Origin of the sequence: Amycolatopsis sp. VC5-11, assembly GCF_037034185.1 — a bacterium.
In the GTDB taxonomy this organism is placed as follows: Bacteria; Actinomycetota; Actinomycetes; order Mycobacteriales; family Pseudonocardiaceae; genus Amycolatopsis; species Amycolatopsis nivea.
In genome coordinates this window covers 226,468-283,094 of record NZ_JBAGKF010000009.1, presented here as the reverse complement: position 1 = coordinate 283,094, position 56,627 = coordinate 226,468, and the positions used below count along the sequence as shown (strand labels likewise).

54 protein-coding genes (2 of these 54 only partly in view) are annotated in these 56,627 nt (G+C 70.2%); 34 read left to right on the top strand and 20 right to left on the bottom strand.

Going from position 1 to position 56,627, the window contains the following annotated elements:
* From WA670_RS26795 to WA670_RS26785, 3 genes are all read left to right on the top strand, one after another.
* On the top strand, positions 1-556 hold the 3' portion of the coding sequence (locus WA670_RS26795) for a C40 family peptidase (RefSeq protein WP_238607705.1). The gene continues 506 nt to the left of window position 1, outside the view; the window shows 556 of its 1,062 coding nt (coding positions 507-1,062); its start codon lies off the left edge, out of view; its stop codon occupies positions 554-556.
* Between the two features lie 91 nt (positions 557-647).
* Positions 648-1,298, top strand: coding sequence for an alpha/beta hydrolase (locus tag WA670_RS26790; RefSeq protein WP_336159219.1), 651 nt, complete (start codon positions 648-650; stop codon positions 1,296-1,298).
* A 67-nt stretch (positions 1,299-1,365) separates the two neighbouring features.
* Positions 1,366-2,523, top strand: a complete 1,158-nt coding sequence (locus tag WA670_RS26785) for a glycosyltransferase family 4 protein (protein ID WP_336159218.1) — start codon at positions 1,366-1,368, stop codon at positions 2,521-2,523.
* Between the two features lie 7 nt (positions 2,524-2,530).
* On the opposite strand, the gene WA670_RS26780 is transcribed toward WA670_RS26785, so the two are convergent.
* Complete coding sequence (locus WA670_RS26780; RefSeq protein WP_336159217.1) at positions 2,531-3,145, bottom strand: uridine kinase; 615 nt, start codon at positions 3,143-3,145, stop codon at positions 2,531-2,533.
* Positions 3,146-3,198: 53 nt separating this feature from the next.
* Here WA670_RS26780 and WA670_RS26775 point away from each other — a divergent pair, with 53 nt between their 5' ends.
* The 6 genes from WA670_RS26775 (at position 3,199) to WA670_RS26750 (ending at position 10,088) form a co-directional block, all read left to right on the top strand.
* A complete protein-coding gene (locus tag WA670_RS26775; RefSeq protein ID WP_078870303.1) occupies positions 3,199-3,606 on the top strand; it encodes an SRPBCC domain-containing protein in 408 nt (135 codons plus the stop codon).
* A 25-nt stretch (positions 3,607-3,631) separates the two neighbouring features.
* Positions 3,632-4,861, top strand: coding sequence for a cytochrome P450 family protein (locus WA670_RS26770; RefSeq protein WP_336159216.1), 1,230 nt, complete (start codon positions 3,632-3,634; stop codon positions 4,859-4,861).
* Between the two features lie 45 nt (positions 4,862-4,906).
* Positions 4,907-6,193 (top strand): adenosylmethionine--8-amino-7-oxononanoate transaminase, encoded by a 1,287-nt coding sequence (locus tag WA670_RS26765; protein WP_336159215.1) that lies wholly within the window; start codon positions 4,907-4,909, stop codon positions 6,191-6,193.
* Positions 6,194-6,333: 140 nt separating this feature from the next.
* Entirely contained in the window at positions 6,334-8,508 is a 2,175-nt protein-coding gene (locus tag WA670_RS26760; RefSeq protein WP_199817409.1) for a SulP family inorganic anion transporter, read from the top strand.
* 87 nt (positions 8,509-8,595) lie between these two features.
* A complete protein-coding gene (gene bioD / locus WA670_RS26755) occupies positions 8,596-9,321 on the top strand; it encodes a dethiobiotin synthase (RefSeq protein ID WP_037809564.1) in 726 nt (241 codons plus the stop codon).
* A gap of 152 nt (positions 9,322-9,473) precedes the next feature.
* Positions 9,474-10,088, top strand: a complete 615-nt coding sequence (locus WA670_RS26750) for a DUF2567 domain-containing protein (protein ID WP_037809565.1) — start codon at positions 9,474-9,476, stop codon at positions 10,086-10,088.
* 494 nt (positions 10,089-10,582) lie between these two features.
* Here the strand turns inward: WA670_RS26750 and WA670_RS26745 are convergent, their stop codons facing one another.
* Together WA670_RS26745 and WA670_RS26740 are read right to left on the bottom strand one after the other, a co-directional pair.
* Positions 10,583-11,299, bottom strand: a complete 717-nt coding sequence (locus WA670_RS26745; RefSeq protein ID WP_134665743.1) for an LON peptidase substrate-binding domain-containing protein — start codon at positions 11,297-11,299, stop codon at positions 10,583-10,585.
* Positions 11,300-11,342: 43 nt separating this feature from the next.
* Positions 11,343-11,996 carry an NUDIX hydrolase gene (locus WA670_RS26740; protein WP_240015912.1) on the bottom strand — a complete coding sequence of 218 codons (654 nt, stop codon included), beginning with the start codon at positions 11,994-11,996 and terminating at the stop codon, positions 11,343-11,345.
* Between the two features lie 134 nt (positions 11,997-12,130).
* Between WA670_RS26740 and nadA the strand changes: the two genes are divergently transcribed.
* The 4 genes from nadA to WA670_RS26720 all read left to right on the top strand — a co-directional run bounded on the left by nadA (position 12,131) and on the right by WA670_RS26720 (position 16,912).
* Positions 12,131-13,141, top strand: a complete 1,011-nt coding sequence (gene nadA / locus WA670_RS26735; protein WP_037809568.1) for a quinolinate synthase NadA — start codon at positions 12,131-12,133, stop codon at positions 13,139-13,141.
* Positions 13,138-14,787 carry an L-aspartate oxidase gene (locus tag WA670_RS26730; RefSeq protein ID WP_336159214.1) on the top strand — a complete coding sequence of 550 codons (1,650 nt, stop codon included), beginning with the start codon at positions 13,138-13,140 and terminating at the stop codon, positions 14,785-14,787. The genes nadA and WA670_RS26730 overlap by 4 nt, the downstream gene beginning before the upstream one ends.
* Complete coding sequence (gene nadC / locus WA670_RS26725) at positions 14,784-15,677, top strand: carboxylating nicotinate-nucleotide diphosphorylase (protein WP_037809570.1); 894 nt, start codon at positions 14,784-14,786, stop codon at positions 15,675-15,677. The genes WA670_RS26730 and nadC overlap by 4 nt, the downstream gene beginning before the upstream one ends.
* A gap of 62 nt (positions 15,678-15,739) precedes the next feature.
* Positions 15,740-16,912 (top strand): S8 family serine peptidase, encoded by a 1,173-nt coding sequence (locus tag WA670_RS26720; protein ID WP_037809571.1) that lies wholly within the window; start codon positions 15,740-15,742, stop codon positions 16,910-16,912.
* A gap of 15 nt (positions 16,913-16,927) precedes the next feature.
* Here the strand turns inward: WA670_RS26720 and WA670_RS26715 are convergent, their stop codons facing one another.
* The 6 genes from WA670_RS26715 to WA670_RS26690 form a co-directional block, all read right to left on the bottom strand.
* A complete protein-coding gene (locus WA670_RS26715; RefSeq protein ID WP_037809573.1) occupies positions 16,928-17,305 on the bottom strand; it encodes a hypothetical protein in 378 nt (125 codons plus the stop codon).
* Positions 17,302-18,579 carry an alpha/beta hydrolase gene (locus WA670_RS26710; RefSeq protein WP_238607701.1) on the bottom strand — a complete coding sequence of 426 codons (1,278 nt, stop codon included), beginning with the start codon at positions 18,577-18,579 and terminating at the stop codon, positions 17,302-17,304. Before WA670_RS26710 ends, WA670_RS26715 begins: the two co-directional genes overlap by 4 nt.
* On the bottom strand, positions 18,576-19,898 hold the full coding sequence (locus WA670_RS26705; RefSeq protein WP_037809577.1) for a WXG100 family type VII secretion target: 1,323 nt from the start codon (positions 19,896-19,898) through the stop codon (positions 18,576-18,578). Before WA670_RS26705 ends, WA670_RS26710 begins: the two co-directional genes overlap by 4 nt.
* Complete coding sequence (locus WA670_RS26700) at positions 19,895-20,278, bottom strand: hypothetical protein (protein ID WP_037809579.1); 384 nt, start codon at positions 20,276-20,278, stop codon at positions 19,895-19,897. Before WA670_RS26700 ends, WA670_RS26705 begins: the two co-directional genes overlap by 4 nt.
* Positions 20,279-20,376: 98 nt before the next feature.
* Positions 20,377-20,676, bottom strand: a complete 300-nt coding sequence (locus WA670_RS26695; protein ID WP_037809581.1) for a hypothetical protein — start codon at positions 20,674-20,676, stop codon at positions 20,377-20,379.
* A 16-nt stretch (positions 20,677-20,692) separates the two neighbouring features.
* Positions 20,693-21,034 carry a WXG100 family type VII secretion target gene (locus tag WA670_RS26690; protein WP_078870305.1) on the bottom strand — a complete coding sequence of 114 codons (342 nt, stop codon included), beginning with the start codon at positions 21,032-21,034 and terminating at the stop codon, positions 20,693-20,695.
* Positions 21,035-21,248: 214 nt separating this feature from the next.
* Here WA670_RS26690 and WA670_RS26685 point away from each other — a divergent pair, with 214 nt between their 5' ends.
* A complete protein-coding gene (locus tag WA670_RS26685) occupies positions 21,249-22,223 on the top strand; it encodes a hypothetical protein (RefSeq protein ID WP_336159213.1) in 975 nt (324 codons plus the stop codon).
* Between the two features lie 49 nt (positions 22,224-22,272).
* Positions 22,273-23,715: a class I adenylate-forming enzyme family protein gene (locus tag WA670_RS26680; protein ID WP_336159212.1), complete on the top strand. Its 1,443-nt coding sequence runs from the start codon at positions 22,273-22,275 to the stop codon at positions 23,713-23,715.
* A gap of 55 nt (positions 23,716-23,770) precedes the next feature.
* Here the strand turns inward: WA670_RS26680 and WA670_RS26675 are convergent, their stop codons facing one another.
* The 4 genes from WA670_RS26675 to WA670_RS26660 form a co-directional block, all read right to left on the bottom strand.
* Positions 23,771-24,475 carry a S1 family peptidase gene (locus tag WA670_RS26675; RefSeq protein ID WP_037809585.1) on the bottom strand — a complete coding sequence of 235 codons (705 nt, stop codon included), beginning with the start codon at positions 24,473-24,475 and terminating at the stop codon, positions 23,771-23,773.
* A 63-nt stretch (positions 24,476-24,538) separates the two neighbouring features.
* The gene (locus WA670_RS26670; RefSeq protein WP_134733510.1) at positions 24,539-25,216 is read right to left on the bottom strand and encodes a hypothetical protein; all 678 of its coding nucleotides are present in this window, start codon (positions 25,214-25,216) and stop codon (positions 24,539-24,541) included.
* A gap of 176 nt (positions 25,217-25,392) precedes the next feature.
* Positions 25,393-26,949, bottom strand: coding sequence for a tachylectin-related carbohydrate-binding protein (locus WA670_RS26665; RefSeq protein WP_134733508.1), 1,557 nt, complete (start codon positions 26,947-26,949; stop codon positions 25,393-25,395).
* 79 nt (positions 26,950-27,028) lie between these two features.
* Entirely contained in the window at positions 27,029-27,511 is a 483-nt protein-coding gene (locus tag WA670_RS26660) for a hypothetical protein (protein ID WP_051728686.1), read from the bottom strand.
* A gap of 376 nt (positions 27,512-27,887) precedes the next feature.
* On the opposite strand from WA670_RS26660, the gene WA670_RS26655 reads away from it, so the two are divergent.
* From WA670_RS26655 to WA670_RS26630, 6 genes are all read left to right on the top strand, one after another.
* On the top strand, positions 27,888-31,838 hold the full coding sequence (locus WA670_RS26655; protein ID WP_336159211.1) for a polymorphic toxin-type HINT domain-containing protein: 3,951 nt from the start codon (positions 27,888-27,890) through the stop codon (positions 31,836-31,838).
* The gene (locus WA670_RS26650; RefSeq protein WP_051728688.1) at positions 31,838-32,629 is read left to right on the top strand and encodes a colicin immunity domain-containing protein; all 792 of its coding nucleotides are present in this window, start codon (positions 31,838-31,840) and stop codon (positions 32,627-32,629) included. The genes WA670_RS26655 and WA670_RS26650 overlap by 1 nt, the downstream gene beginning before the upstream one ends.
* 102 nt (positions 32,630-32,731) lie before the next feature.
* Positions 32,732-33,106: a hypothetical protein gene (locus tag WA670_RS26645; protein WP_037809586.1), complete on the top strand. Its 375-nt coding sequence runs from the start codon at positions 32,732-32,734 to the stop codon at positions 33,104-33,106.
* Positions 33,096-33,461, top strand: a complete 366-nt coding sequence (locus WA670_RS26640; protein WP_037809587.1) for a hypothetical protein — start codon at positions 33,096-33,098, stop codon at positions 33,459-33,461. Before WA670_RS26645 ends, WA670_RS26640 begins: the two co-directional genes overlap by 11 nt.
* Positions 33,462-33,473: 12 nt before the next feature.
* Positions 33,474-33,827: a DUF6086 family protein gene (locus WA670_RS26635; protein ID WP_051728689.1), complete on the top strand. Its 354-nt coding sequence runs from the start codon at positions 33,474-33,476 to the stop codon at positions 33,825-33,827.
* Between the two features lie 11 nt (positions 33,828-33,838).
* A complete protein-coding gene (locus tag WA670_RS26630) occupies positions 33,839-34,291 on the top strand; it encodes a hypothetical protein (protein WP_336159210.1) in 453 nt (150 codons plus the stop codon).
* A 6-nt stretch (positions 34,292-34,297) separates the two neighbouring features.
* Here the strand turns inward: WA670_RS26630 and eccCa are convergent, their stop codons facing one another.
* Positions 34,298-38,242, bottom strand: a complete 3,945-nt coding sequence (gene eccCa / locus WA670_RS26625; protein ID WP_336159209.1) for a type VII secretion protein EccCa — start codon at positions 38,240-38,242, stop codon at positions 34,298-34,300.
* A gap of 135 nt (positions 38,243-38,377) precedes the next feature.
* Here eccCa and WA670_RS26620 point away from each other — a divergent pair, with 135 nt between their 5' ends.
* Genes WA670_RS26620 through eccD form a run of 6 tightly spaced genes read left to right on the top strand, consistent with a single transcriptional unit; the run spans position 38,378 to position 43,770 of the window.
* On the top strand, positions 38,378-39,157 hold the full coding sequence (locus tag WA670_RS26620) for a WXG100 family type VII secretion target (RefSeq protein WP_037809590.1): 780 nt from the start codon (positions 38,378-38,380) through the stop codon (positions 39,155-39,157).
* A gap of 27 nt (positions 39,158-39,184) precedes the next feature.
* Positions 39,185-40,234, top strand: a complete 1,050-nt coding sequence (locus tag WA670_RS26615) for a WXG100 family type VII secretion target (protein WP_037809592.1) — start codon at positions 39,185-39,187, stop codon at positions 40,232-40,234.
* Positions 40,235-40,237: 3 nt separating this feature from the next.
* Entirely contained in the window at positions 40,238-41,584 is a 1,347-nt protein-coding gene (locus tag WA670_RS26610; RefSeq protein WP_037809594.1) for a WXG100 family type VII secretion target, read from the top strand.
* Between the two features lie 5 nt (positions 41,585-41,589).
* Positions 41,590-42,081: a hypothetical protein gene (locus tag WA670_RS26605; RefSeq protein ID WP_336159208.1), complete on the top strand. Its 492-nt coding sequence runs from the start codon at positions 41,590-41,592 to the stop codon at positions 42,079-42,081.
* On the top strand, positions 42,074-42,397 hold the full coding sequence (locus WA670_RS26600; RefSeq protein WP_037809598.1) for a YbaB/EbfC family nucleoid-associated protein: 324 nt from the start codon (positions 42,074-42,076) through the stop codon (positions 42,395-42,397). Before WA670_RS26605 ends, WA670_RS26600 begins: the two co-directional genes overlap by 8 nt.
* Positions 42,394-43,770: a type VII secretion integral membrane protein EccD gene (gene eccD, locus WA670_RS26595; RefSeq protein ID WP_037809600.1), complete on the top strand. Its 1,377-nt coding sequence runs from the start codon at positions 42,394-42,396 to the stop codon at positions 43,768-43,770. Before WA670_RS26600 ends, eccD begins: the two co-directional genes overlap by 4 nt.
* On the opposite strand, the gene WA670_RS26590 is transcribed toward eccD, so the two are convergent.
* The gene (locus tag WA670_RS26590; protein ID WP_037810069.1) at positions 43,760-44,713 is read right to left on the bottom strand and encodes an AsnC family transcriptional regulator; all 954 of its coding nucleotides are present in this window, start codon (positions 44,711-44,713) and stop codon (positions 43,760-43,762) included. The genes eccD and WA670_RS26590 overlap by 11 nt on opposite strands.
* 95 nt (positions 44,714-44,808) lie before the next feature.
* Between WA670_RS26590 and WA670_RS26585 the strand changes: the two genes are divergently transcribed.
* The gene (locus tag WA670_RS26585) at positions 44,809-46,128 is read left to right on the top strand and encodes an MFS transporter (protein WP_037809602.1); all 1,320 of its coding nucleotides are present in this window, start codon (positions 44,809-44,811) and stop codon (positions 46,126-46,128) included.
* On the opposite strand, the gene WA670_RS26580 is transcribed toward WA670_RS26585, so the two are convergent.
* On the bottom strand, positions 46,073-47,026 hold the full coding sequence (locus tag WA670_RS26580; protein WP_037809603.1) for a helix-turn-helix domain-containing protein: 954 nt from the start codon (positions 47,024-47,026) through the stop codon (positions 46,073-46,075). The genes WA670_RS26585 and WA670_RS26580 overlap by 56 nt on opposite strands.
* Positions 47,027-47,110: 84 nt before the next feature.
* Between WA670_RS26580 and WA670_RS26575 the strand changes: the two genes are divergently transcribed.
* The gene (locus WA670_RS26575; protein ID WP_336159207.1) at positions 47,111-47,704 is read left to right on the top strand and encodes an NIPSNAP family protein; all 594 of its coding nucleotides are present in this window, start codon (positions 47,111-47,113) and stop codon (positions 47,702-47,704) included.
* Here WA670_RS26575 and WA670_RS26570 read toward each other — a convergent pair.
* Positions 47,643-48,410 carry a MerR family transcriptional regulator gene (locus WA670_RS26570; RefSeq protein ID WP_336159206.1) on the bottom strand — a complete coding sequence of 256 codons (768 nt, stop codon included), beginning with the start codon at positions 48,408-48,410 and terminating at the stop codon, positions 47,643-47,645. The genes WA670_RS26575 and WA670_RS26570 overlap by 62 nt on opposite strands.
* 54 nt (positions 48,411-48,464) lie before the next feature.
* Here WA670_RS26570 and WA670_RS26565 point away from each other — a divergent pair, with 54 nt between their 5' ends.
* Positions 48,465-48,737 carry a hypothetical protein gene (locus WA670_RS26565; RefSeq protein WP_238607684.1) on the top strand — a complete coding sequence of 91 codons (273 nt, stop codon included), beginning with the start codon at positions 48,465-48,467 and terminating at the stop codon, positions 48,735-48,737.
* A 31-nt stretch (positions 48,738-48,768) separates the two neighbouring features.
* On the opposite strand, the gene WA670_RS26560 is transcribed toward WA670_RS26565, so the two are convergent.
* Positions 48,769-50,043, bottom strand: coding sequence for an MFS transporter (locus WA670_RS26560; RefSeq protein ID WP_336159205.1), 1,275 nt, complete (start codon positions 50,041-50,043; stop codon positions 48,769-48,771).
* A gap of 103 nt (positions 50,044-50,146) precedes the next feature.
* Positions 50,147-51,394, bottom strand: a complete 1,248-nt coding sequence (locus tag WA670_RS26555) for an ROK family transcriptional regulator (protein ID WP_336159204.1) — start codon at positions 51,392-51,394, stop codon at positions 50,147-50,149.
* Between the two features lie 151 nt (positions 51,395-51,545).
* On the opposite strand from WA670_RS26555, the gene WA670_RS26550 reads away from it, so the two are divergent.
* Genes WA670_RS26550 through WA670_RS26535 form a run of 4 tightly spaced genes read left to right on the top strand, consistent with a single transcriptional unit; the run spans position 51,546 to position 56,072 of the window.
* Positions 51,546-52,694 (top strand): Gfo/Idh/MocA family protein, encoded by a 1,149-nt coding sequence (locus tag WA670_RS26550; protein WP_336159203.1) that lies wholly within the window; start codon positions 51,546-51,548, stop codon positions 52,692-52,694.
* The gene (locus WA670_RS26545) at positions 52,691-53,623 is read left to right on the top strand and encodes a sugar phosphate isomerase/epimerase family protein (protein WP_336159202.1); all 933 of its coding nucleotides are present in this window, start codon (positions 52,691-52,693) and stop codon (positions 53,621-53,623) included. Before WA670_RS26550 ends, WA670_RS26545 begins: the two co-directional genes overlap by 4 nt.
* Positions 53,620-55,146 (top strand): GMC oxidoreductase, encoded by a 1,527-nt coding sequence (locus tag WA670_RS26540; RefSeq protein ID WP_336159201.1) that lies wholly within the window; start codon positions 53,620-53,622, stop codon positions 55,144-55,146. The genes WA670_RS26545 and WA670_RS26540 overlap by 4 nt, the downstream gene beginning before the upstream one ends.
* Positions 55,143-56,072, top strand: coding sequence for a sugar phosphate isomerase/epimerase family protein (locus WA670_RS26535; protein WP_134665783.1), 930 nt, complete (start codon positions 55,143-55,145; stop codon positions 56,070-56,072). Before WA670_RS26540 ends, WA670_RS26535 begins: the two co-directional genes overlap by 4 nt.
* Before the next feature lie 10 nt (positions 56,073-56,082).
* On the opposite strand, the gene WA670_RS26530 is transcribed toward WA670_RS26535, so the two are convergent.
* A protein-coding gene (locus tag WA670_RS26530; protein WP_336159200.1) for a type VII secretion protein EccE crosses the window boundary here: on the bottom strand, positions 56,083-56,627 show its 3' portion. 538 nt of this gene lie beyond the right edge of the window; 545 of the gene's 1,083 nt are visible here — the last part of the coding sequence; the start codon falls outside the window, past its right edge; the stop codon is at positions 56,083-56,085.

Genomic DNA, 56,627 nt, shown 5'->3' with positions numbered 1-56,627 from the left:
CGCCGAGAAGCTGGCCGCCGACGCCGCACAGCGGGCCACCGCGGCGCGCGACGCGGCGGCGAAGCTGACCGAGGACATCACGGCCAAGAAGAAGTCGCTCGACGACCAGGTCGCCGAGCTGAAGAAGACCTCGTCGGCGCTGAGCGCGGCCGACCGCAACGCGCAGAAGGACACCGGCGGCGACATCTCGGTGGACCTCGCGAACGCGGGCCCGGCCGCGGCGGCTGCCGTCCAGGCCGCGCTGAGCCAGCGGGGCAAGCCCTACGAGTGGGGCGCCACCGGACCGAGCTCGTACGACTGCTCGGGCCTCATGCAGTGGGCCTACCGGCAGGCCGGCATCTCGCTGCCGCGCTCGAGCCAGCAGCAGAGCCAGACCGGCACGCCGGTCCCGCGCAGCCAGCTGCAGCCCGGCGACCTGGTGTTCTACTACACGCCGGTCTCGCACGTGGGCATGTACATCGGCAACGGGATGATGGTGCACGCGCCGACCACCGGCGACGTCGTCAAGATCTCGCCGCTGCAGAGCCAGTACGTGGGCGCCCGCCGGGTCGCCTGACCGGACGCTCTCGCTCCCACCGGGGCGGTGCCGCATTGCGCGGCGCCGCCCCGGTGTCGTTCACGGGGGCACTTGACCGGAGGAGCAGACGATGTCGTTCGCGGGCGAGTTGGTGACCGAGACCTTCGCGTACGACGGCGGCCGCCAGGTCACGGTCTACGTCCCGGCGGATCGGCCCGAGGCGGTCGTGTTCGCCGGCGACGGCGAGCTGATCTCGCAGTGGGGCAGCGACCTCGAGGCCGCCGAGGTGCCGCCGACGATGATCGTCGGAGCCCATCGCCTGGCCGACGAGACCTCGCGGCTCCACGAGTACTCGCCGGGCTTCGATCCGGGGCGATTTGCGGCGCACGAGAGATTCTTCTGCGCGGATCTCGGCCGGTGGGTGCGATCGCGGTTCGGAGTCGCGTTGTCCGCCGAGCGCACTGCGGTATGCGGCGTCTCGGCGGGCGGAGAGCTGGCGCTGGCGATGGGACTTCGGCATCCGGACGTCTACGGCACGGTCTTGTGCGCCTCGCCCGGAGGGGGCTACCGACCGCCCGCTGACCTGCCGGGCTCGCTTCCGAGCACGTACCTCGTCGCCGGTACGCAAGAACCGTTCTTCCTGCAGAACGCGATCCGGTGGGCGGACGCGCTTCGCGCTGCCGGGGCCGACGTCGTCTTGACCGAGCGGGCCGGATCGCACGGGGATCGGTTCTGGCGGGAAGAGTTCCCGCTGATGGTCGCGTGGGCGTTCGCGAGCTGAAGAAGCCGGGCGGACTCCCGCTTCACCGCGACGGGCCCGCGGAATCGCTCGTCGGTAGCCTGCGGGGGTGCTGAGGACCCTGCTCGTGACGAACGACTTCCCGCCGCGCCCCGGGGGTATCCAGAATTACCTCAATTCGCTGGCCACCCGGCTGCCCGCGGACGACCTCGTCGTTTACGCGCCCTCCTGGGAGCGCAGCAGCGGCTCGCACGTCGAGTTCGACGCGGCCGCGCCGTTCGAAGTGGTACGCCATCCGACGTCGTTGATGCTGCCCACCCCCGACGTCCTGCGGCGTGCGAAGCAGATCATGCGCGCCCGCGACTGCGAGGCCGTCTGGTTCGGTGCGGCCGCTCCGCTCGCGCTGCTCGGGCATCCGTTGCGGCAGGCCGGTGCGCGCCGGATCGTCGCGTCCACGCATGGGCATGAAGTCGGCTGGTCGATGCTTCCTGGCTCCCGGCAAGCGCTGCGGCGCATCGGCGAGACGGTGGACGTCGTCACGTACGTCAGCAAGTACACGCGCAACCGGTTCGCCGCCGCGTTCGGGCGGCATGCTGGGCTCGAAATGCTGCCGAGCGGTGTCGACACCACGGTTTTCGCGCCGGACCCGGCTGGTCGCGAGGAAATCCGGGCTCGGCACGGGCTTGGCGATCGGCCGACCGTCGTGTGCGTTTCGCGGCTGGTTCCGCGCAAGGGCCAGGACATGCTGATCTCCGCGCTGCCCGCGATCCGGGAGCGCGTGCCTGGCGCGGCCTTGCTGCTCGTCGGGGGCGGGCCGTATCGCAAGCGGCTCAACCAGCTGGCTGCCGCGCTGGGGGTGGCCGACGACGTGGTCTTCACCGGCTCGGTGCCGTGGGAGGAACTGCCCGCGCATTACAACGCGGGCGACGTCTTCGCGATGCCCGCCCGCACGCGCGGCAAGGGGCTCGACGTGGAAGGGCTCGGCATCGTCTACCTGGAGGCGTCCGCGACCGGGCTGCCGGTGGTCGCGGGCACGTCCGGCGGGGCGCCGGAGGCGGTGCTGGACGAGGTGACCGGGCACGTGGTCGACGGCCGCGACCCGGGCCAGCTCGCGGAGACCCTCGCGGCCCTCCTGTCCGACCCGGTCCGCGCCCGCAGGATGGGCGAGGCGGGCCGTTCGTGGGTCGGCGAGAGCTGGCGCTGGGACACGATGGCGCAGCGCCTCTCGACGCTCCTGGACGGCGATCCGGTGGCGGCGGTGCGCTGACCCGGGCTCAGGGTTCGTAGATAGCCGGATGGCGCGGGTCGTCCATGCGGACCACGACGTCCGCGAGGGCGGTGGGGTCGACTTCGTTTTCGTAGCGTTCGTAGGCGGGCAGCGCCCATTCGTCGGACACGCGGCGGCGCAGCGCACCCGGCGAAAGCCACAAATGCACCACGAAATCGAACGCCAATCCCGCGCCCAGCAAGAACTCTCCGTCGACCAGGACGACGCCTCGGTCCGGGACCGGGACGCGCGGCAATCTGGTCGCCCGGTCGCGTTCGGCGTCCCACAGCGCGGGCAGAACTTCGCCGCTTCCGTCGTCGGCGAGCGGGTCCAGGACTTCCCGGCGCAGACCGCCTAAATCGAGCCAATCGGTATACCGCGCGTCCGGATTCTGTTTCCCGTGCTCGAAACGGAGTGACGCTGGTCGCAAAAAACCGCGGGCGGGCACGTGCAGCGCGGCCCGGCCGAGCAGCTTCAGCGGGTCGGTCAACGCCTCCGCGAGCGGGCCGGTTCCGGCCGCTCCGTCGACGGCGACGGCGATTCGCCTGCGGTGGGTGAGCGCGTCGACGCGCTCGGTCAGCTCGGCGGCGAGGGCGTCGGGGGAGATGGGGCGGTAGCGCACGATCGCATGATCCCGCACCGGTTTCCGTCGGTCCCCGATGCCATGATGGCGGCATGGCCAACGAGGAGGGCAAGACCGGGCGGAGTGGTTGGGAGACAGCCGTTTCCCGCACGATGCCGTACCCGGGCAGCCGGGTGTGGGAGTTCCTGGTGGGGGACGGGGTGGAGATCTGGCTCGGCCCCGGCGTCGACCTGCCGCGCGAACGCGGGGCGGGCTACGAGACCGAACACGGCACGACCGGCGAAATCCGCAGCTATTCCGACGACCGGCTGCGGCTCACGTGGCGTCCGACGGACTGGGACCACGATTCCTTGCTGGAGCTCGAGGTCGCGGATCTCGGCAAGCGCAGCACGCTGAAGATCCGCCAGGAACAGCTCGCGGACGTGGCGGAAAAGGCCGAGCAGCGGGCATATTGGAAACAAGTGGTCGAGCGCGTCGAGGCGGCATTGGCCGAACGCTGACCGAACTGCCCAGGGGGTTCCAGCAGTGAGCGTCGACGAACACACCGAGGAAATCCCTTACGCGGACGAGGAATTCTGGCAGCGCCCGCACGAATGGCTCGCCCAGCGGCGCGAATCCGGCGCGGTCTGCCCGATCACCGCCCGCCGCGGAATCCCGTCCTACCTGGTCGGCGGATACGAGCAGGCGCGCGAGCTGCTCAACGATCCCCGGATCAGCAAGGACAGCGCCGACGTGCACCGGGTGTACGCGGCGAAGATCGGCCAGGACGTCGAGGTGCCGGAGTTCGGCAACCTGCTCACCCGGCACATGCTCAACAGCGATCCGCCGGTCCACACCCGGCTGCGCAAGCTGGTGAACAAGGCGTTCACCGCGCGCACCGTCGCGCGGCTGCGGCCGCGGATCCAGGAGATCGCCGATACGCTGCTGGACGAGATGGCCCGGCACGAGCAGGTCGACCTGGTGCAGGCGTTCGCCGAGCCGTTGCCGATCACCGTCATCTGCGAACTGCTCGGCGTGCGCGTCGAGGACCGCGGCCAATTCACCGCCTGGTCGCACCTGCTGCTGTCGTTCTCCGAGGACCACGAGGCACAGGCCGCGGCGGCGCGCGACATGCACGACTACCTGCAGCAACTGGTCGAGAGCAAGCGCGCCGAACCGGCCGAAGACCTGTTGTCGGACCTCGTGCACGCCAGCGACGAAGGCGATTCGCTCGACGAGGACGAACTGATCTCGATGGCGTTCCTGCTGCTGGTCGCCGGGCACGAGACCACGGTCAACCTGATCGCCAACGCCACGTTCGCGTTGCTGCGCGCGCCGGACCAGGCGGAGAAACTGCGCGCCGACCCGGGCTTGCTGCCGGGTGCGGTCGAGGAGTTCCTCCGGTACGACGGGCCGATCAACTTCGCGACCCTGCGCTACACGGTCGACGAGATCGAGGCGGGCGGCGTCACCGTCCCGCGCGACGAGTTCGTGCAGATCTCGCTGCTGTCGGCCAACCGGGACCCGGAGAAGTTCCCCGACCCGGACACGCTTGACGTCACGCGCGCGCCCGGCGGGCACCTCGCGTTCGGGCACGGCATCCACTACTGCGTCGGCGCACCGCTGGCCCGGCTGGAGGCGCAGATCGCGCTGGGCTCGCTGCTGGCGCGGTTCCCGGAGCTGAGCCTGGCCGTGCCCGCCGAGAACATCGTCTACCGGCCGAGTTCGCTGGTGCACGGCGTGCTGTCGCTCCCGGTGCGGCTGAACGGGGCGTAGCGGCTGTCACTGCGGATCCGCCCGCCGCCCGGTTAGGGTCGGCGGGTGGAACCCAGTGCTGCCGACCTCCTCGCCCTCGACGCCGCGCACGTGTGGCATCCCTACGCGCCGATGCCGGGCCGCGTGCCGCCGCTGCTCGTGGAAGAGGCGAGCGGGGTGCGGTTGAAGCTCGCCGATGGACGCGAACTGGTCGACGGCATGTCGTCCTGGTGGGCGGCGGTGCACGGCTACCGGAACCCGGTGCTCGACGCGGCATTGGCCGGGCAGGCCGGGCGGATGAGCCACGTGATGTTCGGCGGGCTCACCCACGAACCGGCGATCACGCTCGCGAAGACGCTCGTCGAGATGACCCCGGACGGGCTCGAGCACGTGTTCCTGTGCGATTCGGGCTCGGTTTCGGTCGAGGTCGCGGTGAAAATGTGCCTGCAGTACCAGCGTTCCCGCGGGCTGCCCGGCAAACACCGGCTGCTGACCTGGCGCGGCGGCTACCACGGCGACACGTTCACGCCGATGAGCGTCTGCGATCCCGACGGCGGCATGCATTCGCTGTGGCGGGGAGTGCTGCCGGAACAGGTTTTCGTGCCCGCGCCGCCGTCCGGGTTCGACGTGCCGGTCGATGAGTCCTATGTGGACGAACTGGCGAAGGCTCTCGAGCAGCACGCGGACGAACTGGCCGCGGTGATCGTGGAACCGGTGGTGCAGGGCGCGGGCGGCATGCGGTTTCACCATCCCGGTTATCTGCGCGCGCTGCGCGAGCTGACTCGGGAACACGACGTATTGCTGGTGTTCGACGAGATCGCGACCGGATTCGGCCGTACTGGAAGGCTTTTCGCGGCCGAACACGCTGGCGTGACGCCCGACGTGCTGTGCGTCGGCAAGGCGCTCACCGGCGGCTACCTCACGATGGCCGCCGCGTTGTGCACGCCCGAAATCGCCGACGGCATCACGCGCGGCGAGCTTCCGGTGCTCGCGCACGGCCCGACGTTCATGGGGAATCCGCTGGCTTCCGCGGTCGCCAACGCGTCGCTCGGTTTGCTGGCCGAAGGCCGATGGCAGGCCGACGTCGAGCGGATCGAAACCGCGCTGCGCCAAGGACTCGAGCCGGCTCGGGAGCTGCCGCACGTCGTGGACGTGCGGGTGCTGGGCGCGATCGGCGTGCTGCAGCTGGACCACGAGGTGGACATGGGTGTCGCGACCGAAGTGGTGACCGCCGAAGGGGCGTGGCTGCGGCCGTTCCGGGATCTGATCTACGCGATGCCGCCGTACGTCAGCACGGACGCGGACCTGGCGGTGATCACGTCGGCGATGCGGGCCGCCGCGGCGAAGGCCTGAGGTTACTTCGGGTTTGGCGTGGCTGCCTGTAGTGGATCTTGCCGGGTCGCGCAACCCGATCGTGGGTAATTCGATAAAGATCCACTCCATAGAGTGGTACATAGCGGACATTTCACAGGGATCCCGGTTTCCTGGTGATCATGAGACGACTTGCCGTGCTTCGCCACGACGTGCCCGCCTCGCTCGTGGTTTTCCTCGTCGCGGTCCCGCTTTCGCTCGGGATCGCCCTCGCGTCCGGCGCGCCGATCGTCGCCGGGCTGATCGCCGCCGTGGTGGGCGGCGTGGTCGCCGGTGCCCTCGGCGGCTCTCCGCTGCAGGTCAGCGGGCCCGCCGCCGGGTTGACCGTGCTGATGGCCGAGACGATCTCGACCTTCGGCTGGGCGGTCACCTGCCTGATCACCGTCCTCGCCGGGGCGCTGCAGATCCTGTTCGGCCTGAGCCGGGTCGCGCGGGCGGCGCTGGCGATCTCGCCGGCGATCGTGCACGGGATGCTCGCCGGGATCGGCATCACGATCGTGCTCGGCCAACTGCACGTGCTGTTCGGCGGGAAGGCGCAGAGTTCGGCGCTGGAGAACATCGCCCAGCTGCCCGCGCAGATCGCCGCGCACCACGACGCCGCCGCCCTGATCGGCATCCTGACCCTCGCCATTCTGCTGGCCTGGCCCAAACTTCCCGCAGCGGTAAGGAAAATCCCCGGACCGCTGGCGGCCATCGCGGTCGCGACGGCGGTGTCCCTGGTCGCCGGGATGACGCTGCCGCGCGTCGAACTGTCCGGCGACCTGCTGCAGATCCGCTTCGCGCCGCAGCTGCCGGACGGCGGATGGGGCCAGGTCGCGGTCGCGGTGATCACGATCGCGCTGATCGCCAGCGTCGAGAGCCTGCTGTCGGCGGTCGCGGTCGACAAACTGCAGAACGGTCCGCGCGCCAACCTGAACCGCGAGCTGATCGGCCAGGGCGCGGCGAACATGGTGTCCGGCTCGCTCGGCGGCCTGCCGGTGACCGGCGTGATCGTGCGCAGTTCCACCAACGTCGCGGCCGGGGCGCGCACGCGGGCGTCGGCCATCCTGCACGGCGTGTGGGTGCTGGTGTTCGTGGTCGCGCTCGCCGGGGTGCTGAAGTCCATTCCGCTGGCCGCGTTGGCCGGGCTGCTCGTGCACGTCGGCGCGAAGCTGGTGAATCCCGGTCATCTGCGGCAGGTGCTGCGCCACGGCGATCTGCCGCTCTACCTGGTGACCGTCGCCGGGGTGGTCGTGTTCGACCTGCTGACCGGCGTGCTCGCCGGGATCGTGCTGGCGGTGCTGCTGATGCTGCGCCGGACCGTGTGGTCGGGCGTGCACGCCGAGCACCACGGCGGCGAATGGCGCGTGATTGTCGAAGGCGTGCTGACGTTCCTGTCCGTGCCGCGGCTGACGAAGGTGCTCGGCACGATCCCGGCGGGCTCGAAGGTGACGCTGGAGCTGGTCGCCGATTACCTCGACCACGCGGCGTTCGAGAGCCTTTCCGCCTGGCAGCAGGCGCACGAACGGACCGGCGGCACGGTGGTCGTCGACGAGATCGGGCATCCGTGGTTCGCGAAGGGCAAGGAAGGCCGTCCGACGCTCCGGCGCACCGCGGCGGCCGGTGCGATGCCCAGGTGGCTGGCGCCGTGGTCGGCTTGGCAGGCCGCGGACGTGCGGGTGCCCGGACAGCGGACGCACCGGGGCGCGACCGAATTCCAGCGCCGGGCCGCGCCGCTGCTCAAGGACGTCCTCAGCGGGCTCGCGCACGCGCAAGAACCGCACACGCTGTTCATCACTTGCGGTGATTCGCGGATCGTGCCGAACCTGATCACCACGTCCGGTCCGGGTGACCTGTTCACCATCCGCAACATCGGCAACCTGGTGCCGCCCGGGCAGGCGGATCCGTCGACCAACGCGGCGATCGAATTCGCGGTCGGGGTGCTGGGAGTGCGGGAAATCGTGGTGTGCGGGCACTCCTCGTGCGGTGCGATGGGCGCACTGGCCAGCGGTCCGCCCGCGGACACGGCGCTCGCGTCCTGGCTGGTGCACGCCGAACCGAGCCGGAAGCGGGCGGGCGCGGTGACCCTCGACGGGGAACGGCCGGAGCGCGAACCGGACCGGCTGGCGTTGCACAACGTCCTGCAGCAGCTCACGCACCTGCGGCAGTACCCGCTGGTGGCCGAGGCCGAAGCGCGCGGCGAGCTGGCGCTGACCGGGCTGTACTTCGACGTGGGCGAGGCGCAGGTGTACCTGGCCGATCCGGCGAAGGGCGAGTTCGTGGCCGCGGGAGCGCCCGCGGCGGCCCCGGCAGGCTGACCCGGGCCCTCGCGCGTGCCCCCCCGGGTGCGCGCGAGGGAGCCCCGAGTGTTGACATCGGGGAGCACGGCAATATCTTGATGGCTCGTGACGACGCTCGTGATGACCGGAACCGGGACCGACGTCGGCAAAACGGTCGCCACCGCGGCGATCGCGGCGCTGGCCCTCGCGCAGGGACAACGCGTCGCGGTGCTGAAACCCGCGCAGACCGGCGTGCTCCCCGGCGAGGCGGGAGACCTCGCCGAGGTGGTGCGGCTGGCAGGCAAGGACCTGACGATCCGGGAGCTGCGGCGGTATCCGGATCCGTTGTCCCCGGAAGCCGCTTCCCGGCGCTCCGGGCTCCCGACCGTGGGCCCCGGGGAGATCGCCGCCGCGGCCAGCGACCTGGACGCGGCGCACGACCTGACCCTGGTCGAGGGCGCTGGCGGGCTGCTGGTCCGATTCGACTCGCAGGGGAGCACGCTGGCGGATGTCGCGTGGTCACTGGGAGCGCCGGTGGTTCTCGTCGCGCAAGCCGGGCTGGGGACGCTCAACACGACTGCGTTGACCGCTGAGGTGGCTACCCGGCGTGGGCTGAACGTCGTGGGGGTCATCATCGGGTCCTGGCCGGCTGATCCGGATCTGGCGGCTTTGGAAAATCTTCGGGATCTGCCGGTCGCTGGCGGCGCGCCCTTGCTGGGGGTTCTTCCGGCTGGGCTGGGCGCGGCGGACCGGGAGACCTTCGCCGCGCAGGCTCGGCAGGGGTTGTCGCCGTGGTTCGGCGGGGAGTTCGATCCCGAGGCGTTCACGGCTGCTGCTTCCGCCCAGAACTAGCGCCGCGCGGATTGAGCGATCTCATCGGCTCGCGGGCCGGGTGAAGGCGATTTCTTCGCGGACTCGGGGCAATCAGGCCCGAGTCGCGGCGATCGGACGCGAGGCAACCGGTTACCCTCAGTTCCGCACACGCGCAGGGAAGGGAGCCTCGGGTGGTCGATTCCGCGGGCAAGGCGGCGCATCGGTCTTCGGCACACCGGTCTTCGGCGGCGGCCGAGGGGTGGTCGGTGCCGGTGTTGTTTCCGCCGCAGCGGCCGCGGGTGGTGGTGAAGGCTGATCTGCTTCCCGCGGTGAGCGTTCTCTCGACTGCTGCGTTGCTGGGGATTCCGCTGGGGTGGTTGTGGTCGCTGCTGGCTCCGGCGGAGAAGGTGCGGGTGATCGGGACCAACGGTCAGCTGGCGCCCCTGGAGCTGGAGAGCTGGCATCGGTTCGACGATCTGGCTGTGTTCGGGTTTTTGGCGATGGCTGCTGGGTTGTTGATCGGGCTGGTGGTGTGGTTCCTGCGCGAGCGGCGGGGGCCCGTTGTTTTGGTGGCTGCTGCTGGCGGGGCATTGGTCGCGGCTTGGCTGGGGACGCAGATGGGGCCTGCGTTCGCCAATTCGAAGTATTCGGTGGATGCGCCGCCTGCGTTGGGGGCGGTGATCGAGCAGGCGCCTCGGCTGGAGACTGGGTGGGTGGTGCTGGCCGCGCCGTTGGTGACGTGTTTGGTTTATGCGTTGATGACGGCGTGGAATGGGCGGGAGGATCTTGGGCGGCGGCTGGGGTGAGTTTGGCTCGTCGCCTGGCGGCGACATTGCGCTTCTAGGTGGGCCCACCACCCCTCAGCCTGATTGTGACTACGGGCGGCGGGTGCTTGTCAAGGCGGGAAAGATGCCTTGACAAGCACCCGCCGCCCGTGTTTTTGGCTTCGTATCGGGGTTGTGGGGGGTGTGGGTGCCTTTCTTCGTTGGGTGCGTCGGCTGCGGTGGGTGCGCGACTTAGGTGGTGGGTTGCGGTGGGGTTCGCGGTGGCGGTTTTAGCGCCCCAATGTGGCATTGGGTGCATGTGACGCACCGAATGCCACATTGGGTGCGTGGGACGCACCCAATGCGGCATTCGGGCGCATTGCGGCGGCGGGTGGGGCGGGCTGTGAAGGGCTCCTTGAGGGAATCTAGGTACGTGAAGGGGGCCTTCACGGCGCGCGGGAGGGCGTGAGGGGAACCCTGGGGGAATCAGGGGCAATGAGGGTGGCCCTCACCGCAGGCGCAACCCCAGGGGAGAGCTAGTTCAGGTCTGCGGGTTTGGTGAAGGTCGCCAGTTCGGTCGGCGGCAGGGGCACGGCGCCCAGGGTTTCCAGGAAACCGGCTTCTCGGGTTAGCAGGCGGCAGGCGATGCGCAGGCGGCGCAGCGGGTGCGTTTCCTCCAGCAACAGCTGCCGGTCTTCCAGCGGGAGGAGGCAGTCGGCGGCTAGCTGGTAGGCGAGTTCGCCCAGGTCGGCGTCGTCGTGGGGTGGGCGCCAGTCGTCTGCGTGCCAGGCGGCTTCGCAGTATCGCTGGTGGGCGCCTCTCGCTACGTCGGCCAGTTGGCGGGCCGTTGACTCCGCGGTGGCGGGTACTGGGTCGTCGGGGAGCCAGTCGACCACGGCCATCAGGTACGGCGCGGACGCTCGGTGCAATTCGCGCAGGCGGAAGCGGCGGGCGGCGCGGGTGACTACGTCGTAGCGGCCGTCGGGGAGGCGTTTCGCTTCGCGCAGGATCGTGCTGCAGCCCACGCTGTACACGTGGTCCAAACCACTGACCTCGCGGACGAGCGGGGCGCGCAGGGCGACCACGCCGAACTCGTGTTCCGGGACGTTGCCCGTGACGAGGTCCGCGGTGAGCTGCCGGTAGCGCGGTTCGAAGATGTGCAGCGGCAGGTGCGTCCCGGGGAGCAGCACGGTCTGCAGCGGGAACAACGGCAGGGTCGCCGTTCCGCTGGGGCACTGCTCAGACTCGGTCACGGCGTCCACGGTACGGGCTGCGGGGCCCCGCCGCAGTTCGTGTTTACCGTCGCGGCGGGGGCTTCAGGACCGCGAAAGGGTCGGTGATGTGCATGTCTTTCGCGGCAAAGGAGAACAGCGCCGCAGGTCGTCCGCCGGTCCGGCCGGGGGCCGCGGTGTGGCCGGTGGGGACCAGCAAGCCACGCCGTTGGAGCACGCGTTGCAGGTTCGTCGCGGACACTTTGTAGCCGAGCGCGGCGGAGTACAGGCCCCGTAGCGCGGAGATGGTGAATTCCTCTGGGGCCAGCGCGAAACCGAGGTTGGTGTAGCTCAGTTTCGAGCGCAGGCGGTCGCGGGCGCGCAGGACGATCGCCTCGTGGTCGAAGGCGGTGCGGGGCAGGGCGTTCACGTCGTGCCACTCGGTGTCTTCGGGGACGGCCGGGTCGACGTCGGAGGGGACCAGCCCGAGAAACGCAGTGGCTACGACGCGGGGGCCGGGGACGCGGTCCGGGGCGCTGAACACGGCGAGCTGCTCGACGTGCTTCAGCTGGCGGACGTCCACCTTCTCCGCGAGCTGCCGCCGGATGGAGGTTTCGACGTCCTCGTCGGGGCGCAATCGGCCGCCGGGGAGCGACCAGCGGCCCAGGTGCGGATCGAGCGCTCGGCGCCACAGCAGCACGCGCAGTGTGTCCGAGCGCACTTGAAGGACTGCCGCCAGAACCTCGTGGGCGAGGGGGGCTCGGGTGTTAAGATGGCTTCGCACGGTTTTCGATTATAAGGCGAAAACCGGGTTGGGGAGGAACCGGGGTCGATCCGGTTCCGAGGCCGGCGATTCTCGAGAGGGCCGAACACATGACCACCACGCTTGACCAGGATCTGACCCCTTACGGCGGGGTCGAGGCGGACGCCGACTGGGCCGCCCGCGTGCGGGAGCTCGCCCGTAAGCGCGACGCGGTGCTGCTCGCGCACAACTACCAGGTCCCGGAGATCCAGGACATCGCGGACTTCACCGGCGACTCTCTGGCGCTCAGCCGCATCGCGGCCAGCAGCGACGCGTCCACGATCGTCTTCTGCGGCGTGCACTTCATGGCCGAGACCGCGAAGATCCTGGCTCCGGAGAAGACGGTGCTGATCCCGGACGCGCGGGCAGGCTGCTCGCTCGCCGACTCCATCACCGGCGCTCAGCTGCGCGAATGGAAGGCCGAGCACCCGGGCGCGGTGGTCGTGTCGTACGTGAACACGACGGCCGAGGTCAAGGCCGAGACGGACATCTGCTGCACGTCGTCGAACGCGGTCGACGTGGTCGCTTCCATCCCGGCTGACCAGGAAGTTCTCTTCCTGCCGGACCAGTTCCTCGGCGCGCACGTCAAGCGCGTGACGGGGCGCGAGAACATGCACGTCTGGGCCGGGGAATGCCACGTGCACGCCGGCATCAACGGGGCCGAGCTGGCCGCGCGCGCCGAGGAGAACCCGGACGCCGACCTGTTCATCCACCCCGAATGCGGCTGCGCGACCTCGGCGCTTTACCTGGCCGGAGAGGGTGCGGTGGCCCCGGAGCGGGTCAAGATCCTGTCCACCGGCGACATGGTGCACGCGGCGCGCGACACCAAGGCGACCTCGGTGCTCGTGGCCACCGAGATCGGCATGATCCACCAGCTGCGCAAGGCCGCGCCGGAGATCGACTTCCGCGCGGTGAACGACCGGGCGTCGTGCCGGTACATGAAGATGATCACCCCGGCCGCGCTGCTGCGGAGCCTCACCGAGGGCGCGGACGAGGTCCACGTCGACCCGGAGACGGCCTCGCGGGCCCGCGCCTCGGTGCAGCGGATGATCGAAATCGGGCAGCCTGGCGGTGGGGAATGAGCGGCCTAGTTAACGCCGATGAGGCGAAAACCTCACCAAATCCGCGGTGGGAGGCCCGGGCCGATGTGGTCGTGATCGGCAGCGGCGTGGCCGGGTTGTCGGCGGCGCTGCGGGCCCGCGAACTCGGGCTGCATGTGCTGGTCGTGACCAAGGCGGCGGTCGCCGACGGCAACACCCGGTGGGCGCAGGGCGGCGTGGCCGTGGTGCTGGACGGCGAGCGCGACGAGGGCGACACGGTCGAGAAGCACACGGCGGACACGCTCACCGCCGGAGCCGGGCTCTGCGACGAGGACGCGGTGCGGTCGATCGTCGGCGGCGGTCCGGCGGCGGTCACGGAGTTGCGGCAGAACGGCGCGGTGTTCGACCACAGTGCGGGCGCGCTGGCAAGGGCACGCGAGGGTGGGCACAGCGCGTTCCGGGTCATCCACGCCGGCGGCGACGCGACCGGTGCGGAGGTCGAGCGCGCGCTCGTCGCGCAGGCCGGCGAACGGCGGATTCCGGTGCTGGAGCACCACATCGCGGTCGACGCGCTGCGCACGTCCGCGGGCGAGGTGGCCGGGGTGACGGTGCTCGACCGCAACGGCGTGCCCGGGGTGGTGCGCGCGTCCGCAGTCGTGCTGGCCAGCGGCGGGTACGGGCAGCTGTACCAGGCGACCTCCAATCCCGAGATCGCGACCGGCGACGGGCTGGCGCTCGCATTGCGCGCCGGTGCGGCGGTGGCCGACATCGAGTTCGTGCAGTTCCACCCGACGGTGCTGTACACGCCGGGTGCGCGCGGGCGGTGTCCGCTCGTCACGGAGGCGGTGCGCGGCGAGGGTGCGACGCTCGTGGACGGCGCGGGCGCGTCGGTGATGGCCGGGGTGCATCCGCTCGGCGATCTGGCTCCGCGCGACGTCGTGGCGGCGGCGATCACCCGGCGGCAGGCGTTGGCTCCCGGCGGCATCGACGATCACGTTTTCCTTGACGCCACTGGCATTCCCGGGTTCGCGAAGCGGTTCCCGACGGTGCACGCGGCGTGTGCGGTGCTGGGGATCGACCCGGCGGTGGACGCGATTCCGGTGACCCCCGCGGCGCACTTCGCATGCGGCGGTGTGGTGGCCACTGTGGACGGACGCTCGACGGTGCGCGGGCTGTACGCGGCGGGCGAGGTGGCTCGCACCGGGCTGCACGGGGCGAACCGGTTGGCGTCCAACAGTCTTCTCGAAGGGTTGGTCGTCGGGCAGCGGGCCGCGGAGGCGGTAGCCGCGGATCTGGCCGCTGGATTGCTGCCGGATCCTTCGCGCGGTCGGATTCCGGATCGGACCACCGCACCGGCGGCGGAACGCGATGTGCTGCAACGAGTGATGAGCCGGTACGCGGCGATCGGCCGGGACGCGGACGGCCTCGCCGCGGCGGGCTCGGCGCTCGATTTGTCGACAAAGGACAGTCCGTTGTGGACGCATTCCGCAGTGGAGGACGCGGCGCTAACCGTGGCGGCACAGGCGTTGCTCGCGGCGGCGGAGCGGCGGACGGAATCGCGGGGATGTCACGTGCGGACGGACTTCCCGGAGCGGGTCGAAGGGTTGCGGCGGAGCCAGCTGATCCGGCTGAGCCCGTCGGGACAGCCGGTGCTGGTCGAGGCGGCGTCGTTGGAAGGGGTGGCATGAGCGGGGAATTCTCGGAAGCAGTCGTGCGGGCATTGGTGGTGGACGGGCTGGACGTCGCCGACGTCCGGCGGGTCGTGACCACCGCGCTGGAAGAGGATTTGCGGTACGGGCCGGACGCGACGACGGCGTCCACGGTCCCGGCGGACGCCCGCGCGGTGGCCGAACTGACGCCGCGCGTCGCCGGGGTCGTGGCCGGGATTCCGGTGGCGCTGGCGGTTTTCGACGAGGTGCTCGGCTCCGACTACGAGGTGGTCTCGATCCGCGAGGACGGTTCGCCCGCCGTCGCGGGGGAGCCGGTGCTCGTGCTGCGCGGTCCGGTGCGCGGGCTGCTGACCGCGGAGCGCACGGCGCTGAACCTGTTGTGCCTGCTGTCCGGAGTGGCGACGGCGACCGCGGCGTGGGTGTCCGCGATCGAGGGAACCGGTGCTGCGGTAAGGGATTCGCGCAAGACGATCCCGGGTTTGCGGCTGCTGCAGAAGTACGCGGTGCGCTGCGGCGGCGGCGTGAACCACCGGATGGGTCTCGGCGACGCGGTGCTGATCAAGGACAACCACGTGGTCGCGGCCGGTTCGGTCACCGCGGCGCTGGCGGCGGCCCGGGAACTCGCGCCGCAGCTGGCGTGCGAGGTCGAGGTGGACGATCTGGCCCAGCTGGACGAGGCGCTGGCCGCCGAGGCGGACGAGGTGCTGCTCGACAACTTCACGCCGGAGGACTGTGTGAAGGCGGTCGCGCGGCGGAATGAAGTGTCGCCGAAGACGCGGCTGGAGTCGTCCGGAGGGCTGACGCTCGACCGTGCGCGACCGTACGCCGAGTCCGGAGTGGACTACCTGTCCGTCGGCGGGCTCACGCATTCCTCGCCGGCTCTCGACCTCGGGATGGACCTGCGGTAACCCTGTCGCCGCGGCCCGCTCTCCACTAGAATCTCCTTGTCCGACAAGGGGAGGGGGCCGCGGTGCGGGGAATTGCCGCCGGAGCGGTGGCCGCGCTCGTGGCGCTCGGCCTGCCCGTCACGGCTGCCTCGGCCGGAGCGGCTTCGTGCGCGAATCCGTCCGGTCCGTATACCGGGGCGGTGTCCTGGGGGCAGCGCCTGGTCAACCCGCCGCGGCTGTGGGCGCTGACCAGAGGCGAGGGTCAGACTGTCGCGGTGATCGGCACCGGGGTCGACAAGCAGAACGCGCAATTCGGGCCCGGACAGGTGCTCGGCGGTGCCGGCACCGCGGATTCCGATTGCGACGGCCGGGGCACGATCGCCGCGGGCATCGTCGGTGCGCAGCCGGCGAACGAGACCACTTTCACCGGTGTCGCACCGGGGGTGAAGCTGCTTCCCTTGCGCTACACCGAAAGCAACGGTTCATCGTCGGACGGCGGCGGCGATCCAGTCGCGCTGGCGGGCGCGATCGACACGGCGGTCGACCGCGGCGCGGGAGTGATTCTCGTGGCGGTCCCGGCGGGTTCGGACAGCCCGGCGCTCGGTGCGGCGCTCGACCACGCGAAGTCGCGCGGGGCCGTGGTGATTTCGGCCGCGGCGGCGACTCAGCAAGGGGCGCATACTTATCCGACCGCTTCGAAGGGCGTCCTCGCGGTCGGTTCGACGGACGAATCCGGCGCGCCGGTGCAGTCCGAAGCCGGGGATTACCTCGGAATCGCCGCGCCTGGCGCGAATTTGGTGAGCACGTCGGCCGGGGGCGGGGGCGCGGTCGCGCATCGCTGGCCGATCACCGACCCGAGCCTCGCCGCGGCGTATGTCGCCGGGGTGGCGGCGTTGGTTCGTTCGGCGCATCCGGAGCTGAAAGGCGAGGAAGTGGTGAACCGGTTGATGCTCACCGCTTCCCGTCCGCCGTCCGGGGCGCACGATCCGCGGCGCGGTTGGGGAATGCTCGACGCTTACGCTGCGGTGTCTTCCACGTTGCCTGCCAACGCGCCGGGTCCGAGTGCGGCTGCGGTGCGGTCTGCGTTGCCCGCGGTGGTTCCGGCTGCGGCTCAGGTTCGGCCGAGGTCTGATGTGGCGGCTGGAGTTGTTGCAGTGGGTGGGGTTGTAGTGGCTGCGGGGGCGGGGATTGGTGTCGCGGCGTTCCGGCGAGGACGGCGGCGTGGCTGGCGGCCGTCGCGGTTTCGGGCCTCGTGAGCGGCGATCACGATTCTATTCGGGATCGACAGTCACGAGACGCGTCGAGCCGATGATCGCTACCCCGCGGCCGTCGCGGGCGATGTGCACACTGAAATCCGCGCCGTCCCGGGAAAACCGTGCGATCACTTCCCGATAGGTGCTGCGGTCGTAGGATTCCCAGCCCGCCTTTTCCAGCGTCGGCCGCACCGCTTCGGTCAGCACCCGCAGCGCGCCGGGGCTGTCCTCCAACCGAACCCCGTACTGCCAGCACACCAAATGCCCCGGCTGCGCGGGATCGCAGTCCAGCTCACCGTCCACTGTGGGCAGTGCACGGGAGCCGAACGCGGCGGCGACGCTGTCGATGACGTTCGTCAGCTCAGCAGCCAAATCCTTCAACTCGCGCGTGATCACGGCAGCACCGCCGGAACCGGCACGGGCGCTTCAGTGACGTGACCGCCGGTCAGCACGCCGTAGATGTTCTCCCACGAATCCGAACCCGGTTTGAGCACGCCGCTGTGCGAGGACAGGCCCCACTGCACGTTTCCGGCGGCGTCGCGGCCGGTGGTCAGCTCGGTGACGCCAGGGAAGGTGTCCGGGTCGGCGCCGTGGCCGATGCCGGTCCATTCCAGTGCCCCGGCGTTGCCCTGGGCGAGGATGATCGGGTCCAGCGGGGCGGTCATCGAGTACCGCTGCACGCCGGCTTGGCTCGGCGGCAGGTCTGCTGGGCTCCATACGCCGTGTCCCATGCCCGCCGACTCTACGTGCAGCACCCGGTCCACTGGCAAGCCTTGCTGGTCAGCGAGCCCGACGGTGGCGCCGCCGTAGCTGTGGCCGATCGCGGTGATCGTGGCCGCGCCGCCGGTCTGGGAGTCGACCTGGCCGCGCAGTTCGTCACCGAACGCCTTGAGGTTCGGGGCCATTGTCTGTGCGTAACTGGCTTCGGCGCCCTCGGTGGTCACGTTCTGCGGGAACACGCCGTCGGCCCAGACGACCATCGCGGTCCGGCCGCTCGGGTCGGCGGCGACGAGGCTGCGGCCGAGGTCGGCGTAGGACTGGAAGGTGTCCATCCGGGTGTGCACGCCGGGCACGAACAGCCCGACGTTGCGCGTGCCCGGCTGGATCGTGCCGACCAGTTCGACGATCCGGCCGTTGCCGGACGGATCGAACCGCAGGATCTGCCGGTGGTCGTCGATAATGCTTTGGTACAACGCGATCCGCCGCTTCGAGCGGGCGATGGCGTCCGGATCGGACAGTCCGGCCAGCCGGGTCCGTTCGGCGGCGAGCGCGTCGGACACCTTCATCCGGTTGGCCGCGATGGTCCCGGCCCAGCCGCCGCTCGCGGCCGATTTCCCGGCTGCCGGCACCGGGTCTTCGGGCAGCAGCGAACGGTACATCGCCGCCACCTGCTCGTCGGCGCGCCGGTAGCCCGCGGACGAAGCCGTGAGGCCGTCGCGAAGGACCTGGGCGCGGACGACGCGCTGGTCGACGTCCGCCGCGAGTGCGTTGAGCGTTTTCGCGAGCCCGGCGGCACATCCGGACGACGCGGACACTTGGCCGAAGGCCGTGGCGGGGATTCGTTCGCCCGCCACGGCCTGCTGCACGGTCCGGAGCGCGCCGGCGCGAGTGTCCAATTCGGACGCCGCACTGGCGAGTTTCGCCGGTGCCACCCGGTAGCCGTCGGTCACGGCTGGTCGGCCGGCTCTTCGCCGATGACCGAGGGCGCGACCGGAGCCTGCTGGCCCCACACGTTCTCGGTTTCGACGAGCCACGCCGGGATCCGGCGGCCGGAGCCCAGGTCACCGCCCGCTCCCATGCCGCCCATCGGCATCATGGGCATCATCGGCATGGCGCTCTTGGCCGCCGCGCCCGCTGCCCCGGCGGCACCGCCCGCGAGTCCGCTGAGGACGTTCGACTGCGCGTTCCCGGCGAGCCCGGAGTGCGCGGCCGGAGCTTCCCCGGCGCCGCTCAGACCGCCGCCGGACGGAATGCCGCCGCCGTCGATCGACGGGGCTTCCCCGCCGCCGACCGGGATCCCGCCGCCGCCACCGCCCGCGGGACCGGCCCCGCCGCCGAGCTTCGTGCCCGGAGGCGCGTCCTGCTCCTTGTCCTTGCCGTCCTTGTCTTTGTCCTTGCCCGAGGCCCACGGCGGAACCTTCGGCATGATCGACCCGAACCGGCCGAACGCCGCCGCGGAAGCGGCCGCGAGACCGGCGGTGAACATGTCGCCGAACAGCGGGCTGCCCGGATTCTGCGCCGGGTGCCCGGGCAGCGAAGAGCCCGGAACCTGCGTGCCGTCGGTGGGCAGCGGGTGCGAGTCGACCGGCGCGCCGACCGCGGTGCCGCCGTCCGGGGTGTTGCCGATCGCGCCGGTACCGCCGGTCGAAGCGCCGCCGCCGGGGACCGGCTTGGGCGGCGGGGCGGCCGCGTTCGGCGAGACCGGGATCGAGTCCTCGGCGGTGTCGTAGTTCGTCGCGAGGTTGTTCATGACGACGATCGCCTTCGCGTGCGCGGAGCCGGCGGCGTTGGCGGCCTGTTGCTGCGCTTCGACGTTGGCGATCGCCTGCTGCCGCTGCTGCGTCGCGGCGACGATCGTGGCCGGCGGGGTGTCCGCCGGAAGCAGCGGCGGGTTGACCGCGAGCGCGACGTCGGCGGGGGAGACGTCCGGCACCGCGACCGGCGGCGGCATCTCGGCCTTCGCCTTGACCAGCGCGTCCGCGGCGTCCTCCAGCATGTCGCGCATGCTCTGCGCGGTGACCGCGACCTTGCGGATGCCGCCGACCAGGTCGGTCATCATGGTCCGGTACTGGTCGGCCGCGCCGCCGGTCCACGAGCTGGAGAAGTCGGTGAGCTGGTCCGACAGGTTCTCGGCCTGGTCGTACAGCCCGCGCGAGGCCGAACTCCACTGTTCGGCCGCGGCGCGCGCGGTGGTCGGGTCGCCCGCCTGCAGCATCGCGTAGAGCTGCTGGTGGGTGTAGCCGGCGAAGTTGGTGCGAGGCCCGCTCATGTGTTCTTACCCCCTGAAGAATCAAGGCCCAGCAACGAGAAAAGCGGGTCGAGCAGACCGGTCTGCTGACCCGATTGGTGCAGGTCGCCCGCGACCGACTGGTCGGCCTGGGCGTATCCGTCGGCGACGGTGGTGGTGACGTCCTGCGCGAACGTGATCGCGCCGCGGACCTGCTCGAGCAGGCCCTGCATCTCGGCGACCGCGGCGCGGTGGGCGTCGGCGAGCGAAGCGGCTTCCCCGAACTCCCCGAACAGCAGCGGATGCTCCCCGAGGGTGCGCAGGAAGTCGTTCGGCCGGGACATCGCGTGGATCTGGGTTTCCAGCTCCCGGACGAAGTCCGTCAGCGATTCCAGGTGGACGTAGTACGACTGGTCGGGCATCGGCCGGTGACCTCTCGTGCGGCAGGACGCGGGAAAGCCGGCCGTCCGGAGCGGGCGGGGGGGTGGTCCCGCCCCGGACGGCCGGCGTCGGGGCCGGATCAGGCGAACAGGCCCTGGTTGCGGTTCTCCAGCTGGTGCTGGAGATCGTGGGCGTCGCCGACCTTGGTGCCGAACTGCGCGATGATCGCGACGATGTCGGCGGTCGCCTGGCGGAGCCGGGTCTCGGACGCGCGCGCGGCTTCACCGGCGGAGCTGCCCGAGGCGTACCAGGTCTGGGTGATCGGCTGCAGGTTCTGGTGCAGCTGCTCCAGCTGGGAGGTCAGCGCCTTCGCCTTGGCGGCGAGCGACGCGGAGCTGTGCTGCAGGGCCCCGAAGCTGATTTCTACGACGTCAGCCATGGTGTCTTGTCCTCTCTCAGGGGTTGAGGCGAGGGATCACGTTGCCCTCGACGGTGTGGCTGACGCTCTGGAAGCTCTGGTGCACGTCGGAGTCGCCCGAGTTGTAGTTCGCGTGGCTGGTGTGCACGAGCTGCGACATGGTGTCGAGCTCCCGGACGGCGGCGCCCATCTTCTCCTGAAGCCTGCGCTGCAGGTCCCAGAAGGCGACCGCCTGGTCGCCCTTGTAGTTCCGCAGCGTCTCGGTCAGCTCGGACTCCAAGCTGGCCATGGTCGTCTTAGCGTTCGAAGCGGTTTCCTCGAAGCCCTGGACGGCGCGCGTCATGGCAGCGGAATCTGCCTGGAATCCCGGACTGGACATCTGACGGGCCACCTCCTTCCCTCTCGTGGAAAATCCCGGTGCGCGGCGGGCCGCGCGGTGTGAATGTCACGCTAGAAAAAGAGCGGGTGTGGTCAAACGGCACAACTGCCGGTCGCTTTGACGGCACTATTACCCACAGGTGGGGCGCTCCCTACCGGCAAGACGGGGGACGACGCCAGTGCTCGCGGCCCCGCGCGCGGCCAGGCTGACCCCCATGACTTCCTGGGGATCACGGCTGTTCCGGCTGCACCGCCCGCTCGGCGTGCTGGCCGGGGCGATGGCGGTGCTGCTGGTCGCGTGCGGGTTCGGGCTGCTCCTGGATGATCGCACGCTCGTCAACGCGCCGCTGTGGGCGAAACCGTTCAAATTCGCGGTTTCGGTGGCGTTGTACGCGCCGACGCTGGCGTGGCTGCTTTCGCTGGTGAAGCGCGGCCGCCGGGCCGGCTGGTGGATGGGCACGGCGTTCGCGGTCGGCATGGGCACGGACATGGCGCTGCTGGTGTGGCAGGTGCTGTTCCAGGACCGGCCGCTGCACTTCAACCACGCGACGCCGGCCGACGTCACGATCGGCAACATCCTGGCGACCGGCGCGTTCACCGCGTGGGGCGCGACCGCGGCGGTGGTCGTGCTGCTGCTGTTCCAGAAGCTGCCGGACCGCGCGCTGACGTCCGCGCTGCGGTGGGGAACCGCGCTCGCGGCGGGCGGAATGGGGTTGGCGCTCCTGATGTTCTCCGCCAGCCCGGCGCAGCAGCGGGTGCTGGACGGCGGCGGGAAACCGGCGATGATCGGCGGGCACACGATCGGTCTCGAGGACGGCGGGCCGGGGCTGCCGCTGCTGGGCTGGAGCACGGTCGGCGGGGATCTGCGGATCCCGCATTTCGTCGGGATCCACGCGATTCAGGCGTTGCCGCTGCTCGCTTTGGCGCTGGTCGCGTTGTCCCGGCGGTACCCGGTGTTGTCGCACGAGCTGGTGCGGCGTCGGCTGGTGTGGACTGGGGCGGTCGGGTACGCGGGGGTCATCGCGATTACGGCGTGGCAGGCGATGCGCGGTCAGTCGATTGTGCGGCCGGACTTTTGGACGCTGGCTGCGGCTTTTGGGTTGGTCGCGGTGGTGGCGCTCGGTGGCTTGCTGTCGGTCCGGTCTCGCGCGGGTGTTCCCGATGAGCGGCATGCGCTGAGGGGATTCTGAGATCTCTCCGGTACGCCTTGGCGGGTTGGCCCGACGGGAGGACGGTGTGATGGCATTTCCTCAAGACCTGCTGGACGCGCTGCGGCGCGCGCCGGACGCGATCGCGTTCGAGCACGGGGACCGGCGGGTGCGCCGGGGCGAGGTGCTCGACCTGATCGGCCGGTTCGCTGCCGGGCTGCGGGCGGCCGGGGTCCGGCAGGGAGACGGCGTCGGGCTCGCGACCGGGGTGACGCCGGAGGGCTGGGCCGCCCAGATCGCGGTGCAGACGCTGGGAGCCCGGGCGGTGGGGGTGCGGGCCGGGTTGCCCGCGGCGCATCTCGACGCGGTGCTGGACGGGGTGGCCGCGGTGGTGACCGACGCCGAACTGCCGGAGCTGGCGGGGGTGCGGACGCTTCCGATCGGGCCGGAACTCCTTGCCGCGTATGAGGAACCGGTGCCGTGCGGGAAACCGTCGGACGTTGGCTGGGTGGTGTTCACCAGCGGGAGCACGGGGGTGCCCAAGGGGGTCGCGTACCGGTTCGACGCGTTGGGGGAGTTCGGGCTCGAGCAGCGGGCCGGGGATTCGGCGGCGGACTACCGGCGGTTCCTGCTGTTCGGGACTTTGAGCAGCGCGGTGATGGTGCTGCATTTGCAGGCTTGTTTGCTCGCTGGCGGTACCGCGGTGATTCCGGAGGGATTGCCGGACTTTCCCTGGATTCTGCCGCGGTTGGACATCACGGCGGCGCTGGTGACGGTTCCCCGGCTGTATCGGATGCTGGATGTGCTGCGGGAGAAGGAAATCGATCTTTCCGGGCTGCGAATGCTGACCGTCGCCGGGTCTCCGGTCGAGCCCGGGTTGCTGGCTGAGGGATTCAAGCGAATCGGACCCGCGTTGCGGCAAGGATACGGGCAGACCGAGACCGGGAAATTGACGGTGCTGGACACAGCGGACGTGGCTGCGCATCCGGAGGCGATCGCTTCAGTCGGACTGCCGGTCGAAGGGGTTTCGCTGGAGGTGCGGGATGCTTCGGGCCGTGCGGTTCCCGCTGGGGAGACGGGGGAGGTTTTCGCCCGTACCGCAAGGGCTTTCGCGGGCTACTGGCACGATCCTTCGCTGAGCGGGACGGTGCTGGCCGACGGCTGGGTCCGCACGCAGGACATCGGGCGGCTCGACGAGAACGGTTTTCTGTATTTGACCGGTCGCGCCCGGGATGTGGTGATCGTGAACGCGGTGATCCATTACACCGGTCCGATCGAGCGGGCGCTCGCCGCGCATTCCGCCGTGGATCAGGCATATGTCGTCGCGGTTCCGGACGAACGGACCGGGGAAGCGGCGCACGCGTTCGTCGTCGCCGCGCCGGGGCGCACTCCGGATCCGGAGGAATTGCGGGCGGCGGTGGCCGCGGAATTGGGGGAGGCCGCGGTTCCGGCTTCGTTCACGGTGCTGGACGAGGTTCCGGTCGCGGAGTCGGGAAAACCGGACAAGGCCGCGCTGCGCGCCCTCGCCCGGTGATCGCCGCGGGGTTCCGGCCTGCCGCGCACGGGGGCGGCAGGCCGGAACGCGCGGATCAGACGCCCGCGGTCTGCTTGATCCAGTCGCGGCTGTTGGCGACGCTGGCGTAGTTCTGGGTGCCGTGTTCGTCGCTGCCGGAGTTCTCGCCGGTGGAGCAGACGCCGACCTGGACGCCGTCGGCCAGCTGCGGGCCGCCGGAGTCGCCGTGCCACGAGGAGCCGGTGACGCCCTTGCTCGCGATCGCCTTGCCGTTGAAGGCGTCCGTGCTCTCGCCGGTCACCTGGACGTCCGCGGTCTTGAGCGTGTCCGAGGGCGGGCTCTGGTCCTTGGTGCGGCCCCAGCCGTAAATCTGGTTGGTGGCACCGTTTTCCGGGTCCTTGTCGGCCAGCTTCATGAACGTGGTGTCCACAGCGGACTTCAGGTGCAGCAGTGCGATGTCGCCGTTGGGCGAGGCCTTCTGCTCGTCGACCGCGGCTTCGGTGCCCTGGCCCAGCGCGACGTCGCCGACCTTGACGTGCATGCCGCCCTTGTTCAGGCAGTGCTGCGCGGTGAGCACCCACTGCGAGGCGATGATTGTGCCGGAGCATTCGAAGCCGCCGTAGTCGGTGACGTCGTCCCAGAACACCTGGGCGCCCCACGGGGCCGACTTCACGGTGTCGCCGCCGATGATGTGCGTGTCGGCACTCGCCGGGACGACCGCCCCGACCCCGAACGCCATCGCAGCCCCGGCGACCACGGCCGCCGCTTTCGCGTAACGCATGGAAAATCCCTCCGCCTCGGTGGTGATTTCCCGACCGTAGGCGGCAAGTGGAAATCCGGTAACCTACGGAAGTCGGTCTTCGATCCACGTTTCGCGGAGCGTGCCGTCCGGGTCCAGCCGCCGGTGGAGGGCATCGGCTTGATCCGGACGGGTGAGCACCGCGACGGCGGCTTCCTGCGTCCGGTGCAGGGCGTGCACGGCGACGCGAAGCTTGCGGATCCGGCCGCGGGTGCGGAGCCGGGCTCGCCACGGGTGCCAGAGGACGGCGAGCAGGAGGCCGGTGGTTTCCGTCCGGTAGGCCTGGGCGGCTTGGGCCAGTTGACCGGAGTTGGCGATTCCGCCGAGTTGACGGTCGACGGTGGTCGCTACCGCGCTTTCCAGGACACGTTCGTGCGCGCCGGCGGCGAAATCGGCTACGCGGCGGGGGATTCCGGCGACCAGTACGGCGGTGAGCAGTTCGGAGAGGGCTTCGCGGAGGGCGCGGTGGGCGTCTGTTCCGTCTTCGAGGACGGCGACGATCCCGAGCGCGTCGGCGAGGTTTTTCCGGCTGGTCAAGGTATTCGGGGGCAAACCGATCCGGATTTCGCGCACACCGCCGGAGATCGCGCGGGCCGCTTCGAGCCGCCGATAGACCTCGGCGCGAAGCTGGCGGCGGTCTTGGATCTTGGTGAGGTAGTTCGTCAGTGCGGCGCCGACGACGCCTCCGCCGGTGGTGTAGGCCAATTCGACCAGGCCTGGCATCAGGGCTCCCCTCGCTCGCGGGACTGCATATGCTGGCAGAACTGGCGAGGATTGGCCGCTGGGCCGCGCGCGATCGAGGGCAACTGCCCCCTTGCTTGGGCTTTCGCAACGCAGTGAGGGGAACCCTGCAGGAATCAGATTCCCGCAGGGTTCCCCTCACGAACAGTGCCTGGCGATCAGCCCGCGAGTTTGCAGGAATCGGGAGCCGCGGTCACGTGCAGTTCGGTGTTCCATCCGGTGCCCACGCTGACCCCGGCACCGTCCGGGCCGGCCGGGGCCCACGTGTCGGTGTTGTCGGAGTAGCGGTACCAGCGCAGCACTGGCACCGTTTCGTTGCCCCACGGGCTCTTGCCGTAGCTGCCGCGGGCGTACAGGATGTCGGCGCCCGGCGAGAAGATCTCGCTGAAAATTTGCCAGCCGTTGCCCACCGGCTTGTTCCGCTGGGTCCACTTGGCCGCCGCGAAGTCGTACTTGAACCGGAACAGTTCGCCGCTCGGTTTGCGCGCGTACAGCACGCCGTCGCCCGCCGCGGTGATCGAGTCGAACACGCCCCAGCCGGTGTCGACGACGGTTCCGCCGCTGGCGACCCAGGTGTTCGCCGCGTCGTTCCACACGTAGACCTTCAGCTGGGCCTGGTCGTCGATCGCGAAGATCCGGCCCTGCTCGTCGGCGGTGATCCGGTTGCCGTACGCCGGGGTCAGGTAGCGGTCCCAGCCGCCGCCCGCCGCCTTGCCGCCGCTCCAGCCGGTGGCCGGGGAGTACACGAAGCGTTTGATGGTGCCGGTGCCGACCGGGTCGCTCGCGCCGTGGTTGCGGTGGATGTCCCACACCACGCCGCCCTTGCCCGCGATCGTCCGGCCGTTCCAGCCCTGTCCGATGTCGGCGGTCGGCACCGTCCAGTCGGGTTTGGCACCGGCGGGGTCGTGGTGGTTGTAGCGCCAGAGCGTGCCGTCGGTGCGGGCGCTCCAGACGGTCGCGCCGCCGGGGCAGGAGACCGGCGTCGGGACGGTGGTTTGCCGGATCCAGTCGCCGAGATCGTCGACGCGGGTTTCGGAGCTGCCCTGGCGGGTGTCGGTGACGCCGAGACAGCCGTGCTGCCACGAAGCAGTGTGCAGCGCAACGACTTCGACGTTCTGGCCGACCGTGCGGAACGCCGGACCGCCCGCGTCGCCGAGGCACGTGTCGACCCCGTCCGCGGACTTCACCGCGACTGTCGAGCCGCTGCTGCTGACGACGGAGAACGGCGCGATCCGCGGCCGGGCCGGAATCCATTCGGTCGCGGTGCGGCCGAAACCGGCCAGCTGCAAGGTTTCCCCGGTCTGCGGAGCCGCGGTGCTCACGGTCGCGACGGCGACGCCGGTCGCGGGAACGTCGAGCTTCGCGAGCACGACGTCGCGATCGGTCCGGCGGACGACCTTGGCGACCTTGGCGGACTTCCCGGTGCCGGCGGTGACGTCGACGTCGCCGACCGAGACGGTCGCGGGTTCAGTGGGTTTGCCGAGGTCGTCCGGGGTGAGGCAGGTAGCGGAGGTGAGGATCCACGACGGATCGACCAGGACGCCGGAGCAGGCCTTGGTCGCGGTGGAGATCCAGGCGAGGTAAGGGCTGGAGCCGAGCGGAACGACGGTTCCGCCGGAAACTGCGGAAGCGGGCGCGGCGGTGCAGAGGGCAGTAGTGACGAGGACAGCGGCTATTGCGGGTGCCGCGCCGGGTCTGACATTTTTTGGGCGCACGGAACTTCCCTCTCGGGATGGATTAGACGGTGCCGTGGATCGGCAACGGAATTCGGCGGGAAAAGCGACGGCCGAATCGTCAGGGAGAGGTGGTGAGTTCCAGGAGCGTGGCCGGGTCTGTTCCGGCGCCCTCGCCGATGCCGGTCCAGCCGTTCTTGACCAGTGGGACAGTGCTGTTCTTGCCGCTGACCGCGACGGTGGCCTGCGCGGTGTGGCTGCCCGCCCAGACCTGGTAGGCGAACGGAACCTCCATCCGGAGGCGGCCGGCGGGGCCGGTGACCCGGAAACAGTAGTGGCCGGGGTCGGGGTCGTGGTCGGCCGAGTTGTAGGCGTGCACCTCGACCATGTTCGCCTCGCTGCCGCACTTGGCGAGCAGGATGTGCCCGTCGCCGCTGATCAGCTTGATGGCCCGGTCCTGGAAGATCTTCGCCGCGCCGGGATACGAGTAATCCTCGTTGATCGGCGGCGGCGCGTCGTCCGCGTGTGCCGTGCCCGTCAGCGCGAAGGCGCTTCCCGAGGCTATGGCGGCGACGGCGGCTAGCCCGAACAGGCGCGTGCGCATTGATTCCCCCTGAGGTCGAAAGCGGACGTGACAAAGCCCGCGGCACTGCGGCATGAGAGCGACGAAAGTGCGTCCGACCCCGAGCGGACACGAACAGGGCTTTAGCGATCTCCACGGGGCAAGGTCAACGAGGATTCGGCCGGATGTCCCGCTGAACGGTGCGAGGTATCTGACACCCGATTGCCGCTTACCGGAGGTATCGGCGTTCTGCTAATTTTCGTCCGGTCTCGGGGGGATTCGAGCGGCGTGGTGCCTGCATTTATTTTCCTTTTTCGCTGCCCTTTCGTTCCCGTCCGGCAATCACTTCGTCGTACGCACGGGAGGGGCAGGGCGGGTGCGAATCTGGAGATCGGCCGCGCGAAGAGCGCGGGCCGCGATGGTGACCACGCTGGTCGCGGCGGTGGCTTCGGGAGCGGTGACGGTGCCCGCACGGGCCGCTGAACCGACCGGGCCGAGCGAACGGGCACAGGTCGTCGCGCTGTGGCAGGCAGGCGGTCCGGCCACGAAGCAGGCCGCGGCCGCGGCGCTCACCGGGTCGGACGACGAGGTCCGCACATTTCTGGGCAAGGGCAAGGATGTCGCCGCCGAACACGACGATCGGATCAAGGCCAGTCAGCTGCTGACCGTCGCCGGGCCAGGCCTGCGGCGCGCGGCGCAAGCGGCCTTGAGCGGCACCGCGGCGGACGTGCACACGTTCCTCGCGACCGGGTGGCAAGGCCCGTGGCGCGACGACGACCGCGCCCAGGTTTCGCGCTACATCTCCACTGGCGGGCATTGGGTGCAGGTCGCCGGGCAGAAAGCGCTCAGCGGCACTGAAGAGGACGTCCGCAAGTTCCTCGAATCCGGTCGCCAGCAAGCGCAGAACGACGACGACCGGATCAAGGTCACGCAGCTCCTGACCACCGGTGGACCGGAAGTCAAGAAGGCAGCTAACCGGGCGCTGAGCGGGACTGTCGAAGATGTCCAGGCATTCCTGGAAACCGGCTACGCACTCGCGGCGGAGCGGGATCAGGAGACTGCGAGTGTCGCGCACCTGGCCGATCTCGCCCGGGCTGCTGGCGAACAGGCCGCGGCGCAGACGAAGCAGGCGCAAGAGGCTGCGGAGCGGGCTATTCAGGCTGCGCAGCGCGCGAAGGAAGCTGCTGAACAGGCGCGCGACGAGACAGAGAAGGCGAAGGATTCTTCGGTACAGGCGGCTGGTGCGGCCGCGCGCGCTGCTTCGGCGGCGCGTGGTGCGGCTGAAGCGGCTAAGACTGCGATCGGTGCGGCTGCGGAGGCCAACCGTGCGTCCCGTGTCGCGGCTAACGCGGCTGCACAGGCCGCCGCTGCGGCGTCGTTGGCTGAGCAGGCTTGCGCGCGGGCTTACAACGCGGCTTCGAATGCGGCGGCCGATGGTGCGCATGCGCTAGAAGCTCGGAAGGCCGCCGAGGCAGCTCGGGATGTCGCCGCTGGCGCCCGTGCGGCAGCGGCTGCCGCAGATGCGGCCGGACAAGCGGCGCAGGCGTCGGGTACCGCGTCGGGTGCGGCCAGGAGTGCGAGCGGCAACGCGGACGCGGCGGCGGCAGCGGCCAGCCAAGCGGCGGGTTACGCGAGATCAGCCGGGGCGGATGCGCGCCAGGCGGAGCAGGCGGCCGCGGCTGCCAAGGCCGCTGCGGCACGGGCGAACCGCGCGGCGAGCCGCTCGGAAGCCTTGGCGGGCCAGGCTGCCGCGGCGGCTCGTGACTCCCGAGACGCGGCGAACGCGGCGGCAGCACACGCGGAGGCGGCGGCAGCAGCGGCCGACCGAGCGGCGGCAGCAGCCGACGAAGCGAAGAAGGATGCCGCTGAGGCAAAGAAATACGCCGATGCCGCACAGGTGTCGGCGAACACCGCGACGACGACGGCCAACCAGGCAGCCCAGCTGGAGAAAACGTCCCGCGACGCGGATGCGGCTCGGTTGGAAGCGCAGAAGGACGCGGCTGTCGCGGAGGCCGAAGAAGCTAAGCGCGTCGAGGACGACCGCAAGTCGTCGGCGGAGTGGAAGGCGGGCGAAGCGGCCAAGCGGTCGGCGGAGACCCAGCGACTGCTGGACGAGGCGGTGAAGCCGGAAACTCCTGCGGACACGGTGATCCTGGACATCCGGAAGGCAGCGGTTCAGCTTCTGGAGACGGGCGGCCCGTGGACGAAGTCAGCCGCGGCGACGGCGCTGGGCGGGGACGACGCTGGGCTGCGGCAATTCCTGGCCGTAGACCTGCCCGCCGCGGAACTGGAGGACAACCGGGCGAGCATCGGCGTCTTGGCGGACAGCTCGGACAACCGGCGGTTCGTGGACGCGGCCAACAACGCGCGCTTCGGCATTCCGGAGGATGTCGCGCCTTTCCTGGCGACGCGCGACTATCCGGGCAAGGCTGACGACGACCGGATCGCGACGCAGAAGATCCTCAACAGCGGTGGTCCGGCCACTAAGGAAGCGGCGAACCGCGCGCTCAACGGAACTCCGGCCGATGTCGCCGAGTTTCTGCGGTCCGGCCAGTACGTGGCGGCCGAGCACGACGATCGCATCGAGGTCACGCGCCTGCTGACCAACGGCGGACCGGAAGTACAGGCCGGCGCGGCAGCTGCGCTGGCTGGTCTGGCATCGTTCCTGCGCGCCTTTCTGACGGACGGGCAGTTCAAGGCCCAGCAGCGGGACATCGACACGGCAGTCCACGCCGCGGATGTTCGGCGGTATGTGGCAGAGGCGGCGAGCATCGCGGCTACTGCCCGGGCCAACGCGGCGAACGCCGCGGAAGCCGCAGCTCGCGCGGCGAACGCCGCGGATGAGGCGGCGAGGGCGGCCGCCAACGCTCGTCGTGAGGCTGACCAGGCCAAGGTATACGCGGATCAGGCCAAGCAGTCCGCCGACGACGCTCAGAAGTCCGCGGACGAGGCAGCGAACTCTGCGAAGCAGGCACACAATGCTGCCGAGCAGGCGCAACAGTCCGCGCGTTCGGCGGCTAAGTCCGCGTCACAGGCACGAGTTTCGGCCACGCGCGCGAGTGCGTTCGCGTCGGCGGCTCAGCGGTATGCCGAGGACGCTCGCCGAGCAGCGATCCAGGCGGGCAAAGACGCCGAACTCGCGGCCCGCGCCGCTTCGGAAGCAGGTCGGATCGCCGCGGCGAAACAACGAGAAGAGGACGAGGAACACCACCGCGACGACGCGCCGGAGAACGGCGGAACCGAACTCACTCCGACAGACGAGCAAGCACTTCTCGCCAGCGGCGGCCAGGCGGCGCTTGACGAGTACCGCAAGGCACAGGAGACCTCGAAGAAGAGCGTCATCGACTGGATCATCGAGAACGGCGGGCAGATCCTCGTCGATCTCTTCGCCGGTGGAATCAAGTCCTGCATCAGCGACCCGAATTTCGTGCACTGCCTGATGGGCGTGGTCGACATCGCGTCGCTCGGTACCGCGTTCCTCAAGGCTTTCGATGTCGGCAAGGCGCTGTGGCGCATCGGGTCCGGGATCTGGAAGTTCTTCGAGGAAGGCGCTGCGGCGCGCAAGATCATCGACCGGGGCCGGGACATCATCAACCGGGCACGCGGCGAGGCGAAGATCAAGCCGCCGTGCAACTGTTTCCCAGCCGGGACTCTGGTGTCGACGCCGTCGGGAAGCAAGCCGATCGAACGCATCGCCGTCGGCGACACTGTGTGGGCGCACGACCTGGCGACCGGCCGGACGGAAACGCGGTCGGTAGTCGGCCTGTTCAACAAGCATGCCGATCATCTGCGCACGGTCACCACCCCGGTGGCGACGATCCGGGTCACGCCGCAGCACCCGTTCTGGGTGATCGACAAGGGCTGGGTCGAGGCAGGCGACCTGCATCCGGGCGACCGGCTGCTGAGCCAGCGGGGAGAGGCCGAGCCGATCTCGGCGATCACGGACGCCGACGCGGACACGACGGTCTACAACTTCGAGGTCGAAGGAGACCACAACTACTACATCACCGAAGGCCAGTTGCTCGTCCACAACTGCCTGACCGGCGACAAGGACGCGTGGATCAGCAAATCGAACTTCACCGACCAGAAGTCGATGTCGAAGAAGTACGACACCCACGCGGGCGTTTTCGGTGTGGAAGGCAACCGGAACAATGCCAAGCTGGCCGAGTTCGAGGCAGCGATGCGGGCCCACATGGCGGCGCCCGGAACGAAGGTCTACAAGTTCAACTACCGGAACCAGGGAACGGCAATCGGGTTCATCGACCCGGCAACGGGTAAAATGGTGATGTTGCACGAAGACGGGAAGTTCTGGTCGGCCTGGATCCTCGAAACGGACCAGATGGCGGCCGTCGAAAGAGGGCATTTGTGATGCTGGATCCCGATCCGCTGCTGCGGCCCGTTGAGACTGTTCTCGCCGGACCGCGCAGCTTCGCCGCCGAATGGCTCGCCGCGGACGAAAAATCGGTTGTTCCGGTGATCGCTCCGTCCGGAGCGGACGAAGCGGTCCTCGACCGGCTGCGCGCGGGGGCGCGGTCGGTCGGCGCGGACGAGGTGCTGCGCTGCGGTCTCGAACCGGGCGCGGTTTCGGAGCGGCTGGCGGTGGACTCCGATTTGGTGCCGGAGAAGCTGCCTGTGCTGTTCGTCGTGCCGGACCTGTCCGGGGCGCTTCTCGCCGGCGGCGAGGGATACGTGCTTGTGGCGGGCACCCGGGCGTTCATCGCCGGCGTCGCGCTCGCCGGCGTCGACTATGCCCGGGATTCGTTCGAGGAGGAGGCTCAGCGGTGGGCTGGGCAGTATCCCGGCCTGCCCGCCGTCGCGGCGGAGTACCCGCCGGAGGTGCGCGCGTGGGCCAGGCGGAGCGAAGTGCCTGCTGATTCCTTCGTAGCGCGGGAGCTGGCGGTGATGGAATCGTTCGCCCGAGGTGAGCTGTCCGGGCCGGAGTTCGCCCGGTCCTGGAGCACTGCTTGGCGGTTGGCCAACGAACGAAGGGAACGGGTGCGAACGCCGTTCGCAAGGGTCTTGCACGAGGTCTTTTACCTGCTGGAGGACTATCCGATCGATCCGGCGCTGCGGGACCCGGGCGACACGACGGACGAGGAATTGGCCGCTGGGGTGCGCGAGGCGCTGCGGCAACTGGCGGCGGCGGACCATCCGTCTTGACCGTAGCCGCGAACGGGCGGCTGCCGAGGGCGCTTTGCCGACCAATGCTTGCGGTGGACGAGAAGTCCCTAGCTCCGATCGCTGCTCCGTCCGGAGTGGACAGTGCGGTCCTGGACCGGTTTTGCGCACGGGGTGCGGTTCGTCGACGCGAGGGAGGTGCTGCGCTGTGGTCTCGAACCTGGGACGGCGACTGAGCGGTTGCCCGTGGACTCCGTGCTGACCGGCGTTGCCTCGGTGCTGTTCGTCAGCCCAGGCTTGTCCGGTTCCGTTCTCGCCAGCGGCGCGGGATATGTGCTGGTGGCTGGCACTCCAGTCGCTTCTGGTGCCGTGTCCGGAGACGTCGACGTTGCCCGTGCTCGCTTCGGGTGGACGACGCGGCGGTTGGCGGCGATGCCTTCGTTCGCGGGGGACGCGTTCGCGGAGTTGCTCGCTGAAGTGCAGGCGGCATTGCGAGAGCTGGTGACCGATGGCGTATGAGATCCAGCTGTACTGCCGGACCGGCGGGCTCGACGCTGCTGTCGGGTTCGATGCGTTGACAGCGGGTCTGCCGGTCGAGGATCGGTGCAGCGGCGAAGGCTGGGTGTCCGCGGAGGCGGGCTGCCGGATCGAGTTCTCGGCAGGCACGCCGTTGGTCGCGGCGATGATCGCGGAGGCGGCACCGGACGACCCGTCGGGCCGGGTCGGCGCGGCTGACGCGCTGGTGACGCTCACGGTGATCGGTGACGACGAATGGCCGACGGTAACGGCGGTGTGGCGGGCGGCGAAGTCTTTGTGGGACGTGGTTCCGTACGACGACGGCTCCGGCTTCGCGGTGGACCTCGACGAACTGTGACTGTGGGGTCGGATGAGTTATATCTTCGCTGTCGGCGACGAGGTCGTTTGGAGTCCGTCGCTTCGGGTCGGCCGGCTGTTCGTGAACATGGCGGTGACGCTCGCGGACAACTTCGACCTGAACATCAGCGACGCCGGGCTGAGCGCGATGGCCGCCGACTACTACTACGTCGATCCGCCCCGGCTCGCCGTGTTCGTCCGGACGATGCTCGACGGCTCAGTCATGACTCATCACGTGTACCGGGAACTGGCGCGCGGGTTTCTCGGGGTCTGCCTGGTACTGCTGGAACGGTCCGGGATCCCGGTCGACGACGTGCCGCCGGACGTGGCTGGCAGCCGGGACTTGATGCGGAACATCCCGAGCTGATGGCGGCCGGAATGACTACGCCAGAGCCTGAGCGGCCCGTCAGTTTCTGGGATTTCCATCGGATCTCGGACATCTTCTCCTGGCCCACGCGCCGGAAGTCGCTCCCCGTGGAACGGCCGGACATCCCGTGGCAGTCGATCAAGGTCATGGCGGAATGGAGCGCCGACCCGCTGTGGGTCTTCGATCCGTACGCCCACGACGTGACCACCCCCGTCGACCCCGCGTCGCCGGAGCTGGGGCTGAGCGCGGAGCTGGCTCGCGACCTGTCCGCCTGGCAGGACGAATGGGAAGCCACGATGAACCACGACGACCCGGCTTCCTCCGCGTTCCCCTCGGCGGAAGCCGAGCGCAGCTTCGACGAGCGCGGCTGGGAACTCGCCCGGCGGGTTCGGCGGGAAGTGCCCGCGGAATGGGACGTTTCCTACTCGAGCCATCTGTCGAGCCGAGAGGTCTACCTCGACTGAGCCCGTTCAGTCCTCCACCGGCTTGGTCCACGCCACCTGCACCAGTTCCGTACCGTGCCGACGCGACACCAGCGTTCCCCGGCCCGCGGGCTGCGGCGAAGGCTTCACATCGCCCAGCAATGCGCCCTCTTCCTTGCCGCCGGACATGACCAGGCCTGGTGAGCCCAGTTCCCGCACCCGCTGGATTACCGCCTCGTACAGTCCCCGTCCGGCACCGCCGGAGGAGCGGGCCAGGATGAGGTGTAGGCCGATGTCCCGCGCTTGCGGCAGGAATTCCAGCAAGGGCAGCACTGGGTTCCGGCCCGCGGTGGCGACGAGTTCGTAGTCGTCGATGACTACGTACAGGTCTGGGCCGCGCCACCACGAGCGGTTGCGCAGCTGGTCGGGCGTGACGTCCGGGCCGGGGAGGCGGTTGCGCATCGCGGTCGCGCATTGGTTCACCAGGTCGGTCAACGTGTTCTCGGCGCCGGCATATCCGAGCAGGTGCGGTCGGTCTACCACGCCTAGCAGGCCGCGGCGGTAGTCGCCGACCAGGATCAATGCCTCGTCGGGGGTGTTCGCCTGGCAGATGCCGGTGACGAGCGCGCGCAGCAGCGAGCTCTTGCCCGATTCGACGTCGCCGAAGGCCAGGAAGTGCGGGTCCGTCCGGAAGTCCAGGTGGACGGGGCGCAGGGTGGATTCCGCCAATCCCAACGTGATCCGGCCGGACGGGGCGGCGGGAAGCGAGTCCAGCGGGACTTCCGGCGGGAGGAGGCGAACTTGAGGGGCGCGGGGGCCAGTCCAAGCCGCGGAGACTCGGCGGACCAGGTCCAGGCCGCCGGCGCCGACGGTTTCCGGGCGTTGGTCGGAGTCGATGCGCGGGAGGGCCGCGAGGAAGTGCAGTTTGTCCGCGGTCAGGCCGCGGCCGGGGCGGTCGGCGGGGACGTTTTGTGCGATCTTGCGGTCGATCGACGAATCCGCCGGGTCGCCCAGGCGCAGTTCGAAGCGGGTGCTGATGGCGTCACGCAGCTGCGCACGGGCGCCGATCCACTGGTTGAGCGAGACCAGGACGTGGATACCGAAACCGAGACCCCGTTGGGCGAGCGCGGTGATTTGTTCTTCCAGGCGTTCGTATTCGGACCGGATGGTGGTCCAGTTGTCCACGAACAGGAAGACGTCGCCGAACTCGCGGTCGTCGTTGCTTTCGGTGAACTCGCCGCGGCGGCTGCGGAAGGCGGCCATCGACTCGATGCCGTGCGCGGCGAAGAATTCTTCTCGCTGTTCCAGCAAAGTGACCAGTTCCGCGACGACCCGGCGGCAGCGTTGCGGGTCGCGGCGGGTGGCGTAACCCGAGACGTGCGGGAGGCCGGCGATCGGGGCCAGTGCGCCGCCGCCCATGTCCAGGATGAAGAACTGCACCTCGGCGGGGGTGTGGGTGAGCGCGAGCATCGCCGCGATGTCCTTCATCAATGTCGACTTGCCGCTTTGCGGTGCGCCGACGATGACCGCGTTGCCCGCGGCGCCGGAGAAATCCGCCCACAGCATGTCGCGGCGCTGTTCGAAAGGCTTGTCCACCAACGCGACGGGAATGGTCAGCTTGCCGTTGCCGCCCCAGCCGAGCGGGCACAGACCGCGGCGCGGGTCCTCGCCGATGGGCGGCAGCAGCTGGTCCAAAGTGGGCGGTTCGGCCAGCGGCGGCAGCCAGATCTGGTGCGCGGCCGGGCCGCGTCCCTCCAAACGGGACAGCATCGCGCCGATGATGGTCTCGCCGGTGCCTTTCTCCGGCGCCTCGGCGGCGGGTTGTTCGGCGACCGGGACCTCAACCGGGCCCAGGGTGAAGGGCAGCACGCCGAGTTGTTGTCCGTCCGAGCGCACGATCCGGCTGCGCGGCGGGAGTTCGCCGGAGACGTAAGCGGCTTTGAGCCGGATCAGGGTGTCGTTGTCGGACTTCAGGTAAGCCGATCCCGGTACCGGCGGCAGTTGGTAGGCATCCGCGACACCCAGCACCGCACGGCTTTCCGCGGCGGAGAACGTGCGCAGGCCGATCCGGTACGACAGGTGCGAGTCGAGCCCGCGAAGGCGGCCTTCCTCCAGTCGTTGAGAAGCGAGCAGCAGGTGGATTCCGAGGGAACGGCCGAGTCGTCCGATCGCGACGAACAGGTCGATGAACTCCGGCCGTGACGAAAGCAGCTCGGAGAACTCGTCGATGATCACCAGCAGCGACGGCAACGGTTGCAGCGGCGTACCGTCCGCGCGCGCCTTCTCGTAATCGCGCACCGACGCGTAATTCCCGGCCGCGTGCAGAAGTTCCTGACGTCGCAGCAGTTCGCCGTTCAGCGCGTCCGCCATGCGGTCGACGAGCGCGAGGTCGTCGGACAGGTTCGTGATCACCGCGCAGGTGTGCGGCAGGTTGGTCATGCCCGCGAACGTCGCGCCGCCCTTGAAGTCGATCAGCGCGAGGTTCAGCTTCTCCGAAGAATGCGTGACGGCCAGCGCGGTGACCAGCGTGCGCAGCAGTTCGCTCTTGCCGGACCCGGTCGCGCCGATCACCAGCCCGTGCGGGCCCATGCCGCCTTCGGCGGATTCCTTGAGGTCCAGGTCGACCGGGCGACCGTCGGGGTTGACGCCCAGCGGGATCCGCAGCCGGTCGCGCGCGGGGCGCGGAGCCCAGGTGACGGTCGGGTCGGTGTCGCGCGGGTCGCCGATGCCGAGCAGCCCGGCGAGCCCGAACGTCGAGGACATCGGCTGTTCGCTGACCACCGCGCCGCCTTGGTGCAGCGGCGTCAGCATCCGGGCCAGCGCTTCGGCCGCGCCGTGGTCGAGCCGGTCCGGCATGCCGAGGAACCCGAGCCGCGCTTCGGTGCCGTCGAGCACCACCATGCCGAGCTGATCCGGTGCGACGTGCAGGCTCAGCAGCCGATCGGTCGACGTCGCCCGCGGCTGGTCGCCGCCGATCTCCAGCACCGTGACGCCCAGTCGGCCGTCCTCGGCGAGCAGCCGCGGTTCGCCGTGGGAGTCGCCGCCGTCGACGACGAGCACGATGTGCGGCAGGTCGGCGGCGGCACCACGGCGCGAGAACGCTGGGCGGTCGCCGAGATCAGGGCCGAGCAGCTTCGCGAGTTCCGCGGCGCTGTCGGCGAACAATCGCCGCGGGCCGGTCGCGTCGGACAGCACCGGCGCGGTGGCGTGCGGCAGCCACTTCGCCCATTCCCAGTCGTGCGAACGGTCCGGAGCAACGCAGAACGCGACGCGCAGATCGGTCGGGGAATGGAAAGTCACCAGCTGCGCCAGCACCGCGCGGGTCATCCCGAGCACCTCGAACCGGCGCCCGGACAGCGTCGCGGCCGCGTAGGAGCGCAGCGAGATCGAAACTGGCAGGCCCTCGACGGTCGAGAAGGTCTGGATGAAGTGCTTGAGGTTGGTGGACGAAACGGGATCCAGCTCTTCCAGCGGCGCGATCTGCGGCGCGCGCAACGGCGTCGCGAGCGGCTGCGGGCCGGTGGCTGCGCGCACCATCGCGAACGAACGGTCGCCGCGGCGGCGGTCCCAGTGCTGGTCGGTTTCGACGTACGCCCACAGGTCGGCCGGATCCGGCTGCTGCGCGATCAGCGTGGCGCGCTGGGAGTCGGCGACCGCGCGCACGCGCGTGCGCAGGCCCGCGAGATACCGCTGGTAGTCGCGGCGCTCCTCGTTGATCTGCGCCTTCTTCGCCATGCCGCCGCGGCCGAGCGACATCACGATCATGCCGCCCATCGCGGTGACGAACAGCGCGCCGAAGATCCAGGTCATCACCCCGCCGTCGCGTCCGATGTAGACGAACGACATCGCGCCCATCCCGAGCATCATCGGCAGGAACATCATGAGCTGCATCACGCCGCCGGAGCCGCTCTTGGGCAGCATCGGCGGGGACTGCAGCATGATCTCCCCAGGCTGCTCGCCGAGCAGGCCGAGGCGGTCGCGGGGGGCACTCATGCCCCGTATTTTGGCCGTCCGCTGTCCGGTCGCGGTGGGTACTTTTGCCGTCCGCTCGCCCGGCGGCGCGAACTTACGCTCTGCGCTGACGCCCCGCACCGGTGCGTCGATCGCGGGAGAGCGGGAGGGAGCGCCATGGGCACGACCGGCGAGTACCGGGCCGAGCCGGAGGCCATGCGCTCCACCGTCGGCAACGTGGGCGCCGTCATCGCCCACGGCATCAACGCCGTCGCGGACCTGGAAAAACTCGTCCTGCAGCCGACGACGTTCGCCAGTTTCGGCAGCGTCGTCGCGGCGGCGAACGAGGCGCTGCACTCGCAGCAGGTGACCGCGGTGCGCTCGCTGCTGCAATTGCTGCAGGAGATCAACGGCCTGGTCAAGCACAGCGCGGACGCTTACCAAAGCGCCGACGAAGCAGTATCCGACGGCTACGGCGGCGGCCACGCGCAGTCCTCGTCGCCGTCGTTGACGTCAATCTGGGGAACACCGCACGCCGCACACCTGGCCGAGGCGGCGATCACCGACAGCGCCGGTGCGCACGGCGAACCGTCGTCGGTCGGCAACGTCCTGCGGTACCTCGGCGACGCCGACCTCGGCAGGCTCGCCGAGCATCCGCTCACCGACGCCCGGTTCCACGGCGTCGCGGACTTCAACGACTGGCTCGCCGGCGACGCCGACAACCAGGCGCGCGTCGGCCTGATCGAGGTCTACTCGGGCACCGCGCGCACCTTCGGCGACGTGCCCGGCGGCGTGCACAGCGGCGATGTCGTCGTGGTGGAACCGCTTCTGCTCGCCGACCAGCATCCGGTGATCGGCGTCGCCGGGGACGGCGGCGCTCTCTACAACCACGGCCCTGTCGATCCGGGCCTCGGCGGACTGGCCAAGGTCAGCGTGTACCGGCCCGCCTCCGTCTGACCCCGAACCCCGACCAAGTGAGGTCCGATGCTCTTCCCGAACTCCAGCGCGATGGACGCCACCGCTTCCGGCGGGGGCCCGATCACCGTGCTGCCGCAGATCGTCACCGGCCAGCCGGAGCAGATCGCGAAGCACGTCCTCGACCTGCTGCACAAGGCCGCTGAGCTGACCTCGCTCTACACCGAGCTCAGCAAGGCCGCCGACCAGCTCGGCAAGGTCTGGTCCGGCGGGGCGTCGGAATCAGCGCTGCAGAAGATCTCCCACTCGCTCGACCAGCTCACGAAGATCATCACCGTGATCGAGAAGGGCGCTGAACTGCTCGGCGTTTCCGGCACGCTGGTGAAGACGGCGCAGGAGGCGTACCGGTCGGTGGTCGCGGCGGTGAACCCGACCGTCGCGTCGCTCATGTCGAACTGGTGGACTTACGGGGCCGCGGTCGCGCTTTCCACCGCTACCAGCGCGACGCTGCGCGGATTCATCACCGCGGTCGGCGGGTTGCTGAAGGCCCTCGGCGCGGGCGACCTCGCGAACCAGATCACCCAGGTCGCGACGATCATCGGCGACCTCGAAAAGCTGTTCCACCACGGTTCTTCCGACGCGAGCGGTGCCGCGGGCAATGCGGCGGTCTCCGGCACGCCGGTCACCGCGCCGCAGATGCCCGCGCCGGTCGCGAGCGCGTCCGGGCAGGCGGCCATCGGCGGCAGCGGCGGGGGAGTGCCCGGCGGGAACCCGTCGTTCACGAACTACACGCCGCCCGCGTTGGCCAACGGCGGCTGGCCGACTGGCGGCGGTTCTGGTGGCTGGCCTTCTGGGGGCGGTGCGGGTGTGGGGGCCAATGCGGGGAACAGCTGGATTCCGGTGGACCACCCGGCTCCGGCACCGTCCCCCGCGCCTTCGGTGCCTTCGGTGCCGGGTCAGTCGACCGGTGCGCACGAGGTCGTGATCCACACCGACCTGAACACCGGGCAGTCGACCGTCGAGGCCCCGGCCGGGCAGGACGTGGACATCGATGTCGACGTCACCTACCAGGGCAAACACTTCCAGCAGCACGTCGACATCGACGCGAAGGGCGCGTAGCCGGTGGCCGTGGACGCGTCCGGAGTCGTCAGCTCGGTGCTGTCGAACTACCGGCAGGTGCTGGTCGAATACCAGCGCCGGGTCACGGGCGACCCGGCGGCGCTCGAAGCGGCGGCGAACCGCTGTGGCACCAACGCGTCCACGATCACCGGCAAAGCCACCGAAATCGCGGACGCTGCCACGGCATTGCACGCTGACTGGGACGGTGCCGCGTACACCGCGTACGCGACAGCGGCGGCCGACGTCGCGCACGCGTTGACCGAAGACGGCACGAAGCTGGCCGACCAAAGCAAGCGGTTGTCGATGGCCGGACAGCTGTTGCGGTGGGCGCGTTCTGGTGTTGACTCCGTCGCCGCGCAGTTCGATCAGTACGGCGCGCAACTGATCAACCAAGCCCGGTCGGCGGATCCGAACGCGGTGGGCGCTTTTATCGCCGCGGCAAGGGATTTGGGCGAGCAGGCGGTCGCGGCGGCCGGGCAGGTCGCCGACGAACTGTCGGACGCGTTGGCGGAGTTGTTCCCCGCGCCGTGGGCCGGGCCGATGAGCAAGCCCGGCAAGCTGGGCAAACGCGTCTACGGCCCGCTGTCGTGGGTGAATGGCGACACGCTGGACGGACGGAAGCGGCCGCGTTCGGTGCCGTCGTGGTTCGGCAATTCCGGCTGGAAGAAGCTGACCTGGAACGGGCTCGAAGGCACCCGCGCGCCGAAGAAGGCGGACACGCCGTTCGGGCAGCCGAAGCAGAAGAGCGCGATCGCCCGCGCCACCGAGATCACTTACCTCAAGACGGCGCACGAGCAGGACGGCTTCATTCCGGAGTACGACGGGAAAATCTCCTCGCAAGGCTGGGACGCGAAGGCGTCCGGCCACGCCGAGCTGGGGTTCCGGGAGGACATCGGGACCAGCGGAAGCTACGGCGTCGCGCACGGCAGCGCTCGCGGTTCGGCTTTCGCAGGCGGCGAGGTAAGCGGTTCCGCGCAACTCGGCGTACACGGGCTTGGCGTGCACGCCAACGCTTTCGCGGGCGGCAAGCTGGAGGGTCAGGTCGCGGCGGATGTCGCGGGGGTCGGCGTCGGCGCGAGCGGGAGTGTCCAATATGGAATCGGCGCGCAGCTCGACGGCCAGTTCGTATATGACAACGGGCATCTCAAGATGAACTTCAAGGCCGGTGCCGCGTTGGGGCTCGGGGCCGGAGTCGGTGCGAAGATCGACATCGACCTGCCGAAGGTCGGCGCGGCGGTCAGCGAATACGGCGGCGCGGCGGTCGACGCGGTCGGCGACGCAGCCGGTCAGGCGGCGGACGCGCTCGGCGGGGCTTGGGACGACGCCGTGCAGTATGTGGGTTCGTGGTGAGCGCCATGGCGGATCTGGTGACGCTCCCGCTGGGCTTCGACGTCCCGGAGGGCTGGACGCCGGTGCCGCCGATCGCACCCGGTCTCGTTTTCGTTGCCGTGCACCCGAATCCGCGGGCGGAGTTCACCCCGAACATCACGCTCGGCATCCAGCAGCGCCAGGATTCCCTGCCGATGAAGGACATCGCCGACGAGGCGGTCGAACGGCTCGGCCGGACGATGGCGCTGCTCGACGTCCTCGACCGCCAAGAGGTCGGCAGCGCGGTCGCGCCCGGCTGCACCCAGACCTTGCGGATGCGCACCGGAGAAGGCCAGGATCTGGTGCAGATCCAGGTGTTCCTGACCGTGCCCGGTCCGGCCGGACGGGTCGTGCTGGAACTGGTCTGCACGGCCGATCCGCAGGATGCGCGCACGCTCGTCCCCGACTTCCGGAAGTTCGTCGCCAGCGTGCACGTCCGCCGCGAAACCCCGCAGGAGAAGGAGAACGACGGTGACTGAACCGTATGCCGTGCCGGACATGGACGAGCTGCTCGCGCAGGTCCGCAAGCAGACCGAAGAGGTCCAGCGGATCCAGCGCACGGTCGAGGCGATGGAGGTCAAGGCCGCGTCGCGGCAGAACGAGGTGACCGTGACGCTGCGCGGCGACGGCCGGTTCACCTCCGTCGACATCGACCAGCGCGCGATCCGCGAGTACGACGCGCGCACGCTGTCGGAGATCGTCCTCGAAGCGGTGAACGCCGGCCTGCAGAAACTCGCCGAGGCGAGCAGCGCGAAGTTCGCCCCGGTGATCGAGGCGTCCAGGTCCCAGCAGTGAGCGCGCCGGCCGTCGCCGGGTCGACCCGGCGCGTCACGATCGTCACCCCGCGCGCCAGGGTGGACGTCGCGCTGCCGCAGCAGAGCACGTTCGCCGAACTGGTGCCGCAGCTGGTCCGGCTCGCCGGGGCGGCCGGGCAGGCGTCGGCCGAGCATCCGGGCTGGGTGCTGTCGCGGCTCGGCGGCGCGCCGCTCGCGCTCGGGCTCACCGTGGCCGCCGCGCAGGTGCGAGACGGCGAGGTGCTGCACCTGACCCCGCGCGAACGTCCGCGCGGCCCGCTGTTGTTCGACGACGTGGTCGACTCGATCGCGAGCGTCGGCGAATCCGCGTCGACGGCGTGGGGGCCGAAGGTCGCGCGGCGGTCCGGGATCACGGCGGCCGCACTGCTGTTGTTCGCGGGCGGGCTGCTGATCCAGGCGTCGCTGGCGGGCAGCGTGCTCGCGCCGATCGGCACCGGGCTGCTCGCGGTCGTGCTGCTGCTTGGCGGCGGCGCGCTGAGCCGCGCATACGGCGATTCGGGCGCGGGTGCGGCCGGTGCGCTGGCCGGGGTCGGAGTGGCGTTCCTGTCCGGAATGTCTTTGCTGCCACCGCATTCGATGTTCTCGCTCTCCGCCGGACCGCTTGCCGCGGGGCTCGCGGCGGTGACTGTTTACGGGGTGTTGGCCGCGGTTTCAGTGGCGGACCGGCTGCCGTTCTTCGTCGCGGTGGTCGGTTCGGCCGGGATCGGCGCGATCGCGACCGGCGTGGTGTTGCTGACCGGCGCGAAGCCGGTTGCCGCCGCGGCTGTCGCGGCCGTGCTGGCGACCGCGTTGGCGGCTGTCGCGCCGATGCTCGCGCTGCGGCTGGGCCGGATGCCGCTTCCGCGCGTGCCGGACGACATGGAATCCTTCCGCGCCAACGAACAGCCGTCGCTCGGCGCGGAAATGGCCGGGCGGACGACGTACGCGCAGGCGTTGCTCACCAGCCTGCTGGTGGCGCTCGGGCTGGTGGTGATCGGTTCGTCGATCGTGCTCACCACCGGCGGACCGTGGGAAGCCGGGCTGGCGGCGTTGGTCGGGACGGCGTGGATCCAGCGTTCGCGCGCGTACGCGGGACGCACGCAACGGCTGGTGCTGGTGGGTTTTGGTCTTGCCGCATTGCTGACCGCGGGTTTCTGGCTGATCGCGGAAAACCAGCGGATCGCGCTCCTCGCAGCCGGACTGGCGCTGGTGCTGGCCGCGGTGGTGTCCCTCTTCTACGCGACGCGGGTCGCGCGCGGGGTGCGGTCGCCGTACTGGTCGCGGTTGCTGGATATTTCCGAGTTCCTGGTGTTGTTGTCGTTGGTGCCGTTCGTGGCGTTGATCGCTGGGGTGTACGAGGCGGTCAGCGGGTGAGTGGGCTGGCGGCTTTGAGGGTGCGCAGGACTGGTGCGGTTTCGCAGGAGCGGATGCCGGGGAGTGCGCCGAGTTGGTGGGTGAGGTAGCGGTGCAGGGCTGGGGGATCGGCGCAGAGGGCGTGCGCAAGGAGGTTCGTCGGCCCGGTGGTCGCGGCGACGACGGCTAGTTCGCGGTGGGTGGCTAGTTCGGTAGCGACGGCGTCGAGGTCGGCGGGGGCTACGGCCATCCACAGCAGCGCCTGCGTGGTCGCGCCGAAGAGCCGGGCGTCGATTTCTACGTCGAAATAGAGGGTTTCCGCCGCGCGCAGGTCGGCGATTCGGCGGGCGACGGTTGCGGCGGACCAGCCGGTGACGGTCGCCAGCTCGGTCTGGCCTAGGCGGCCGTCTCGCTGCAACGCGGTGAGCAAGGGCTCGTCGGCGGCGGTCGCTTCGGCGGCCGTGGCGCGGGTTTCGGGTTCCAGTTGGCGACGTTGGGCGTCGGTGAGAACCTCGGCGCGGCCTTGCCAGGCGGTCGGCCCGCCGTGGTACAGGTGCAGCAACTGGTGCGCGGACACGGCGGTGATGCCGGTCGTGCGCGGGATGTCGTGGAGCAGCAGGCCGTGCTCCGGGGCGGACCCGTTGGCGGTGTGGACGATGACGCAGATTTCCGTACCGCCTCCGGCGAGCTTGACCCAAGTCGTGTCGGTGCGCCGGACCAGCGCGTCGGCGACCCGTTGCGCGACTGCCGGGACGACGGTGAGCCGCACGAGCCACTGCGTCTGTCCGGCGCGATGCGGTACGGCGAGCCCGACGACGCGCAGTCCGGCTTCAGCGCGCAGCCGTCGGTAGCGGCGTGCGACGGTCTGCGTCGAGACGCCCAGGACGGTGCCGATCCGCGCGAACGGGGCGCGGCCGTCGACCTGGAGTGCGTGGACCAGGGCGTGGTCTAGGTCGTCGAGCATGGCTTGATTCTGCACCAGACGGTCCTGATTGGAAGATTTCTGTTCCTTTGAGCCGGTGGCTGGAATCCTGTCTTGCCGCTGTCCAGGCTGGCGGCATGAACGATTCACGTCGCTGGGCCGCGCTGGCGGTCCTGCTCGTCGCGGAGGCGATGAACCTCCTCGACACCACCATCGTCCAGGTCGCCGCGCCCGCGGTGCACGCCGAACTCGGCGGCGCGCCCAGCACGATCTCCTTCTACACCGCCGGGTACACGCTGCCCTTCGCGCTCCTGCTGATCACCGGCGGACGCCTCGGCGACATCATCGGCCGACGCCGCACCTTCCAGCTCGGCGTGGCCGGTTTCGTGCTCTCCTCGGCCTTGTGCGCGGCCGCGACCACACCCGGGTTCCTGCTCGTTTTCCGGGCCCTGCAAGGAGCTTCGGCCGCCTTGGTGATCCCGCAGACGATCGGCCTCATCCGCGTCCTGTTCGACGGCGCGGCCCGGGCACGCGCACTCGGCATGATCGGCCCGGTGATGGGGCTGGCCGCGGTGAGCGGTCCGGTCCTCGGCGGACTGCTGACCGACGCCTGGTCGTGGCGGTCGGTGTTCCTGGTGAACGTCCCGCTAGGAGTCGCCGTGCTCGCCGCGTCCGGATTGCTGACCGAAGACCGGTCCGCCTCCCGGCCGCGGCTCGACCTGCTCGGGACCGGTTTGGTCGTGCTGGGAGCCGGGCTCGTCGTCTATCCGCTGCTCACGCAGTGGAACGGTTATCTCGTTGCCGCCGGAGTGGCGGTGCTCGTGGTTTTCACTCTGCAGCAACGGTTTCGCGGCGGCCTGATCGAGCGCAGCCTTTTTCGCGGCCTCGGTTTCCCGGCCGGATTGACGACGTCAGTGCTGTTCTTCGCCGTGATGACCGGCTTGACCCAGGTTGTCGTCCTGTTCCTGCAACTGACCCAGCACGCCGACGCCCGGACCGCCGGTCTCTCGTTGCTGCCGTGGTCGTGCGGGCTGGCGGTATCGTCCTTTGTGGCCGGACGCTGGCTCGTCCCGCGCTTCGGCACCCGGATTCTCTTTGCCGGCGTGGTTTTCCTGGCCGCGGGGATCACGGGTATCGCGCTGGGCTGGCCCTTGCTGCTCTCGCTGGTGATCGCGGGAACGGGAACCGGATTGTTCACCGTGCCGTTCTTCACCGCGGCGCTCGCCCTCGTCCGTCCCTCGGAGACAGGTTCGGCGGCCGGGCTGTTGAACGCGGTGCAGCAACTAGGCGGAACCGTCGGAGTCGCCATGCTGACGACGGTTTTCCTCGACGCCGGCGTGACGGTCGCGTGCTGGACAGCGGTCGTCCTGACCGTCGCGGCCGGAGTGACCGCGCTCGGGCTCATCCGCGGAACGCGCGCCGATATTCCGTCGGAGCCGTCCCCAGCCGGAGTGTGAAATGGCGGCGGAGGTTGGCCGCCGAACCGAGGCCGCTGCGTTCGCCGATCAGGCCGACCGGCAGATCGGTGGATTCCAGCAGGCTGCGGGCGCGCAGGACGCGCTGGTCGAGCAGCCATTGCAACGGCGTCGTCCCGGTGGCCTCGTGGAACCGGCGGACGAACGTGCGCGGGCTGACCCCGGCTCGGCGGGCCAGCTGCTCGACAGTCAGCGGCTGGTCGAGGTGGCGCGTCGCCCAGTGCAGCACCGGCCCGAGCCCGGCGTCGTCGGTGTCCGGGACCGTCGCGGAGACGTACTGCGCTTGTCCGCCGCCGCGATGCGCGGGCAGCACCATCCGGCGGGCGACCTCATTGGCGACGTGCGCGCCGAGGTCGCTGCGCACGACGTGCAGGCAGAGGTCGATGCCCGCGCTGCGTCCGGCGCTGGTGAGCACCTGCCCGTCGTCCAGGTAGAGCACCGACGCGTCCACCTGGACCCGCGGATGCAGCATGGCGAGCGTGGCGGCGTACATCCAATGCGTCGCCGCTCGCCGACCGTCCAGCAGCCCCGCCGCCGCGAGCGCGAACGCGCCGGTGCACAGCGAAACGATCCGGGCGCCATGGGCCGCTGCCTCCTGGATGGCGTCGACCAGGTGCGCCGGGATCGGTTGTCCAGTTTGGACACACGCGTACGGCAAGGCGGGAACCAGCACGGTATCGGCGTCTTTGAGCGTCTCGAGACCGTGACTGGCGTGCTGCCGGAAGCCGAACTCGGTGCGGGTTTCCGGCTTCTCCGCGCAGAACCGCAGCTCGTACCAGGGGTCGGCGAGGTCGGTCCGGGACGGCCCGAACACCTCGGCGGCGATGGCCAGCTCGAACAACGGCATGTCGTCGACCAGCGCGACCGCGACGGTTCGCATGCTGCGAGGATACGGCAGGAATTTTGCGGAAGCAGTCAGTCCTGCCACTCGCTCGCGCCGCGACGGGGTGGCAGATTCGCTGGCGTGACCGTCGTGGAACTCCGCCAGTACACCCTCCGGCCCGGGCACCGGGACGTCCTGATCGACCTGTTCGACCGTGCGCTGGTGGAACCGCAGGAGGCCGCGGGCTGCACCGTCGTCGGCCAATTCCGCGACGAGGACGACCCGGACCGGTTCGTGTGGTTCCGTTCCTTCCCGGACATGGCCGCCCGGCACGCCGCGCTGACCGCGTTCTACCTCGAAGGCGAGGCCTGGCGGAAACACCGCGCCGCCGCGAACTCCACCATGCTCGACAGCGACAACGTCCTGCTGCTCCGCCCCGAAACCGACTTCCCGCCGATGTCCCGGCCCGTCGATGCCGTCGAACCGCCCTCGCGAATCCTGATCCTGATCGGCCCGCCTGGTGCTGATTTCGTTGCGCCTCTTGCCTCCTTCGTCACCGAGCCCGCGGAGAACACCTTCCGTGCGCTGCCGGTGCGCGAAGGGGAGAACGTCCGCGTCGGGGTCTGGGTTTTCCCGGATCTCGCGTCGTTGCGGGCGTTCGAGTCCCAGCTGGTTATCGGTGCCGAGGTGCAGCGGCTTCGCTTGGCTCCGACGGCGCGTTCTTCGCTTCGCTGATCCGCTGGGCGACGAGCTGGTCGATGCGCTGCCAGGCGGGGCTGTCGAGATGCGTGGCGAGAAGCTCGACGACCTGGCGGGGCACCTTCCGGAAGTCCGGCAGGTCAGACGGCAACGTCATCCGCCGGCCGAGCGTGGTGGCCGCGTCGGCGATCGCTTCGAGCCGCGGATCGTCGGGACTCCACTCGATCGCCTCGTCGTACGCGCGGAGAACGGCGACGTATTCCGGATCGTCCAGCAACGCGGTGCGGCTGGGGAGAATGGCGTGGGCGACGTCCGGGGCGAGCGCGCAGGCAAGGATCCAGCCGTCGCGGATGGCGTTCTCGTGCCGCGCAGACAGTCCTACTCGCTTCAGCCGGTCCATGAACGCGATGGCTTCGGGCGGCAGACAGAGCCGGTCGGGCCGATCGAGGTCCCGCAACCGGGCGCGGCGTTGTTCGAGCTGCCGGATGCGATCCCGCAACTCGGCGTCGATCCGGTCGAGGGCGTCCTCGTCGGCGTTCAGCACCTCCGGGATGCGCGCCAACGGGACCCCGGCCTGGGCGAGCGTGACGATGCGGGCCAGGTCGATGACCGCCTGCGCGTCGTAGCGGCGGTATCCGGAGGCGTCGCGCGCGGGCTCGGGCAGGAGCCCTTTCGCGTGGTAGACGCGGACCGCCTTGGCCGAAACCCCGGCGTGGCGCGCGAGCTGGCCGATGGTGAGCATGGCTCCAGTATCGCGCTTGACCTTGTCCCAGGGGCAAGGTTGGAAGCTGGCGGCATGCACGATTACGACACCCTGCGCGCCCTCGCTGACGAGGGGAACGAAACCGCACTGGACCGTCTCGCCGATCTCGCCGACCGCCGCGGCGACCTGGCCGAGCCGCTCGACGAGGGCAATGAACACGCCGGACGCTTGCTGACCCGCCGGGCGGTGGCGAACCGTGATCTGCGGGAACTGCAACGGCTTTCGGACGCCGGAAGCAGCGAGGCCGAAACCGAACTGGAGCGCCTGCTTTCCCCAGGTCGTGAGGGGAACCCTGACGGAATCTGATTCCGTCAGGGTTCCCCTCACGAACCTCCCGTCACCCCACAGGCGGCCGGTTGAGCCCGCGGATCTTCCGCATCACCGGAATCGCCAGCAGGCAAGCGACCACACCCGACCCGAACAGCAGCGGGTAATTCGTGCTCGTGCTCGACCCGAACGACAGCAGCGCGGGCCCGTAAACCGGAACCAGCGAACTCGGCAGCGTGAGCGCGATGTTCACCACCCCCATCTCGCGCGCCGCCTCGCCGTCCCCCGAGAGGAGCGCAGCCGGGACCGCGAAATGGCCGCAGAAGTACCCGCCCAGCCCGACTCCGGCGATCGCGGCGCTGACGTAGAGCATCGGGACGCTCTTCGCCACGATCAGCACCGCCAGCGCGAGCGCCAGCAGCACCGCTGACGAGAGCATCATCAGCCCGCGGCGGCCGAACCGGTCGGTGATCCAGCCGCCGGCCAGGCTCGCGGGCAGAGCGATGCCGAAGGCGATCAGGTTCACGACGAACGCGGCGTGCGCGACCTCGCCGCTGCCCACGCCCAGCACGTCGGACAGGTAGTAGACCAGGTAGGTGGTGAAGGTGGAGAAGCCGATGGACAGCAGGAAAACCATCAGGCAGGCCCACGCGAACGGCGGGTTGTGCCGGGGCCGGAACGAGAACATCCGGCCGAGGTCGCGGATGCCGAACGGGGTCCGCTCCGCCGGGTCGAGGCGGCGGTCCCGCAGGACGGCGCACAGGATGACGACGGTGATCGGCGCGGCGATCGCGGGGAGCAGGAACATCCAGAACGGCGGCAGCCCGGTCACGGCCTGCGCGACGTAGCTGCCGCCGATCATCGAAACCGGGAAGCAGACGCCCATCAGCGCGCTCACCACGCCGCGCCGCTCCGCCGGGATCTGGTCGGGCAGCAGGGCGACCATCGCGGCGAGCGCGGCGTTGAACAGGATCTGGGTCAGGCACCAGCCGACCACGACCATGGCCGTCGTGGTGGCGAACGCGACCACGAGCAGCCCGCCGGTGCCGCCGAAGATCCCGGCGATCAGCCAGGGTTTGCGCATGCCGAACCGGGACGTGGTGCGGTCGGACAGATGGCCGAAGAGCGGGTTGGCGACGACGGCGAGCAGCGCGCCGAGGCCGAGCGCGAGCGCGAGGGCGCCGACCTTGTGCTCGGGGTCGATCTGCTGGAGCCGGAGGGCGACGGTGACCGACGCCGGGGTGATGAGGGCGAAGTAGCAGCCGAGCAGTGCCGCGATGTAGGCGACGACGAATTTCGGGCCTGCCGTGCGAACGGACCGGTCCGCACTGACCGTGTGCGTCATGGCTTTCTCCGAGAGAGGATCGGTTCCGCGGGTCGCCGGGGCGACGCAGACGCCACCCGCGGTGGCGGTTCCGACGTTCTCGGGCGTGAGACAGCAAGGATGTTCACCTCGCGCCGGGCACCCTGTCAAGTACGGATTCCTTCAGCGCCCGGATCCCGGACGGCGAAAGGGTGTGCTCCACCGCCGAGACGATCCCGCCCGCGACGCCCGCGTGCCTGCCGAGTTCGCTGTGCGTCAGCACCAGGTTCCGGGTGGCCAGCGGCAGCGCGCGGCGGTAGACGACGCTGCGGATCCCGGCCAGCACGTCGTCGCCCGCCGCGGTGATCAGGCCGCCGAGCGCGATCGTGCGCGGGTTGTAGAAGTGCACCAGCATCGCGACCACCTCGCCGATCGTTTCGGCCGCGGTGCGGACGTGGCGCACCACGGTCGGCTCCCCGTCGCGGAGGGCGCGGGCGAGGTCCTCAATGGACTGAAGCGCGGGCAGTTCGGCCTGGACGATGCGCAGCACGGCTCCGGCGGAGGCCACGGCCTCGACGCAGCCGACGTTGCCGCATTGGCAGACGGTCTGGTCGTCGCCGGGGACGCGCACGTGCCCGATGTCGCCGGCCGCGCCGTCGGAGCCGCGGTGGATGCGCCCGTCCGCGAGCACGAGGCCGCCGCCGATCCCAGTGCCGATCTTGAGGAACAGCAACGGATTCGCCTCGGCGGGCCGGGCCCGTGCCTCGCCGAGCGCCATCAGGTTCACGTCGTTGTCCACGAGCACGGCGCAGGAAAGCCGCTCGCCCATCACCTGTCCGACCGGGTACCGGTCCCAGCCGGGCATGATCGGCGGACGCACCGGGGAACCGGTCCGCGCGTCGACCGGGCCGGGCAGCCCCATGGCGAGCGCGGTGACCTCGCCGGGCTCGACCTCGGCCTCGCGGAGCAGTTCGCGCAGCCGGTCGGTCAACGCGTCCAGCGCGGCTTCGGGACCCTGCTCCAGTGCGAGCGGGAACTGCTGCTCGGCGAGGATCGTCTGCGCCGTGTCGGCGACGGCGACCCGGGTGCTGTGCGCGCCGAGGTCCGCCGCCAGCACCACTCCCGCCCGCGCGGCGAGCCGGAGCCGGTGCGCCGGACGACCGCGGCCGGCGTGCGCCGAGGTGCCCGATTCGACCAGGACGCGGGAGCGCAGCAGCGCGTCCAGGTGCCCGTTCAGCGTGGACCGCGACATGCCGGTCGAGCGCACGAGCGCCGCGCGCGTGTCCGCCGAACCGGACGCGATCAGCCGCAGCAGCTGGCTGTGTGCCCGGTCGGCGGCGTCGTTTTCCGGGGCGGGCGGGGAGGAGAGCCGGACGGGGGTCCAGTCGGTCATAGCCTGGATGTTAGACCATTAATGCCGTTCTTTTTGACTGAAAGTGCCCTTATTTTTGACTTGATCCGACATAAAGCGGCGGCTTAGCGTGGGGCCACGACGGAGCAGGGCGTGAGACCCCAGGTACGTCTTCGCAGGTGAAAGGACACGTATGGCGGAGCAGGACCCCCGGAAGAAACCCCGGCGAGGCGTCGCCGTGCTCGGTGCGGGGATGATCGCCGCCGTGCACCGCCGGGCCGCGCTGCTGGCGGGCGCGGAGGTGACCGGGGTGCTGGCCTCGACGCCGGAACGTTCCCGCGAGGTCGCCGACCAATGGCGAATCAGCACCGGATACCGGGACCTCGCCGAAGTGCTCGACGACGAGCGCGTCGAGGTCGTGCACGTCTGCACGCCCAACGCCACGCACGCCGAATACGCCGAGGCCGCGCTGCGGGCGGGCAAGCACGTGATCTGCGAGAAGCCGCTGGGCGTCTCGGTCGAGCAGGCCGGACGGATGGCCGCCCTCGCCGAGCAGAGCGGGCTCGTGGCGACCGTGCCGTTCGTCTACCGCTACCACCCGATCGTCCGCGAACTGCGGGCCCGCGTGCGCAGCGGCGAACTGGGCGACCGGCTGCTGCTGGTGCACGGGAGCTACCTGCAGGACTGGATGCTCTCCCCGGACGTTTCGGGCTGGCGCGTCTTCCCGGACTCCGGCGGGCCGTCGCGGGCGTTCGCCGACATCGGCTCGCACTGGTGCGATCTGGTCGAGTGGATCACCGGCGACCCGTTCGCCGAACTGACCGCCGCGACCTCGGTCGCCGTGCCCGACCGCCCGGGCTCCGGCGGCCCCAGCTTCGGCGGATCCGGTTCGGGGGAACGGGTCCCGGTGCGGACCGAGGATTCGGCGACGTTGCTGCTGCGCACCGGAACCGGGGTGCTGGCTTCGGCGACGATCTCCCAGGTGGCCGCCGGCCGGAAGAACCGGCTGTGGTTCGAACTCGACGGCTCGGGCGGCAGCGCGGTCTTCGACCAGGAACGGCCCGAGTCGATCTGGCTCGGCGGCGCGGACGAGTCCCGGATCGTCGTGCGGGACAGCGGAACCGGCTCGCCGGAGCAGCGCAGGTTGTCGCAGCTTCCCGCCGGGCACGCGCAGGGGTACGCCCAGTGTTTCGAAGCGTTCGTCGCCGACACTTACGCGGCGGTGGACGGTGCCGTGCCCGACGGCCTGCCCGGTTTCGCGGACGGGCTGCGTTCGGCTCGGCTGGTCGACGCGGTGCTGCGCTCGGCCCGCGACGGATCGTGGACGAAGGTGGAACGATGAAACTCGGAATGCTGACCGCGTGCCTGCCCGGATGGGAGCTCGAACGGATCGCGAAGTGGGCCGCGGGCGCGGGATACGAAGCGCTCGAAGTGGCCTGCTGGCCCTCGACCGGCGGCCGTGATTTCGAAGCGTCCCACCTGCCGGTCGCCGAGTTCGGGCCGGAGCAGGCCGACCGGACCCGGGAACTGATGGCGCGCCACGGTCTCGGCATTTCCGCGCTCGCCTACTACGAGAACAACCTGCACCCGGATCCGGTGCGGCGGGCGGAGATCCACGCCCATCTGCGGGCTTCGATCGACGCCGCGCAGGAGCTCGGCGTCGGGCTGGTCGGCACGTTCGTCGGCCGGGACCCTGGCAAGTCGGTCCGGGAGAACCAGGCCGAGGCCGAGACCGTCTTCCCGGCGCTGGTCGAGTACGCGGGGGAGCGCGGGGTCCGGCTGATCATCGAGAACTGCGTGATGGAGGGCTGGCATCCGGACGGCTATCCGGGCAACCTCGCCTACTCGCCCGAGCTGTGGGAGTGGATGTTCAGCCTCGGCCTGTACCTGAACTGGGACCCGTCGCACCTCACCTGGATCGGCATCGACCCGGTGGAGACCATCGCCCCGTACGCCGACCGCATCCTGCACGCCCAGGCCAAGGACGTCGAGTTGGACCCGCGCGCCCGGCAGCGCTACGGCTTCTTCGGCAAGACCGCCAAGACCGACCCGTGGGAAACCGGCTGGTGGCGCTACCGGATCCCGGGGCTCGGCCAGGTCGACTGGGCGAAGGTCGTCGACCGGCTGCACGAGCACGGGTTCGACGGCACGCTCTCGGTCGAGCACGAGGACCCGGTCTGGGGCGGCACTCCCGGGAAGGTCACGCGCGGTCTCGAGATCGCGCACCGGACGCTGCGGCCGCACGTGATCGAAACCCCGGAGGAAGCGTGAACGACGTGCTCATCGTCGGCGGCGGGCTCATGGGCGCCGCCGTCGCCCGCGAACTGCGCGACGCCGACCCGGACATCCGCATCGTGATCGCCGACGGCGGCCCGGTGATCGGCCCCACCCCGGGCCAGCACCTGCACGACGTCGCCGACCCGGAGACCTGGGAGCGCTACAACCAGCGCGTCGCCTCCGGCATCCAGGGCTTCTACACCGGCGTCGCGCCGACCGCGGACGTCGGCGCCACGCTCGTGGACGTCGAGCCCGGCATGTACCACCTCACGTCGCTCGGCGAGGACGCCGCCGAGATGCCCGCCGCCTCGATCGCCTGGAACGCGGGCGGAATGGGCGTCCACTGGACCGCCGCGACCCCCGCGCCGTGGGGCGACGAGATACCGTCCTTTGTGGACTCCGCGGAATGGCGGAACGACCTGGACCGGGCCGGAGAACTGCTGCGGGTCAACCGAAACCCCTTCCCGGACACCGAAGCGGGCCGGGTGGTGACCGCGACGATCGAGAAGCTGTTCGCGGACGTCGACGCTCCCGGCCGCGGCATCCAGCCGATGCCGATGGCGGCCCAGCGGGACGCCGAGGGAGTGCTTCGCCGCACCGGGCCCAACGTCATCTTCCCGCCGATCGCCGACGCCGCAACGGATCCGAACTTCACGCTGTTGACCGGCACCCGCGCGATCCGGCTGATCCACGAAGGCGGCGAGGTGCGCGGTGCCGTGCTGCAGGACGTACGATCCGGTGTCACCCGGGAAATCCGGGCCGCCGCCACCGTCGTCTGCGCCGACACGATGCGCAGCCCTCAGCTGCTGTTCGCCTCCGGAATCCGGCCGCCCGCGCTGGGCCGCTACCTCAACGAACACGCCTTCCTCACCGGACGCGTACTCGCCGACCCCCAGCGGCTCGGATTCGACCTGTCCGCGCTGCCGGTGCCGGCCGACGGCGAGATCATGGTCGAGCACTACTGGCTGCCGCACAGCGGTGCCGCACAACCGTTCCAGGCCCAGATCGGCACGCAGACGTTCACCGCTGAGGACGGCACCCGCCTGGCGTACCAGGTCGGCGCGAGCTTCTACATCCCGACGGAAATCCAGGCGGACAACCGGCTGGAATTCTCCGACGAGGAGACCGACGCGATGGGCATGCCGCGTCTCACTGTCCACTTCGGATGGTCCGAGCGCGACCGCGAACTCATCGAGCAGGCCCGGCGCACCCAGCAGGCGCTCGGCGACGCGCTCGGCTCGTTCGACCCGGCGACGGAATCGGCGCTGCTCGACCCGGGATGCTCGCTGCACTTCACCGGAACCGTCCGGATGGGGCCCGCCGACGACGGCACGAGCGTCTGCGATCCGGACTGCCGGGTGTGGGGCTTCGACAACCTTTACGTGGCAGGCAACGGCGTCGTGCCCACCGCGCTGGTCTGCAACTCGACCCTCACCGGCATGACGACCGCCGTGCGCGCCGCCCGCGCCGTGCTCGGCCGGACATCTTCGACTTCGACGAAGCAGGAGCAGCCATGACGCTCGACCGTTCCCAGTTCGCCATCAACACCCTGCAGTGGACGGACCTGGCCAAGGGCTGGGAGTACGACGACCCGGCCTTCCTGGACAAGCAGCCGCGGGTGCTCCGCGAGGCCGCCGAATCCGGGTTCTCCGCGGTGATGATGGAAGTCCTGCCCACTCAGACCATCCGGGCCTACCGCGAATTGCTCGCCGAGAACGGCCTGCGCGCGGCCCCGGGTTACCTGCAGGTCCCGCTGCCGGAATCGCACGGCGTGACGCTCGAACCGGGTTCCGCGGCGGAATTCCGCTGGTTCGACGGCGTGCGCCGCCGCGCCGACGAAACGCACGCCCTCGGCCTCGACACGATCTTCCTGTCCGCCGAGATGGTCACCGGCGGCGGAATGCCGCGCTTCGACGAGGCGGCGGGCGTCGGACACGCCTTCGACCGGGCCCGGCTGGAGCACTACACCGACCTCCTCGGCCGAGCCGCGGAAATCCTGACCGCGGAAGGGATCCGGCCCGCGTTCCACAACCACGTCGGCTCGTGGGTCGAAACGCGGGAGGAGATCGAGCACGTCCTCGCCGGGATCCCGGATTCCGTTCTCGGCGCGGGATTCGACCTCGGACACCTGTTCTGGGCGGGCGCGGACGTCCGCGGGATGCTGCGCGAACACCGCGACCGGATCGCCGCACTGCACATCAAGGACCTCGACGTCGACCGGGTCCGCGCTCTGCAGGCTTCGCCGGGGCCCTACACCCGCTCGACCGACAACCTGTTCCTCGAACCGGGCCTCGGCGGCGTGCCGCTGCTCGACTGCCTGGGCGAACTGCCCGCCGCGTTCGACGGCTGGATCATCGTGGAGGTCGACCGGCCGTCGATGGAGCCGCTGGCCAGCGCGCGGGCGAGCTGGAAGTGGGTGGAGAGCAACTTCCCTGCCGCGTGAGGTCGGGTTGTCAGGTGAGGGCGAGCGGCAGGGTCCGTCGTACTGCGGCGGCGTGTCCGCCGTGCAGCGGCACTACCGAAACCCCCTGCGGCACAGGCACTTCCGCCGCCCTCGCTCCCACCCGGACGGTCAGTTCCAGCTTCTCCCGCCCGCCCGGCGTCCGCCGCACGGTCGCCGACGTAGCGGTAAACGCCGCCCCCGGCACCGCCAACCCGAGCGTCCGGGCGAGCCCCCGCGAGGACCGCGGCGAGTAGCACGTCTGCGTGAGCCCGCCCCATTGCCACGCGCGCCAGAAATCCCCGTCGGACTCCGGGTTGCCAGCGGAAACCCCCAGCGCCACCCGGAGCTCGTTGGTCAGCTCGCCAGCCTCCAGCACCGTCGAGGGAAAGCCCGCCTCCGCCAGCGCCACCATCAAGCTCAGCGCCGCGCTCGCCGTGCTCCGCAGCGCCCCCAGTTCGCCGCCGCCGCGGGCGAGGGCGGCGGTCGGCGCGTCTTCCGGCCGGTAGCGCACCGCGAGCCAGCGCACCCGGTACACCCGCGAATCCCTGGGCACCG

Bases quoted from the DNA above. Each gene is read 5' to 3' on its own strand.
- WA670_RS26620 (WP_037809590.1), top strand. From the start codon at position 38,378: ATGGGCACGACCGGCGAGTACCGGGCCGAGCCGGAGGCCATGCGCTCC.
- nadC (WP_037809570.1), top strand. From the start codon at position 14,784: ATGAGCGGGGAATTCTCGGAAGCAGTCGTGCGGGCATTGGTGGTGGAC.
- WA670_RS26580 (WP_037809603.1), bottom strand. From the start codon at position 47,026: ATGCGAACCGTCGCGGTCGCGCTGGTCGACGACATGCCGTTGTTCGAG.
- WA670_RS26650 (WP_051728688.1), top strand. From the start codon at position 31,838: ATGCTGGATCCCGATCCGCTGCTGCGGCCCGTTGAGACTGTTCTCGCC.
- nadA (WP_037809568.1), top strand. From the start codon at position 12,131: ATGACCACCACGCTTGACCAGGATCTGACCCCTTACGGCGGGGTCGAG.
- WA670_RS26615 (WP_037809592.1), top strand. From the start codon at position 39,185: ATGCTCTTCCCGAACTCCAGCGCGATGGACGCCACCGCTTCCGGCGGG.
- WA670_RS26640 (WP_037809587.1), top strand. From the start codon at position 33,096: ATGGCGTATGAGATCCAGCTGTACTGCCGGACCGGCGGGCTCGACGCT.
- WA670_RS26675 (WP_037809585.1), bottom strand. From the start codon at position 24,475: ATGCGTTACGCGAAAGCGGCGGCCGTGGTCGCCGGGGCTGCGATGGCG.
- WA670_RS26670 (WP_134733510.1), bottom strand. From the start codon at position 25,216: ATGCCAGGCCTGGTCGAATTGGCCTACACCACCGGCGGAGGCGTCGTC.
- WA670_RS26700 (WP_037809579.1), bottom strand. From the start codon at position 20,278: ATGCCCGACCAGTCGTACTACGTCCACCTGGAATCGCTGACGGACTTC.
- WA670_RS26535 (WP_134665783.1), top strand. From the start codon at position 55,143: ATGACGCTCGACCGTTCCCAGTTCGCCATCAACACCCTGCAGTGGACG.
- WA670_RS26695 (WP_037809581.1), bottom strand. From the start codon at position 20,676: ATGGCTGACGTCGTAGAAATCAGCTTCGGGGCCCTGCAGCACAGCTCC.
- WA670_RS26760 (WP_199817409.1), top strand. From the start codon at position 6,334: ATGAGACGACTTGCCGTGCTTCGCCACGACGTGCCCGCCTCGCTCGTG.
- WA670_RS26565 (WP_238607684.1), top strand. From the start codon at position 48,465: ATGCACGATTACGACACCCTGCGCGCCCTCGCTGACGAGGGGAACGAA.
- WA670_RS26685 (WP_336159213.1), top strand. From the start codon at position 21,249: ATGACTTCCTGGGGATCACGGCTGTTCCGGCTGCACCGCCCGCTCGGC.
- eccCa (WP_336159209.1), bottom strand. From the start codon at position 38,242: ATGAGTGCCCCCCGCGACCGCCTCGGCCTGCTCGGCGAGCAGCCTGGG.
- WA670_RS26790 (WP_336159219.1), top strand. From the start codon at position 648: ATGTCGTTCGCGGGCGAGTTGGTGACCGAGACCTTCGCGTACGACGGC.
- WA670_RS26550 (WP_336159203.1), top strand. From the start codon at position 51,546: ATGGCGGAGCAGGACCCCCGGAAGAAACCCCGGCGAGGCGTCGCCGTG.
- WA670_RS26630 (WP_336159210.1), top strand. From the start codon at position 33,839: ATGACTACGCCAGAGCCTGAGCGGCCCGTCAGTTTCTGGGATTTCCAT.
- WA670_RS26655 (WP_336159211.1), top strand. From the start codon at position 27,888: ATGGTGACCACGCTGGTCGCGGCGGTGGCTTCGGGAGCGGTGACGGTG.
- WA670_RS26705 (WP_037809577.1), bottom strand. From the start codon at position 19,898: ATGAGCGGGCCTCGCACCAACTTCGCCGGCTACACCCACCAGCAGCTC.
- WA670_RS26570 (WP_336159206.1), bottom strand. From the start codon at position 48,410: ATGCTCACCATCGGCCAGCTCGCGCGCCACGCCGGGGTTTCGGCCAAG.
- WA670_RS26545 (WP_336159202.1), top strand. From the start codon at position 52,691: ATGAAACTCGGAATGCTGACCGCGTGCCTGCCCGGATGGGAGCTCGAA.
- WA670_RS26635 (WP_051728689.1), top strand. From the start codon at position 33,474: ATGAGTTATATCTTCGCTGTCGGCGACGAGGTCGTTTGGAGTCCGTCG.
- WA670_RS26775 (WP_078870303.1), top strand. From the start codon at position 3,199: ATGGCCAACGAGGAGGGCAAGACCGGGCGGAGTGGTTGGGAGACAGCC.
- WA670_RS26730 (WP_336159214.1), top strand. From the start codon at position 13,138: ATGAGCGGCCTAGTTAACGCCGATGAGGCGAAAACCTCACCAAATCCG.
- WA670_RS26590 (WP_037810069.1), bottom strand. From the start codon at position 44,713: ATGCTCGACGACCTAGACCACGCCCTGGTCCACGCACTCCAGGTCGAC.
- WA670_RS26690 (WP_078870305.1), bottom strand. From the start codon at position 21,034: ATGTCCAGTCCGGGATTCCAGGCAGATTCCGCTGCCATGACGCGCGCC.
- WA670_RS26605 (WP_336159208.1), top strand. From the start codon at position 41,590: ATGGCGGATCTGGTGACGCTCCCGCTGGGCTTCGACGTCCCGGAGGGC.
- WA670_RS26585 (WP_037809602.1), top strand. From the start codon at position 44,809: ATGAACGATTCACGTCGCTGGGCCGCGCTGGCGGTCCTGCTCGTCGCG.
- WA670_RS26560 (WP_336159205.1), bottom strand. From the start codon at position 50,043: ATGACGCACACGGTCAGTGCGGACCGGTCCGTTCGCACGGCAGGCCCG.
- WA670_RS26680 (WP_336159212.1), top strand. From the start codon at position 22,273: ATGGCATTTCCTCAAGACCTGCTGGACGCGCTGCGGCGCGCGCCGGAC.
- WA670_RS26555 (WP_336159204.1), bottom strand. From the start codon at position 51,394: ATGACCGACTGGACCCCCGTCCGGCTCTCCTCCCCGCCCGCCCCGGAA.
- WA670_RS26660 (WP_051728686.1), bottom strand. From the start codon at position 27,511: ATGCGCACGCGCCTGTTCGGGCTAGCCGCCGTCGCCGCCATAGCCTCG.